This is a genomic window from Campylobacter sp. JMF_08 NE1, from assembly GCF_027737875.1.
Lineage (GTDB): Bacteria > Campylobacterota > Campylobacteria > Campylobacterales > Campylobacteraceae > Campylobacter_B.
Genome location: NZ_JAOVUC010000007.1, coordinates 1 through 57,671 on the forward strand (window position 1 = coordinate 1; position 57,671 = coordinate 57,671).

The window sequence follows — 57,671 nt, forward strand, 5'->3', positions numbered from 1 at the left end:
AGTTTTTGACAATAATAAATAAAATAACACGCATTGGAAAATAACAGAAGTTAGATTTCAAAAACGGAAAGTGGATTATATTCAAGGGTTGCTTAAAAATAGATTAAAACTAGAAAAAATTTTTGAAATTTTAAAATTTAATCTTTAATCAAAATTTTATTTTCTGCCCGTTTTACGACGCGACCCACGATAGTGGCACTTTCGTATCCTGCATTTTTTAAATTTCGCACCGCCCTAGTGACATCTTTTTCACTTATAGCAAGCAAAAGCCCGCCACTAGTTTGTGCATCGGCTAAAATCACTTGCGCTTCTTTATCGCAAAACGGAGCGATAAATTTCAAATTTCTATAACTTCCGCCAGGGATCAGCCCCTCATCTAGGCACTTTTGCACGCTTGCAAAAAGTGGAATTTCGCACACGGAAATTTCAAAGCTAATATTTTCATTTATCATTTCTAGCGCGTGTCCTAAAAGCCCAAAGCCCGTGATATCGGTCGCAGCGTGTATTTCTAGCCCACTAAGCGCACCCAGAGCGTATGAATTTAGCCTAATCATACTCTCGATTGCATCGCGAAATTCAGCGAATTTTAAAAATTTCGCCTTTATCGCCGTCGAAATTACACCAGTGCCAATAGATTTTGTCAGCACGAGCAAATCCCCTTCACGCGCAGTGTTATTCGACCAAAATTTCCCCGGCTCAACCACGCCAGTAGCGCTTAATCCATAATAAATTTCTTTCGTTTTTATCGTGTGCCCGCCCACTAGCACGCCACCGCACTCGCTGATTTTGCTCTTGCCCCCAGCTAAAATTTCTTGCAAAATTTCATCACCAAAATGGCAATCATCAAATCCAACGATATTTAGAGCGTTTATCGCTTTTGCGCCCATTGCGAAGATGTCGCTAAGCGAATTTGCCGCGGCGATTTGGCCGAAAATGTATGGATCATCGACAATCGGCGTGATGAAATCGAGCGTCTGCACGAGCGCCAAGCTCTCGCTTATGCGAAATACACTCGCGTCCTCGTTGCTATCGATCGACGATAATAAATTTGCATCGGGCGTGATTAAGCTTCCAAGATTTTTCGTTAGACCCGCCGGGTCCAGCTTGGCTGCTCAACCCGCTGCGCTGATAAATTTCGTAAGGTTAAAATCACGATAAATCATAGTTTTATAGCTTCGTATTTTGATAAAATTTCCATAATCTCATAAGCGTTTGAAATTTCGCCAATAGCTAACTTATCGACTAATTTATAGCTTTCCAAACAGCTTCCGCAGCTTAGTATTTCCACGCCCGCCTCGCTTAAATTTTTTAACGCTTCAAAGCTTGGGTGAGCGCGATTCGTGGTGATAAATACGGCGTTATTTACGCAAATGATTTTGGCTGGTTTTTGCTCTAAATTTAATAACGCACCCAAAAATTTAGCCAAAAGCGCCTTGCCGACTGCGCCAGAACCGCAACTTTCTTCGTTTAAAAACACCACCTTTGGCTTAGCGAAATTTGGCGTATCGCAAAAAATATCGTCCAAACTCTCATCTTTTAGCTCATCGGTTTTGGTAAGCGAAATCGTGGCTTCACCGCCATTTTCGCTGATTTGCGCGTCAAATCCGTTTTTTTGCAAAAATCGTTTTATGTTTTCTTTGGGCGCGATATCATTAACCAAAATTTCCAAATTTTCGCCGATTTTTAGCGAATTTATGGCTTTTTTGGTAAGCAAAAGTGGCTCGGGGCACGATAAATTTCGACAATCTAGTTGCAAATTAAATCCTTAAAAAAATATCTTTGACACGCAAAGCTAGCGAGGAAAAATCCTCGCTTAAATTTTATAAACGAGGATATTTTTCCTCAAACTGCGATTTCGCCACGCTTCCTTTATCCAAAAGCTCGCGATACCAGTAGTGATGAAGCACATAAACTTCCTCTTCTGGTTTGTGTCCATCTATCATAGAGTGAATCGCTCCGCTGATCGCAAACACAGCCATATAAATATGCACGCACAAAAACACAGCACAAACTGCACCAAGCACATTATGCACGATTACACTCGCACGCAAAACTTCGATTTGGCTCACGCCACCCATTGCGCCATTTATAACAGGGGCATTAAAATCCAGAAAATACATAGCTGCGCCAGTAGCTATCATAACCATACCACCAAGTGTAGCGACCCAAAACCACGATTTTTGTCCAGCGTTAAATTTGCCAGCAGGGATTGTGCGTTTGTTTTTGCTCAAATATCCACCTACAATAAGCATCCATTTGATATCATAAAATCTAGGAAGCATACGCCAAAACCATGATAAAAACATCGGAATTACAGCAATTGCAAAAGCTATGGTAGCAATACCATGAGCGTTTTTACATAGCCTCACAAAAGTTCCACCACCAAAACTCTCACCAAACATCATAATCAGTCCAGTTGGAACCAAAATCACCCACGAACTAGCCGCGACGAAGTGAAAACATCGCTCAAAAAGGGTAAATGCAAGCACAGGCTTGCCAGCGTGGTGGTCGAAGTGTTTCGCCCCCACAATCAAATAATGTCCCAAAAACGAGAGTATCACCGCAAGGCTAGCCCCCAAGGCCAACCACGCAAAAAATCCTGAACTTTGAAGTTGCACAAAAAGTGGCGCTAGTCCGTCTTCGTATAAATTTATGTTTTCTAGTCGGGCTTTCCCCCACACATTATTCCCACTAGTTTGCACAACCTGTGCATATGGTCGGTCCTCGGCATACGCGCCCAAACAGGCGCAAAGCACACAAAAGAACTTCTTCATATATTTCCTTGACACAAAAATTTATGGATTATAGCGTTTTAAGCCAAATTATGGCTTAGAAAATTTTATTAGTTTCTTCGCCTAAATTCCTCATAACCAAACTCTATCATATCCTCGACATTTCCGCTCTCATCTACCATTACCAAATTTGGCAATTTTATGCCATTAAAGGTCGTGTTTTTGACTATCGTGTAGTGGATTTGATCTTCGAAAATCACCCTATCGCCGATTTTAAGCGGGGTGTCAAATTTATACTCTGGCTCACCTGCTTCCAAGCCTACAATATCGCCAGCTAGGCAGGTATTTCCACCGAAACGATAGACAAATTTACCCTCTTTGCTCTCGCCACGCACCGTAGGGCGATATGGCATAAGCACGGTATCTGGCATGTGTGCCTCAGCCGAAGTGTCTAAAATCGCGATGTTTGCGTCGTTTTCGACGATATCAAGCACACTAGCGACTAGATATCCGCACTCCCAACCCACAGCCTCGCCCGGCTCTAAAAACACCTCCACGCCGTATTTTTCGCGGAATTTTTTGATTAAGCTAATTAGCAATTCGACATTATATCCCTCGCGCGTGATATGGTGTCCGCCACCGAAATTTAGCCATTTAATCACACCAAAATATTTGCTAAATTTCGCCTCAAACGCCTCTAAAACACGCTCTAAATTCTCCGCACCCTCCTCGCAAAGTGCATGAAAATGAAACCCACTAATGCCCTCTAAAAACCCGCTCTCCTCGCTAATAGCGCGCTCTAACGCCCCTAGCGTCATACCAAGGCGGCTAAATTTACCGCACGGATTGTAAGCATCTTTGGGCGCAAAAGAAGTTTGCGGATTTAGGCGAAGTCCGCATTGCACGCCAGCGCTCATCGCCTGCGCGCGGTATTTTCGCCACTGGGAGGCGCTATTGAAAACCACATGATCGCTAAGGGATAAAATTTCAGCCATATCGCACTCTTTAAAAGCTGGCGAGTATGTATGCACCTGCGCGCCCGCTCCAAGCATTTGCCTAGCGAATTTCGCCTCGTGCAGGCCACTACAAGTCGCCCCAGATAGATATTTTTTCACTAGTGGCATACCAAGAGAAAATGCAAAGCCTTTTAATGCACACAAAACCACCGCCCCGCTTCGCTCGCCCACGCTTTGCAAAAGGGCTAAATTTGCCCGCAATTTCGATTTTTCGCACACATACGCTGGGGTTTGAATTTCATCAATTTTCATAAAAATCCTTTTGTAAAATTTTTTAATTATATAAAATTTTATAAAATTTTGGCTAAAATCGCCGAATTTTAAATCAAAGGAAAGATATGGTAGAAGTGGAATTTTTAGGTCCAATCGGCAAAGAGCCGATGAAATTTGACGCCAAAACACTAAGCGAAGTAAAAGAGATTTTAAGCAAAGATAGCTCGCTAAAAGAGTGGCTATCTAGCTGCGCTGTGGCGGTAAATGACAAAATGGTCTATGAGCTAAATACCGCGCTTAAAGACGGCGATAAAATCAGCCTTTTGCCACCGGTTTGTGGGGGTTGAGATGAAATTTGCTGGCAATTTTTCTTTGCACGATGGTGCGCTTGATATCCCTGCGATTTCAAATTCATGGTATGAGCGTTACAAAGGCGCAAACTGCGGTGCGCTGATTACTTTCGTAGGAATTGTGCGCGATGAAGACGGTATTAGCGGACTTAGTTTTGATATATACGAGCCGATTTTGCGCTCGTGGTTTCAATCGTGGCAAACAAAGGCGCAACAATCTGGCGCGCAGGTCTTTTTCGCGCACTCAAAAGGCGATGTGAGAGTGCATGAAAGCTCATATATCGCGGGCGTGCTAAGCCCACAACGCAAGCTAGCTCTTGCTTTAATAAACGATTTTGTCGAGGATTTTAAGGCAAATGCGCCGATTTGGAAATACGATTTGATAAAAGGTGAGCGAATTTACGCTGCTTCTCGCTCGCAAAAACTACGCGGCGCAGGTATTTTGGGGTGAAATTTGCAAATTTCACTCTTTGACATAACGCAAATTTACCTACTATTGACTACACTCCAATACGCAAGCAACAAAAACAACACAAATAAAACATAAGCGAAATAATTCACACCACCTTTTTTTATCAGAATTTCATCATCTTGCATTTGCAAAAATTTCAAAAATCTATTACAAACTAAATATCTACCAAACATACCACACACCACTGATATAGCCAAGCCAATCGCTCTATCTATACTTGGATTTAAATTTGGAAAAATAATACTGCTTAAAGTTGTAAAAGCAAAAATCAATCCAGCTAACCAATAAATTTTTCTATAAAACAAAAAGAAAATCGTTCCAAAAAATCCCCACCAGCTAAAAACATTAGCAAATTCCAATTTTTCGCCCTTCCCTGCTACGAAAAAATTTTCACAATCTTTTGCATAAAGTTCTACTTTTTTTGGTGTTTGTATATACAATGCTAATTTTTCTCTGAGTAATTTTGGGTCGTTAAATACTTCTTTTGCATAATCCGTCATAAATTTCCTTTTAAAAATTTGATAAAATTTTCGCCGAATTTATAATAAATTCGGCGAGAGTGTAAGTTAAAATTTAAACACATCTTTTGCAGATGAAATTTGTTTTGCCATACCAATATCGATTTTTTGATAACCGCATTTAAAAATCGGCTCCAAAACCTCGGTAAAAAAGGCGTTTAAGCCCTCTTGGGTGATTTGCTCGTTGCTAGCATACCTTGCTAGCCCCATGAAAATACCATGTCCGATTTCGTTGCCAAAACGCGCTTCCTTGCCCATGAAATCGTTTAGCGCGTGGCACACAGCCACTGTGGCTTTGGCGTTAGCGACATGGTTGTCGTTTAAAAAGTCTTCGAGCACACCATAATCGCACTCGCATTTGATCCAGCGAAATGCTTTCGCGCTGGACGGGGAAATTTGAGTGTCATTGACATTTGCTGCGCAGATGATAAAGAGGTTTTTTGGCACGGCGAAATAGGATTTATTTTCTCTCACGATTACGCTGAATTTTTCCATTTCCGCCTCATCGAGGGTGTCGATAAAGTGCGAGTTTTTGGTGCGGATGATAGAGAGCGGGTCGTTTTCGTCGTATCTGCGCTCCAAAAGCGCAATGCTCTCGCCAAAAATTTCATCGAAATTTCCACTATCAATGGAATCAATTATCAAATAATACTCGCCTTTTGGATCTTTTAGCGCCTTTTTGCAAAGTGCCTTAAATTCGCCATTTACTAGCCTATCACCCACAAAACCATCGATAAAATCGCTATATGAGAAGCTCTCGTGGAAGCTAAGGTAGCAAAAATGGCTTGGGGTAAGCTTTTTATCCTTGATTAATGCGCGAATTCTTCTAGTTTTTCCTGAGCCAATTGCACCGAAAAATATCGTATTTTTGGCGACTTCTTCGCTTTTGTAATTTTGCAAATACTCGAAAAATAGCGAAGCATAGACCGGTTTGGCGTTATATGGAGCTTGGGCAGGGTATGGTTCGAACTCGCTCATAAATTTCGCGCTAGCCTCGTAAAAATCGGAGAAATTCTCGATTTGCATGGTGTAGAGCGAATTTAGCAAATTCACGCTTTCATTTGTGTATAAAAATGTCGGAAGCTCATCATTAGCCTGCGTGAAAATACTAGCTAGCAAGTAGAGTTTTTCCGAGCTAGCCTGCTCCAAGTCCGCGCCCACGCCCACGCCTAAATTCAGCGAACCCTCGTCGCCTAAATAATGCTCTAATAAGAAAAAATTATCCGCCTTCATCGTGGCTTTTAAAAACTCAATTACGACAAAAGGCTGATTATGCAAGCAAATATCAAAAAATTCGCTGGCTAAATTCGCGTCAATGCTGATAAATAGCCTATACATAGTGTCGTAAAAATTTATGATTTTTTGCTTAAATTCGTTTCGTTGAAGGCGTTCTTGCGTCGCCATATTGAAATTTTTGATTATATTTTCTATAAAAATGTAGAGTGAGACGACATCTTTATCCTCGCCGCTAAGCACGCTCTCGACGCTAGTGGCGGCTGTTTTTGGGAAAAGATCTTTTTTGGCTGCGATACGGTCTTTGAAAACAAAATCGTAATAAAACGCACCGATATTCGCGTCAAAAAACTGCTCCATAAAAAAATACTCAGCATGCGGAAATTTCTCGCCGAAGCTTAAAATTTTGTCGCTTCTTAAATTTCCGTCGCTGAAATTTATGTATAAATTCGACAAAAAATCGCTCTCAAAATCATCGAAACTATTTAAATTGTGCTTTAAAGTTTGCAAATGTTTTGAAATGGCTAGGTGTTTTTTGACCCAATACTGGTTTTTGCTGTGATTTTTCCAATCGCTAGCAAGCGCGGTAATTTGCTCTTTTGTAAAATCTTGCATGGACTTTTCCTTTTAAGATAAATAAAATCTCGCAAGATACCTAAATTTAAATAAATAATAAATAAAACTTATTGTATGCCCGAGATTAACGGAACAAATTCGCACGCACCCAAATTTTCTTGGCTTATCTCGCTAGGCGAAATTTTATGAAATTTAATGATATATTGCGCTCCGCCCTCACTCATGGGAGCCACCAAAATACCGCCGATTTTAAGCTGAGCGAAGAGCCTGTCGCTAATTTTGGACGCGCAGGCTGAGAGCAATATCCTATCATAAGGCGCAAACTCGCGCCAGCCCACATTGCCGTCATCATGGCGGAGATTTATGTTGCGAATACCCAAATTTGCGAAGTGTTTTTTCGCCTCGCCCACTAGCCTCTCCACGCGCTCCACGGCAAAAACCCTACGCACCATATATGCCAAAATCGCAGACTGATACCCGCTCCCGCAGCCGATTTCTAGGACATTTTCTACGCTCTCATCAATGTCAAGCGCCATACTCATTCTAGCCACAGTTAGCGGAGAGCTAATCCACTGAGACGCCAAAATCGGTTGCGCATTTAAGCTAAACGCATGCGCGCTAAATGGGGCAAACTCGCTACGAGATACGCTTTTTAATGCGTCATAAAGCGCTGGTGAAATCGCGATTTTATCAGCGATTTCCTCTGCCATTTTTTCGCAACGAAGTTTTTCTAAACTATCCAAAATTTTCTCCATTATTTTAAAATGAACTACGAATGCCGACGATTTTTTGCGGGGCGGACGAAGGGCTAGACTAAGTCGTCTGCCCGAGTTCGCAACGCAAAAAAGCTAGGCTGGGTTCAACCGCCAAACTCACTAGAAATCGTCGAAACTCAAACTTCCTTTTGAGTAATTCGTAACCTTACTTTCGAAGAAATTTGACTTTTGATCGTTAAATTTAGAGAAATCATCGACCCATTTTATCGGGTGAGAGGCGCCGTATTTTTTATCCAGCCCAATCGCCATTAGGCGTTGATCGACCAGGTAGTGTATGTATTCTTCGATGATATCGTCTGTAAAGCCCATGATTTGGTTATCTGTGATATATTTGCCCCATTTGATTTCCAAATTTCCAGCCGTTTCGAACATCTCGTAAATTTTACTGATATTTTTCTCGTGGAAAAGGTCAGGGCGCTCTTTGCGCACGGAGTTTATCATGTTTTGGAAAAGCAATAGGTGCGTGATTTCATCGCGTTGGATAAATCTAATCATCTGCGCAGATCCAAGCATCTTGCCAGCGCGTGCCAAGGCATAAATCGAAGTAAATCCGCTGTAAAAATAAATGCCCTCTAAAATTTGATTTGCAACCATGGCTAAAAGCAGTTTATCGTCCGTAACCTCGCCTGCTAATTCCTCATACACGCTCGAAATATAGGCGTTTTTCTCGCGCAAAACATCATCGTGTTTTTCCATTTCATAAATCAAATCAGTATTTTCGCAAATCGCCTCGACCATTACCGCGTAACTTTTGCTGTGATTTGCCTCTTCGTAAGCTTGGCGAGCTAGCACAGCGTTGATTTCAGGGGCTGTTATATAAGGATTTATGTTATCAGCTAGATTGTTTGTCTGGAAGCTATCCATGGAGATTAGCTGGCTCCATACCAAATCATACATGCGTTTTTCGGCGGTTGTGAGATTGAAGTTATAGTCCCTCACATCATCAGTCGTATCGACCTCTTTGGGAAACCAGGTGTTTGCCTCCATAATGTCCCAGAGTTTGAGCGCCCATTGGTATTTTGCCTTGGTGAAATTTAGTATTCCGTGCGGATTGCCGTTAAAGACCTTGCGATTAGTGAGAGTTTCGTCTGAAAAGGGGTTGTAGATTTTTTTTCTATCCATAATTTTGCCTTTTTTTGAAATTTAACTCGCAATTCTAGCAAAATACAAATTAGAAATTTCTAAGAGAGATTTTTAGAGGCGAGATTATCTTAGAGGGGTCGAAATTTTGCTTTGGCGCGCCAAGATCGCCCAAATTTTCGCCAGTATCAAGGAAATTTTGCAAAAAATACTCGCCCGTGTATCCTTGCTCGCACAAAATTTGCGCCATTTGCGAAATGTCGCTTTCGCTTAAAAGATCGCTATGCACGGTCGTGCGCACCTCAAAGGCGAAATTTATGGATAATAAAAATTTCAAAGTTTGAAGGAAATTTTCGTAGAAATTTGATTTTGTGATAAAGCTAAATTTAGCCTCATGCGCCTTAAAATCGAGCGAAATGAAATCGACTAAGCCCAAATTTACGGCGTTTTGTATGATTTGTGGATTTGAGCCGTTTGTGTCGATTTTGACCTCAAAACCCAAATTTTTCGTTTTTTGCAAAATTTGCATAAATCCCCTAGCGCAGGTGCATTCGCCCCCACTAAACACCACGGCTTCTAGCTTACCCACGCGCGAGCGCAAAAACGCAAATAGCTCATCTTCGCTAATTTTGCCCTCGCCACGCACGACGCTAGGGTTGTAGCAATACCGGCATCGCATATTACACCCCGCAAACCACACAATAGCCGAGAGCCGCTCAGGGAAATCTGTCATCGTAAATGGCGTGATATGGTAAATTTCAAAATTTTGCATAATTGTGAATTTTAAAATTTCGCCAAATTTAAACACGCTAAATTTGGCGAAATTTGACTATTTTTCTTCGAATTTTACCTTATTTTCGTCGAAAAACACTCTCTCTTTGTGTTCGCCCTTTTTGCCTACATTGAAGCTCTCCACAGGGCGCAAATACCCCATTACGCGGGTATAAACTACACATTTTGTGCGTTTTTTTTCTAACTCTTTTGGGAATTCCATTTTCTCTCCTTATTTAAATTTCAAAATTTCAAATTTCAAGCACCCTTGCTCTCATACTCCGCCATTAACTCAGCGTCGCATTTCGGGCAGTATTCGTGCTCGCCTGCGATATATCCATGTTTCGTGCAGACGCTAAATACAGGCGAAATCGTAATGTATGGGAGTTTGTAATTGCTAATGACATTTTTGATAAATTTCTTGCACGCTGTTCCTGAACTAATGCGCTCCTTCATATACAAATGAAGCACCGTGCCCCCTGTGTAGCTACTTTGTAGCTCGTCTTGCATATCCAGTGCCGCGAACGGATCGTCGCTAAAACTTGCTGGGACTTGGGTAGAGTTTGTGTAGTAGATATTTTCACCAAAGCCCGCTTGTATGATATCTGGGTAGCGTTTTTTATCCTCTTTGGCGAAGCGATATGTGGTTCCTTCCGCTGGCGTTGCTTCGAGGTTGTATAGATTTCCTGTGTTTTCTTGGAAAAGGCGAATTTTATGGCGCAAATACTCGATCAATTCTAGCGCAAATTCACGGCCAAATTTGGTCGTAATGTCCTCTTTATCATCTGTGAAATTTCTAATCATTTCGTTTGCGCCGTTAATGCCAATGGTGCTAAAATGGTTGTTAAAGCCCGGCAAATAGCGCTTGGTGTATGGATACAACCCGCGTTCGAACATCTCTTTTACAAACACACGCTTTTTCTCCAAAGTGCTTTTTGCTAACTGCAAAAGCGTTTCAAGCCTAGCGTAAAGCGCCTCTTTATCGCCTTTGTAAAGGTATCCAAGGCGGGCTAAATTTATCGTTACCACGCCGATACTTCCAGTCATCTCAGCACTGCCAAAAAGCCCGCCACCGCGCTTTAAAAGCTCTCTAAGATCTAGTTGCAGTCTGCAACACATCGAGCGAACTGCGCCTGGTTTGTAGGCTTTGGGGTTTTCGACTTTGTTGCCGTTTTCGTCCGTGATATACTGGCTTCCGACGAAATTTTGAAAATAGCTTGATCCGATTTTGGCCGTGTTTTCAAACACTGCATTTGCCGCGTCGCTGTCCCAGTCGAAATCCTGAGTGATATTTACGGTAGGAATCGGGAAGGTAAATGGCTGACCGCATTTATCGCCTGCTGTCAAAACCTCGTAAAATGCGATAACAATGCGCCTCATCTCAGGCTCAAAATCGCCATAAGTAAGCTCTATTAGGGAGTTTTTGCCACGCTCTTTTGCCCTTTGCAACAGTTCCTCATCATCGATTCCCTCAAAAAGGTGGTGTTGGTTTGAGGTAGGGATTTGCGCCTTTAAATCCTCTGGGCAGGTCATATCAATCGTAACATTTGTAAATGGGCTCTGACCCCAGCGCGCTGGGACATTTAGGTTATAAACGAAGCTTGTGATTGCCTTTTTAATCTCTTTGTCGCTTAATTTATCCTTAAAAACATAAGGGGCAAGATAGGTATCAAAGCTAGAAAACGCCTGCGCTCCCGCCCACTCGCTTTGCAAAATTCCTAAGAAATTCGCCATTTGATGAAGCGCCTCTCTAAAATGCTTCGGAGCCTTGCTCTCTACGCGACCACGCACACCGTTAAATCCCTCGTCCAAAAGCACTCTTAGGCTCCAACCAGCGCAGTATGCGGTTAGGCAGTCTAAATCATGGATATGATAATCGCCGTTTCTGTGCGCAGCGCCTTCTTCGCGCGAATACACCTTGTCTAGCCAGTAGTTTGCAATGACCTTACCGGCGGTGTTGTTGATAAGTCCTGCATTTGAATAGCTTGTGTTTGAGTTGGCTAAAATTCGCCAATCTGATTTGCCGATATATTCATTGACGGTTTGGGTACAGTTTATGTAGGTGGTATCTTCTTCTAGCCCATAGACATGCTCTCTTTGCATTTTGTGCGTGTGGCGATAGATCATAAAGCTTTTTAAAACATCGAAATTTCCGCTTTCAAACAGCTTTTTTTCTATTATGTCTTGGACATCTTCGACGCTTAGGCTATCTTTGAAAACAATCGTTTTTAGGACATTTTCGAAGACTTTTTCATCAAAATTTGCGCCCACACTCTCATAGGCTTTTTTAATAGCGTCTTTTATTTTATAATCTTTGAATTCTTGAAAACTACCATCTCTTTTAATAATTTTTATCATTAATTCCCCCTAAAAAAGAAACGCGAAAGTATAGCAAGATATAGTTAAAAATAGTTAAAAATAGTTAAAATTTATTGAATTTTGTAGTTTGAAAAACAAAGTTAAATTTAACCAAGGCTTAGTATAATTTCGGATAAAATTTATTTTTTAGGACGAATTTATGAAGGGTTTGAAATTTGCGATTTTAGCTGTTTTTATAGCTATGTTTTTGGGTGGCTGTATCGCCAAAAAGTCCCCAACTAGCGAGCAAAGTAGCAGTAGCGAGCAAAATTTAAAAAGTGCTAAAATTTCAGAAGCTACGCTTAAAAAGCTAGCGAGCGATAGCACAAAAAAACTCCTTGCTTCCAAAAAAATTTCAAAGCAAAAAAACCGCTTCGCAATCGTGGGAATTAGCGAAATTTCATGCGAAAAAAAATGCGATTTCAACACCGATTTTTTGAGAAAAAAACTCAAAGTTGGCCTGATACACTCGGGTAAAGTCGTAGTCATCGACGCGCCTAGCTCTGATGAGCTAGTTTTTAGCAACGACGGACTTAAAAAATCCAACGCCTCGCACGCAAATTCGATTTATTCGCCAGATTTCATTCTGCTTCCTAGCGTCAAATTTAGTGGCGATAAAAATGGTATTTTCGAGGTTTCACTAAAAGACGCGGAGAAAAAAAGCGAAATTTGGAGTTATAAAAACAAATTTTAATGCCAAATTTAAGCTTATTTTGGCTAAAATCACGGCTTAATTTTTTTCGAAAGGTGGTGAGGAGCGTGCCAGGAGTTAAGGTACATCCGAACGAATCATTTGATGAAGCTTACAGACGCTTCAAAAAACAGACAGATCGTAACCTTATCGTTACCGAAGTCCGTGCTAGAAAGTATTTCGAGCCTATGACCGAGATCCGCAAAAAACAAAAAATTGCGGCTCGCAAAAAAATGCTTAAAAGACTTTACACACTTCGCAGATACGAATCTCGTTTGTAATTCTCGGGCGAATTTCGCCCGAATTTCTCTCTTAAATTTTCGCTTAACCGAATTTTAAATCTTAATCAAAATTTAAATTAATTAAATTTTAAATTTGCTATAATCCCTGAATTTTTTCGCAAAAAGGAAACCATAATGAGCAAAAATAAAATTTTTTCATCTCGTTGGGCTTTTATTTTAGCCTGTGTCGGCTCGGCTGTGGGCATGGCCAATGTCTGGGGCTTCCCATATAAACTCGGCGCCAACGGCGGTGGCGCGTTTTTACTCATTTACATTTTTTTCATCGCACTTTTTGCCTATGTCGCACTCTCAGCCGAATACGCTATCGGCAGACGGGCTAAAACCGGCACTCTTGGCTCTTATGAGCTTGCGTGGAAATCACGAAATTTAGGCTTCATTGGCAAAATTTTAGGCTGGCTTCCACTAGCGGGGTCGATGTGTATCGCTATCGGATACGCCGTCATCATTGCTTATGTGCTAAAAGCCCTATTTCAGGCACTTAATGGCTCGCTAATGAGCGTGGATACATCGACTTGGTTCGGCTCGTTTGCCTTCACGCCATATTCTGTGGTGCCATTTCACTTCATCATCGTTGCTGGCACGCTTTTTAGCATATTTTTGGGCGCGAAAAGTATCGAGCGCACAAATAAAATCATGATGCCACTATTTTTCGTGCTTTTTGCCATTTTAGCGGTGCGCGTGGCACTTTTAGACGGAGCTGGGGCTGGGTATAAATTTATGTTTAGCGCGGATTGGAGCAAGCTGGGCGATGCCAATGTCTGGATCACAGCCATGGGACAAGCGCTCTTTTCGCTCTCTATCACAGGCTCAGGAATGCTCGTATATGGCGCGTATTTGCACAAAGACGAGGATATCGTCGATGCGGCGAAAAAAACCGCATTTTTCGACACAATCGCCGCTTTTGTGGCGGCCTTGGTGATGATACCTGCGCTTTTTGCGTATGGCGAGGACCAAACAGCGGGCCCTGGACTGCTTTTCGTAACACTGCCAAAAATTTTGCAAGACATGCCAGGTGGCGGAATTTTTGCGATTATTTTATTTACGGCGGTGATTTTTGGCGGAATTTCATCTTTGCAAAATATGTTCGAGGCCGTAACTGAGTCGCTTTTGCATAAATTTCCAAGCTTAAATAGGGCTTTGGTTTTGGTGATTTTGTGCGTGGTCTGCTTCGGAATCGGCGTAAATATGGAGACAATCGCACCAAGCGACACAAACCCAGCGACCACATTTTACGAAGTTCATCTACACAACTGGGGTCCATGGATGGATCTAGTATCTATCTATATAATCCCGATCGGCGCGGTTTTGGGCGCGATTTCGTGGTTTTGGATTTTGCGCAAGGACGAGCTTTTGGACGAAATCAACACAGGCTCGGCTAAAACATACTCAAACGCCTGGTATTATATCGGCAAATTTATCTATGTGCCGATCGTGCTTGTTTTGTGCGGTATCGCATTGATAAATAAAGTCGCGTTTTAGGGGCTAAATTTTACAAATTCACTACGCTCTCGCAATGAAAAATTTTGCATATTTTATCATTGCGAGAAATGCGAAGCATTTCCTTAAAAATAAAATCAGCTAAATTTAGAGCGAAGCTCTAAATTTAGCCACTTCTAAGGTTTTACAGGGGTGGGGTTGGTAAGGGGGAGGGTAGCGTCTCCTAAAAAGCGCGCCCTCCCCCTTACGGAGAATTTCAAAATTTTGCCTAAAATTTAAAAAATCGTTCAATGCTAAATTTTAGGTTGAATTTTAAATTTAAATTTTTCTGGATTGCTTCGCTCGTTACACTCGCTCGCAATGACAGATTAAGCAAAATTTACGCAAAATCAAAAAGCGAAATTTGAAAAAATTTCGGCGCAGTATTTTGGAGCTTGCGGCAGCAAAATTTTAAAATTTCAAACCATTAGCAAAATTTCGCCAAATTTTAAAATTCCTAAATTTTACAAAATCCCAAAATCAATTCCTAGCGTCTTTTTAAGGGCTAACAAAAACATCACCACATACATCACCAATAGGCATTTTTTCTGCGTGCTTTTAGCGACTTTGTGCGAAATCTTCGTGCCAAAATACACGCCCACAAGGCCGCCAAGCCCCATTAATACGCCCTCTAAATACTGCACATTGCCATTATACGCCATGCTTAAAAATCCGCTAAACGAGCTAAAAATCACGAAAAATAGCCCCATAGAAACGGCTTTTTTGATATCCACGCCCAGAAATCCCACTAAAATCGGCGTCAAAAAAATCGCCCCGCCAACGCCCATGCTAATGGCGATTGCGCCGATTGCAAAGCCCACAGCAAAAAGCAAAATTTTGGCTGGTTCTTTGGGCGTAGTGTTTTCGACATTTGTCATCAAAACCCTGCAAAACGCGATTGTCAAAGTCAGCAAAAGTCCGATTTCTAGGACGATTGAAGCCACATTTGCGACGATGAAGCCAGAAAGCGACGCGCCACAAAGTCCGCCAAGCCCCACAATCACGCCACTATCGAGGCGGAGTTTTCCTGCTTTGTAGTTTAGATACGACCCAAAAATCGCGCTAAAAAGCATTTGCAAAATCGAAATCCCCACGGCCTCTTTGATATCGTATCCTAGCGCCATCATTATCGGCACGACGATTGTGCCGCCGCCAATGCCGAAAAACCCAGAAATACAACCTACCAAAATCCCTAAAAATGGTATTATGAAAAGCATTTTCTCCCCTTAGTTTTCGCAAATTTCCAAAACTATCTCTTTTTTGAGCGAAATTTCTCTGATTTCGGCTAATTTTACACCACTAAAATTTAAATTTAAAATTTCGCGTTCGGTTTTGGCTAAATTTCGTGCGATTTCGCGCAACACTTTCCCGCGATACGCCTTAGCATAGTGGCTGAGCACCTTGCCATTTTTGATAAATTTAAAGCTTAGATGCGGGACTTTTAACTCGTAAAATTTCTCATAAAACCCAGCGCGCAGATCCACCACGCACTCGCCGTTCCCCACTTCGCACTCTAAAATTTCATCGATTTTCGCACTAAAATTTTCTCTGTAAATTTTTGGCAAATCAAGCCCAGAAAATTTCTCGCCTTGTTTAAGCTTATATTCAGGGAGCTGGTCGCGCCCCAAAATCGGCCCAAAAAGATTTGAAAAAATTATCACATTAACGCCCAAAAATTCGCGCGCAGTATTTTCAAGCTTAGCGTAAGCTAACGCCTCATACGCCACGCCAGTGTAACGCTCCAATGCGCTCACACAGCCTTTTTTAAAGATACTCTCCCGCAAACTCTCATCAATTTGTTTTAGCCCAAAAAGCTTAGCCAACTCCGCTTCACTAGCATTTGCGACAAATTTTGCATACTCTTTGACAGCGTTTTCTCGCACCCCACTCTCATCGCAAAATTCGAAATTTGACAAATCCAAAATTTTATCCGAACCGATTTTCGACTTCATCTCGCTTGGCGAAAACAAAACTTTCATCATAATCCTTATACAAAATTTAAGCCCATTTTACTATAATTTAAGTTACAAAAAAATACAAAGAGGTTTTATGTTTTTAAAAGATCCGATTTTTTATTTCAAAAATATTTTATCTAGGTTTCCAAACTCCTATCTCGCCGAAGACGGAGGGCAGATCATCATCGGCATTGACTGCGAATATTTACAAGGTGATGACCTTGATAAGCTCAAATTTGCTTTGCAAAACACCACGCAAATTTGCGAATTTGCAGGGCTTTTTGGAGTGCTAAGCTACGAAGCAGTTTATAAATTTGAACGCTTGGGCGATATTAAACCCCGCCTTTACGATTTTCCGACATATTTTTACGCAAACGCAAGGGCGTATTTGCACTACGACAAGCAAAGCAAAATTTACAGCTTTTATGGCGAGGGAAAATATTTTGAAAATTTGGAAAATTCCAGCGATACTGCGTCAAATTCGCAAAAATTCTATAAAATCAAAACCGATTTAAACGCCGAAAAAAGCGACGCCGAGCGTATTTTCGATAAGGCAAAAGAGTATATTAAAAGCGGCGATATTTTTCAGGTCGTGCCGTCTCAAACACTGCAAATTTACTCAAATTTAGACCCTTTGGAGTTTTATGAAATTTTAAAACGCCAAAATCCAAGCCACTATATGTATTTTTTCCCGACACCTTACGGCGTGGTGGCTGGAAGCTCCCCTGAACTCGTGCTTCAAATCAGAAATAACGAAATTTTTGTCGCTCCCATAGCTGGAACTAGACCACGCGGCAAGGACGCAAACGAAGATGAAGCCCTAAAAAACGACCTTTTAAGCGATGAAAAAGAGATGAGCGAACACAAAATGCTAGTTGATTTGGCGCGAAACGACATTGGCAAATTTGCCAAAAAAGGAAGCGTGAAAGTGCGAAATTTAGCCCATGTGCAGTTTTTTGAAAGCGTTATGCACATTGTCAGCGATGTGCGTGGCATAAAAGACGAAAGCAAAGATAATTTTGATGTTTTGGGTGTGGTTTTTCCTGCTGGCACACTTAGCGGAAGCCCAAAAATTCGCGCTATGCAAATCATAAATGAGCTTGAAAGCCACGCGCGTGGTATTTACGGCGGCGGGATTGGCTTTTGGCATTTTAACGGCGATTTGCAAATGGCGATTTTAATTCGTTCGGCGATTTTCGTGCGTGATAAAGAAAATCCCGAATTTAGCGATGTTTTCGTGGGCGCGGGATACGGGCAGGTGTTTGATAGTGTGTTTGAAAACGAATACGCCGAAATCTGCAACAAACGCAAATCTTGCCTAAAAATTTTTGAAAAAACCTGCAAGGAAATGCAATGATTTTAATGATTGATAACTACGATAGTTTCGTATTTAACATATATCAATATGTGTTAGAGACTACCGATGAAGAGATAGTTTGCAAACGAAATGACGAAATCACGCTTGAAGCGATTAAATTTTTATCGCCAAGCAAGATTATTTTAAGCCCGGGTCCAAAGCACCCAAAAGACAGCGGAATTTGCCTAGAAATTTTAAAGGCAAATTTAGGCATTCCGATTCTTGGCGTGTGTTTGGGGCACCAAGCCATAGGATTAAGCTTTGGCGCGAAAATCAAAACGCTAGAAGTGCCAAAACACGGCAAAACTAGCGAAATTAGCGTAGTGGGCGAAAACGCCGTTTTGGCAGGCTTGCCTAGCAAATTTGAAGTTATGCGTTATCACTCGCTTTATGTAGATGAGTTGCCCCCGTGTTTGGAGATTTCAGCCGTGAGCGAAGATGGCGTCATAATGGCGATGAAGCACAAAGAGCGCGAAATTTACGGCATTCAGTTTCACCCTGAGAGCTATTTCACGCAGTATGGCAAAAAAATCATTGAAAATTTTGTAAATTTAAACAAACCCCAAATCAAGGAGAAAAAAGTGAGCAATTTCGCCCCGTTTATGATAAAGCTACAAAAGGGCTATCCGCTTGAAAGTGGCGATTATGAAGAGATTTTTAGTGCCGTTATGGCAAAAGACTATGACATTGTCCAACTAGCTGGTTTGCTCGTGCTAATTAGCGAAAAATCGCTCTACCCAGATAGCCTAAGTGCGCTCGTGCGAAGCGTTTTGAAATACTCCAAAACTTACAGCGACGATAAGCCAATGCTAGACATCGTAGGCACCGGCGGAGACGCACTAAAAACGATAAATATCTCCACAACCTGCGCGTTTATACTCGCTTCTCTTGGCGTCAGGGTCGGCAAACACGGCAACAGCGCAGTATCAAGCAAGAGTGGATCTAGCAATATCTTTGAAGCTTTGGGAGTGCCGTTAAATAGCGATTTGGGCGAACTTATAGCGCTTATGGATAAGACAAATTTGGCGTTTTTCCATGCGCCGTTTTTTCACAAGGTTACAGCCGAAGTCAAAGAAGCGCGAACTCGCCTTAAAATCGGCACTTTCTTTAATATTTTAGGACCTTTGCTAAATCCAAATTTGACCCTTTCGAACCAAGTCGTAGGCAACTACCACGAAGAAGTAAATGAGCTAATAGCACAAACTCTGCAAAAACTAGGTCGAAAGCACGCCCTAGTCGTGCATGGCATGGACGGCATGGACGAGATCACGCTGTGCGACGAGACGCTCGTGCATGAAGTGCGGGGCGAGAAAATCATCGAGTATAAAATCACGCCTGAGCAATTTGGCTTTAATCGCGCCTTTCACACCGATATCGAGGGCGGAGATAGCAAATTTAATGCTGAAATTTTTAAAAGCACGATTAAAGGCGAGTTAAAAGGACCTAAACGCGATATAGTCGTGCTAAATGCGATGTTTGCTTTGTATGCGGCTGACTTTGCCAAAAGCCCAACCGAGGCCAAAGAAATAATCGAAAACGCCATTGATAGTGGCAAGGTGTGGGGATTTTATCAAAATTATATTAAGAATTTTGGGTAAATTTCCAAAAAATAAATTTAAATTCTCGGATTAAATTTATAAAATCCGAGAATTTTATACACTATTTTAAACTTCCAGTAATCAGTGAACAAGTTCTTTCTAAGAAATTTTCGTAATCATTTAAAATTATACCATTATCAAAATTATCTGATATTTTATTGCTATATTGCATTAAATTTTTATCATTAATTATACTTTTGTAAAATTCGATATACTCATTTTTATCTTTGAATTTATAATTTTCTTCTTTTTCTTTTAATTTTACGACAACAAAAAGCATTTTATTTGGCGTATGAAAATAAATATCGGCATTATCTTGCGATAGTTTTATATATTTGTCTAAATTATGTTGTGAAATAATATCATAGTTTTTAAAGGCTTTCTTATCATCATAATGCGGAACTTTCTCAAAAATAATAAAAATTTGAAAATATGGAATTTTATTTGTCCTTATGTTTGCTGTTTCACCAAGCATATTTTCAAAGTAATTATTGCTATTTTGAGAATAATTTTGCATTACAAATTTTATACCATAACTTGCCACATCTTTTTTATTTTTTGTTATTGAAATATCAACGGTTTTTTCATAATATCTACCAAATATTTTACTCTCTTTTCCATTGCCATATCCGAGAGATTTTATTTTGAAAGTTTTGCCCAAATATTCTTGCAAATCTTTTGCTATTTGCCCATGTAATGGTTTTAATTTTTCATTACTCCTAGAACCTTTCCCAAACTTTTCACTTTCTAAATTTAAAAAAATTTTAAAAGAATTTTTTATAATTTCCAAAAATTCCACATTATTCACCTAAAACTCCTAATTTGCAAATTTGTAATCCAAATAAACTTTTACATCTTTTGATGAAAAAGTATAATAACCGCCACTTTTATATTTCCCAAGCAATTCCACAAAATTTATAAAATCATTACTTGATAGCGTGTTTTGAATATCATCAAAATTTATTTTTTCGCTGGTTATATAAAGTCCGCCATATACACCATATCCGCTAGGTGCAAAAGTAAATTTTATATCGTTTTTATTTCGTATCAACGAATTTATGGTTAATTTATCTTTGTAAGTATCATTTATCGCTTGGCTACGCCCAAAAGCAAACCAAAAATTTTCACTCTTTTTTTCGTTTGCTCTTTTTAACAATCTCTCTTTTTGTTCGGATAAATATCGATATATCTTATTATCTGATGAAAGTTCTTGTTCTGATATAAGTTTTCCTTTTTTATTATACGGATAAAAAATATACTGCATAATGCCTTTTGAAGCCTTGATAACTGGTATTATAAATTTATCAAATTTAGGACTATCGAAAATAAATACGCTATCGCATAGCGTTGCATAGCCATTTTTTATACTAATATCACTCTGTTTTTTATTTGATAAAATTTGTTTGAAATTTTTCAATTTTTCTTTTTTTGAAAAATAAAAATTTTCAGATAAATAGCAGTCTTGCAATGTGATATTATCTACAAATTTTGGTTGCAATTTTTTTTCATCATATTCATAATATTCTATTTTTTCGTTTTGATTTTTTTTATCCAAAATCATTATGGCTGTATAAGTCGTAGCATTAAAAGCCTGAAAATGCTTTAAATCAACTACTTTTGATATTAGTTTGTTTGAAGCTAAAAAACTGCGAATTTCCACACCAGCTGAGCTATTAAAAATAGAGCTTGGGGTAATATAGCCCAATATCCCGTTATTATTTAGCATTTTAATACCAATTTCGTAAAATACGATAAATAAATCCGTCATACCTTTTTTTGCAAATTTAAATTCTTTGATTTCATTTGAGTTATTTAAATTATGTATTCTGACATAAGGCGGGTTGCCGACAACAAAATCCATTTTATTATCAAATTTTTCTATTTGCAAGGTATCGGCACAGACTATGTCCCATTTGACATTTGATATACCGAATTTTTCCACTATATTATCAAGGTTACAGATACAAAATTTATAGTTATTGTTGTCTATTTCGATACCGTGAATATATTGTTCCAAGTCATCTTTTATTTTTTTTGTATTTGTTTGATTTTTTATCGCTTCGTTGCAATATCTAAGAACTATTTCACATAAAAAAGCACCTTGTCCGCAACTATTATCTATAATATGCTTTTTTAAAATATCTTTGCCGTAATAATTACACAAATCTAATATATTTCTTACTATAAATTCTGGCGTGTATATTTGTCCGGTAGATTTTTCAATTTGTTTCATAAAGGCTCACTTTAATTACTTTGCAACTATAAAATAGACTTTAATTATACCTTAAATAGTCTGTAAAAATCTTTATATTTAAGCGATTTGCGTGTATAATACGATTTTAATATAGAAATGAGTTTATTAAATGCAAAAAGAAAACGAAAGCTATCTAGGCGAACAACTTATTAGCTATTTAGGAAACAAACGCTCACTTTTGGGGGCGATAAATGGCGTTATAACGGACATTAAGGCAAATTTGGGTGCTGAAAAAATCGCTTTTGCCGATGTTTTCAGCGGCAGTGGCGTGGTGGCGAGATTTGCCAAAGCTCACTCAAATTTGGTTTTGGCAAATGATTTGGAAAAGTATTCTTTCATCATAAATTCGTGTTATTTGGAGAATTTAACACCCCAGTTAAGAGCAAATTTAGCTAAATTTCATGCCGAAATTTTAGCGAATTTTAAGCCTTGCGAGAGCTTTATCAGCGAACTTTACGCCCCAAAAGATGATGAAAAAATCAAAAAAGGCGAAAGGGTTTTTTACTCACGCCAAAACGCCCTTATTTTGGGTGGTTTGCGCACTGCAATCAGCCAAATTCCAAGTGAGTTTCAAAAATACTTCATCGCTCCGCTGTTAAGCGAAGCCAGTATTCACTCAAACACGGGCGGCGTTTTTAAGGGCTTTTACAAGGACAAAAACGGCGTTGGGAAATTCGGCGGTAGTGGCGAAAACGCGCTATCTCGCATTTTGGGCGAGATAAGTTTGCCGTTTCCGGTTTTTTCAAATTTCACAAGCGATTTTCAGGTTTTCCAAAGCGATGCTTACGAGTTTAGCAAACTCGCTCCAAGTGTCGATATAGCGTATTTTGACCCGCCTTACAACCAGCACCCTTACGGCTCGAATTATTTTATGCTAAATTTAATCGCTGATTTTAAAGCACCAAATTTAGGGGATTTAAGCGAAGTTAGCGGTATCCCAAACGGCTGGAACCGCTCAAACTACAACAAAAAATCTCGTGCCGCAGATGAATTTTTCACGCTTTTGGCTGAATTTAGGGCAAAATATTTGATAATCTCGTTCAATTCAGAAGGCTTCATCAGCGAAGATGAGTTTTTAAAAAATCTTGCTCTCATCGGCGAAGTAGAAAAAATCGAGATAAAATACCCTGCGTATCGTGCTTCTAGGAACTTGCGAAACCGAAATTTGCATGTAACAGAGTATCTTTATATCGTCAAAAAGGCGTGAAAATGGGCGCCATAAAACCAAAAATCAAAATTTGCGGGATTAAAAATTTAGCCGAAGCAAAAAGCGTTTTAGAGTGCGATTTTAACGGCGTTAGAGTGGATTTTTTGGGTTTAATTTTTGCCAAAAGTCCGCGAAAAGTAACGCCCGAATTAGCAAAAGAAATTTCAAATTTGGTGCGTGAATTTGGTCGCAAAAGCGTCGGCGTTTTTACCGATACGGGCGATGATGAAATTTTAGAAATTTGCAAATTTGCAAATTTAAGCGTGGCGCAAATTTATAAAGAAATTTCGCTAAATTTAAAGCAAAATCTTGCAAATTTGGGCGTAGAAGCGTGGCAGGTAGTGCGCGTAAAAAATGAAATTCCAAGCCTAAAAAATCTAAATTATGATAAAATTTTGTTTGATTACAAGGGCGAAAAAATGGGTGGAAACGGCGAGAGTTTTGAGTGGGAAATGCTAAAAAATCTGCGAATTTCATTTATCCTAGCAGGCGGTATCGGCGTGCAAAACCTCGCAAACGCCCTAAAAATAAAGCCATTTTGCCTCGATATCAATAGCAAAGTAGAAAACGAAAATGGCATAAAAAACCCAGCAAAAATAATGGAAATTTTAAAGTTTTGCGCGCAGTAAATCCACGCGCAAAATAAGAAGCGAAATCAAAATCAGTCGTTGCCGTGAAGCTCATCTATGTAGAATTTCACCGAGCCCATACCCTCTTTCAGAGCCCACTCGTAGGCACTTGATACAAACTCCCAGTTGATTCCAGCATAAAATTTCTCCAAATACGCTGGGCGCGCGTTGCAAACATCGATATAGTATGCGTGCTCCCACACATCGACTACTAGAAGCGGCACAAGCCCGTCGCGCGCAGGTGTGTCGGCGTTTTTCGTAGCGACAATCGAAAGCTTTTTAGTAGATGGATCGCACACTAGCCACACCCAGCCAGAGCCAAAGTGAGCCGTCGCTGCCGCGATAAACTCAGCTTTAAAATCAGCGAAATTTTCAGCCAAAGCGGTTTTAAGCGCCTCGCTTGGCTCGCTAACTTTTGCGATACAATCCCAATAAAAGTCGTGGTTATACACCTGCGCCGCGTTGTTAAAAACCCCGCCAGTAGCGTTCATTACGATATCATAAAGCCCCTTGCCCGCAAACTCGCCACTTTCGGTCATTTTATTCAAATTTGCCACATAAGTTGCGTGGTGTTTGCCGTGGTGATACTCACAGGTTTTTGCGCTTACTACGGCGTTTTTTTCTGCCTCGAAAGGTAAATTTCTAAGTTTAAACATATTCTCTCCTTTAAAAAAATTATCCCCTATGATACAAAAACTCTCTTAAACAAAAGATAAATTTTATCCTTTAATTGAAATTTATAAATTTATTAAAAATTTTGCCTAATTTGGCTAAACTTAGCGAATTTTGAAATTTAAAGGATATAAAATGAACATTATCGAAGGAAATTTGACCCTAAACGGCGATGAAAAAATCCTAATCATCAACGCCAGATTTAACCACATCATCACAGATCGCCTAGTCGAAGGCGCTCACGACGCATTTTTGCGACATGGCGGCAAAGAGGAAAATTTAAGCCTAATGCTAGTCCCTGGCGCATTTGAAATCCCGCTCGCCCTAGAAAAGGCACTTTTATCGAAAAAATACGACGCCGTCGTCTGCGTGGGCGCAGTCATCAGAGGTAGCACACCGCATTTTGACTATGTCAGCGCAGAGGTCAGCAAGGGTATCGCAAACACCATGCTTCGCCACGGCGCGCCAGTTACCTTTGGCGTGCTCACCACAGATACTATCGAGCAAGCGATCGAGCGCGCAGGCTCAAAAGCCGGCAATAAGGGCTTCGAAGCGATGACAGGCGTAATCGAAATGCTAAGCTTATTTCGCGAAATAAAGGCGTAATCATGGCGACAAGACACCAAGCGCGATTAGCGGTGATTTCGCTACTTTACGCAAAAGATATGAACGAAGAAAAGCCTGAGTTTGAAAACGAGTATTTAGAAGAAAAAAAGATTAGAAACGAGCAGAGAAACTGGACGCTAGGCCTGCTTCACAGCGTGCGCGATAATACAGAGACGATTGACGCGCTTTTAAACGAGTATTTGAAGGAATTTAAACTGCATGAAATTTCAGCGGTTGAGCGCGCTATTTTGCGACTTGGCGCGTATGAGTTGCGTTTCAGTGATACAGACGCTGGTATCATCATAAACGAAGCCGTAACCGCAGCCAAGGAGCTTGGCGCGTCCTCGAAGCTAATAAATGGCGTTTTAGACGCTATTAAGGTCGTAAAATGAAGCTTTGCGTAGCCTTAGACATGGCTAGCAAAGAGCAAAATTTAGCTTTGAGTGCGAATTTAGCGCAATTTGGGGATCAAATTTGGCTCAAAGTCGGCCTGCGCTCGTATCTGCGAGACGGGGCAAAATTTATCGAAGAACTCAAAAAAATCGCAAATTTTAAAATTTTCTTAGATCTTAAATTTTACGATATTCCAAACACCATGGCTGACGCCGCGCAGGTCGTCGCAGGTCTTGGCGTAGATATGATAAACCTGCACGCAAGTGCTGGAAAGCGGGCTATGAGCGAGGTTATGAACCGCTTAGGCGCACTAAATTCCCGCCCGCTCGTGCTTGGCGTATCGGCATTGACAAGCTTTAACGAGAGCGAATTTAGCGAAATTTACAACGATGAAATTGCGCCAAGCGTGGTGAAATTTTCGCGTTTTGCGCATGAGTGCGGGCTAGATGGCATGGTCTGCTCGGTTTTTGAATCAAGCGCGATTAAAAATGCCACAAGCGATAAATTTATCACACTTTGCCCCGGCGTGCGACCTTTTGGCGAGAGTGCAAACGATCAAGCGCGCGTGGCAAATTTAAACGACGCTAAAAGCGCAAACGCCGATTTTATCGTGGTTGGTCGCCCGATTTATCAAGCGCAAAATCCAGAACAAATCGTAAATCAAATTTTGGCTAGCTTATGAGAGTTTTAGCATTTCTTTTTTTCTTTTTCGGCGCAGTATTTGGCGAGACTATCGAGGCGCACTACGATATTTCTTACGGCGTTTTTGGCGTCGTAGGGCATGCTGATGCTAAATTAGTCAAAACCGCCAAAACCTACGAAATCACGCTAAATGCGAGGGCTTATGGGATTGCTGGCTCGCTAAGCGGGGATAGAAGGGAGAAATTTTACTCCAAAGGAAGCGTTGTGGGCGAGATTTTAAAACCCAAATTTTACCGCCACGAAGTCGAGCGCAAAAAAGGCAAAAAAACCATAAACACGCGCCAAATTTTCACATTTGATTACAACAACAAACGCATTAGAGAGCAGAAATTTAAGGGCGAAAACGGCGATTTGCGTCCTAGTAGCGACAAAATTTTGCCGTATTTTGCGACAAATGACCTGCTAAGCGTGTTTTTTAATTTCGGCAAAATTCCGCACAAAGGCGATATGTTTTTCCTAACCGCAGCCGGAGCCAAAAACGAAACCGGGCGCATAGATGTGCAAATCCCGCGTGGCAAACACGCCAAAGCTATCCAAAACGCCTTGCAGACGAGCTCGAACCCATTTATCGTTTTTATAAATCAAAAGATTTTTTCTAGCAAAAAGGGCGAACTCTACCTCTCGCTAAATCGCCAAGAAATCGCAGAAAAAGTGATTTTAAAAGATGTTTTGTTTTTCGGCGATATCCATGCTAAGCTAACTGAGGCCAAATTTTAGCCTAAAATTCATATCCGAAAATTTTAATGCCCTCTTCTAGCTTTTCGTAGCGAATTTGCGGAAATTTTGCTAGCAAATCTAGCACCATTTCTAAATCATTTTTTTTCGTTTTATCATACCTTTGCGGTATGAAAATCCACGCTATCTCATCGTATGCAAAAACCCCGATTTTAAAAGCAATTTGTGCGTTTTGTATTTGCCATTTGGAGCTATTTTTGATAGCGTAAAAATTCGGAAAAAGGATTTTTTTTATGATAAAACATTTACAAAAGCTAAATTCGCCAAAAAAGCCCGCCCAAAGCTCATCTGGCACGAAATAGCCCTTGGCTTTGAGCCGTTTTTTCTCCCTGCTTAGGCGAATCGGAGTGATAAATCGCTCGAATTTAGCGTAAATTTTGCGCTTAAAGCTCGTATAATACGAAAAATATAGCTTAAACAGCGCCTCGTAAGCCTGCAACGCTCGCCCTTATTTCTCTTCGATTTGCGATTTTAGCGAGCTTGCGATAGAAATATCGCTTGGATTGATATCGATTGTCTCTAATGCCTTATCTTGGAAGACAAAGCCGATTTCTTTGGCGCCAAAACTTTTCGCTATGGTTTCGAGTGTGTCGGTTGCGGATTTGTGGATTTTGCCCCCTAAATCGTTTATGATTTTAAGCGAGAGTGCCTTAACCTCGTTTTTCGCGTCGTCGATTAGGCGGTTTTTATCGCTCTCATCAAAGCTTGACCCAAAAATACCATTTAGCGAATCAGGCAGCAAAAACGGTAAAAGTTTGGAATTTTGCTCGTCGTAAATTTTCATATCTTTAATCGAATATTTGTATTTGCAAGGTGGCATTTTGATCTCGTATTTGTCCTCGCCACGCGGAATTATGCTAAATTCAGGGCTTAGCAGGTCATAGACGAAATCTATCTCAAACTCGAAAATAATCGCAATCTGTTTTTTCGTCATCAGTGGCGAAACTAGCGAGCCAAGGAAGCCGTCAGCGACATTTTCTTTGCGCGTAACAATCTCTTTGGAATAAATTTTAAACACGCTTAACTCGCCTATGCTTTTAAGCCGCGTAATATCCGTGCTAATCTCCGTTTTAGGGGCATTTGCGCCAGATTTTTTCATACGCAAAAACATATAAACCAAAATCACAAAAATTAAAAAATTTAAGATAAAAGCCAAATTTTCCAAATTTTATCCTTTCAAATTTCGCCTAAAACAGCTCTTTGAAATCATATCCTGCGCTTTTTAACGCCCACGCAATCTCCTCTTGGTGCGCCTTGCCCTTGGTTTCTAGCGTGATTGTAATTTGCGCATCGCCGTATTCGATCTCGGTCGAGAAGCGATCGTAGTCGATTTTGACGATGTTTGCGTTGGCATCACGCAAAACATTTGTAAGCTTGGTTAGCGAGCCTGGTTTATCCACGAGCGTAACATTTATCGTCATTTTGCGGTGAGATTTGATAAGACCTTTTTCGATGATGATGTTTAGCATCTGCACATCGATATTTCCGCCACTTAAAATAATGCCGATTTTAGCGCCCTCTTCAAAGCTAAATTTATGATTGATGAGAGCTGCCACGCCCACAGCTCCTGCGCCCTCGACGATGATTTTTTGATTTTCTAGCAGATACAAAATCGCGCTTGCGACCTCCTCATCATCGACTTGGACGAACTCATCGACGCTTTCTAAAATATGTTTTAGCGTGATTTCGCTAGTATCACGCACCGCGATACCATCGGCGATAGTGCGCACGCTTTTGGAATTTATCGCCTTTTTGGCTACGAAGCTATCGTGCATAGCAGGCGCGCCCTTTGCGCCAACAGCGATGATTTTTATATCAGGGTTAATCTGTTTAGCGCAGCTTGCCACGCCACTGATTAGTCCGCCACCGCCCACAGGCGCTATGATATAGTCGAGATCTGCGACATCTTCTAGCATTTCAAGCGCGATTGTGCCCTGTCCTGCTTGGACTAGCTCATCATCGAAAGGATGGACAAAAGTAAGGTTGTTTTCCTTGGCGTATTCGAGCGCGTAAGCATAAGCCTCGTCGAAATTATCGCCTTTTAGGATAATCTCAGCCCCCAAAGCCTTGGTGCCACTGACCTTTAAAAGCGGTGTCGCCTCTGGCATGACGATTATGGCGCGCACGCCAAATTTTTGCGCACTCATCGCCACGCCTTGCGCGTGGTTGCCCGCACTCGCTGCGATTACGCCACGGCTCTTTTCATCTTCGCTAAGATGAGCGATTTTGTTGTATGCGCCACGAATTTTATACGCGCCCGTGCGTTGTAAATTCTCGTTTTTTAGATAAATTTGCGCCCCGTAAATTTCGCTTAACTTTGGCGCGAAAGCGAAGGGTGTCTTATGCACAAAAGCCGCTATTGTGCGCTTTGCTTGAACTATTTTATTTAAATCTACCATTTTTAGCCTTTCAAATTTTTATGCTCTATCATTATGCACTTATTTTGGATAAAATTTACTCCATTTTTTTGCGCGAGAAAAGCCACGCTGTCGTTAAAAATGCCAAGTTGCAACCAAAGCGTTTTGGCTTTACACGCCAAAACATCGCTAAAAAGCGCATTTGCGAACTCGCCTTTTCGAAACATAACGACAATGTCGATTTTATCATTTATTTCTTTTAAATTTCTATAAACCTTCCTGCCTAAAATTTCATCAAATTTAGGATAAATCGGAAAAATTTTAAAATTTTGCGCGGCTAAATACTGCCCCACGCGGTTGCTTGGCTTGCTCTCATCTGGGCTAAGCCCCACGATAGCGATGTTTTTGGCATTTCTTAAAATTTCACTTATCACGCTAACGCCTTTAAAATCACGCCGCACTCGACATGATTAGTGTGTGCGAACTGATCGAAAATCGCAAATTTCTCCACCTTGTGCGTTTTGCAAAGATAGCTTAAATTTTGCTTTAAACTTTGCGGATTGCACGAAATATAGATTATGTTTTTGTAATCTTTGATGAAATTTAGCACGCTTGCTTCAAGCCCTGCGCGTGGCGGATCTACCAAAATATGCGAAATTTCATAGCCTTGCAAATCTACCCCCTCTAAACGGGTAAATTCGCGCTCTCCCCCAAATGCGCTCATTAGCTCGTCTGCGCTTAGGCGCACGAATTTTATATTTTTGGCGCCGTTTTTTTGCGCGTTTAAAAGTGCGTTTTTTATGCTGTTTTTGCTAATCTCGTTTGCCAAAATTTGGCGAAATTTAGCACTTAGCGGGATTGTGAAATTCCCATGTCCGCAATACATTTCAAGCAGATCTTTTTTAGGCGTTTTCTCATCGCCCACTGCGCCTAGCACCCACGAAATCATCTTTTCATTAACGCCTCTGTTTGGCTGCGAAAACGCCGTAGCTTCGAAAGTGTAGCGATAAACTTGCCCCTTTATTTCAAACTCGTCTTCTAAATTTTCCCTGCCAAAAACGAGCTTTTTCCCGCGCGATCTAGCGATTAAATTTAGCCCTAAATTTCTGGCTAAATTTGCCAAATTCGGCTCTATTTCTACGACATTTCGGTGATATAAAAGCACGCATAAAAAATCATTTTTCGTAGCGATAAACTCGCACCCAAAAAGCCTAAATTTCAAAACCTCATCGCCCTGCAAAATCGGCAAAACTCTATCCATAAAGCTTTGGATTTTTTCATCTACGATAGGGCAGTTTTGCACGAAAACACGCTCTTTATCTCTGCCTCGCATGCTAAAATGAAGCTTCTCGCCCTCGTGAAAAATCCCAAATTCAGCCCGCGAGCGAAATGCGCTTTCTTTGGAGGCAAAAACCTCGATTTCGCCAGTATAAAACGGCGCAAACTCCGCGCTTATGCGCTCTTTTTTTAAATTTAACTGCTCTTTGTAAGGCAAATCATAAACGCAACTTCCACAAATGCCAAATTTATCGCACTTCACCGCTTACCTTTTTGCCTAAAATTCGTATCGCAAGCACGGTTACGCCAAGCCCAAAGACTAGGCAGACCCAGACATTTACCCCAAAGCTAGCTGGCAAAAACCCGCAAAGTGCGCTGATGATACCCACAACGATAGCGTAAGGTAGCTGAGTGCTGACATGCTCGATATGATCGCAACCTGCGCCCATTGAGGAGAGGATTGTGGTATCTGAAATCGGCGAGCAGTGATCGCCAAAAATCGCCCCTGTAAAAACCGAGCTGATGTTTAAACACATAAAAGCATGAAATTCATCGCCGCTAAGGCCATATTTCGCCCCCACAGAGGCAGCTAGTGGCACAGCGAGCGGGGTTACGATACCCATAGTGCCAAAGCTAGTGCCGGTTGAAAAGGAAATTATCGAGCTTAACACAAAAATCACGAGCGCAAGTAGCGCCATAGGGGTGCTCTCGCCTAGCAAATCCACAAGGTATTTTGAGGTGCCAAGCTCTTTTATCGTAGAGCTTAGCGACCACGCAAAAAGCAGGATTAAAACGGTTGTGAGCATGGTTTTCCAGCCCCCAATCCAAATTTCAATTCCCTCTTTGATACCATAAATTTTTTGCCACAGCCCCAAAACTATGCCTATTATTGACGAAAACATAGCCGCTTGAAACAGCACCACAGAAGCGTCAGCCCCGCTAAATGCCGTTCTGATAGAAACGAAGGAAAATGGATCTGCTTGCACAGCCTTTAATTCCTCTTCGCCAAGCGCGCCAAGTCCGTTTGCATAAAACCCAATCACGCTTAGCACAATCATCGCTCCAAGCGGAATTAAAGCATTAATCTTGCGTGGTTCGATACCCTCTTTTGGGCTAAATGCTTGATCTTCTAAATTTGCGATTTTAAAGTCCCGTCCGCCGTTTTTGCCAGCGCGAGACGCCATTTCGGCGCGATACATAGGACCAAATTCCCTCATCATCACAGCACCTGCCACGACAAAGAAAAGCATGTAAATATTATAAAATCTATACGGGATTGTCTCCACAAAAATCGTAAATGCGTTGATATCCTCGACACCGATTTGCGCATACGCTTCCTTAATCGCCGAAATCTCAACCCCGACCCAAGTCGAAATCAGCGCAATTCCAGTTATCGGCGCAGCTGTCGCGTCGATGATAAAGGCAAATTTCGCACGCGAAATTTTAAATCTATCCATCAAAGGACGCATGATAGGCCCCAAAATAAGGGCGTTTGCGTAATCGTCAAAGAAAATGATAATTCCCATAAACCAAGTGTAAATTTGCGCCCTAACCCCAGTATGCGCCCTAGCCCCAAGCCACATAGCAAGGGCTTTGGTGCCGCCACTTTTGGTAACTAGCGCGATAAGGCCTCCGATACACATAACTTGAAGCAAAATTCCCGCATTCCACGCATCAGCCATAGAAGCTACCACGCGCGAGCACAAATCCGTAAAAGCTACGACAAAGGCTGAAAGCACGCCATTATCGTTCATACCGATGAGAAATGTCCCGCTTAACACGCCCAAAAATAGCGACAAAATGACATCTTTGGTGATAAATGCAAGAGCGATCGCCACAAGTGGCGGAATCAGCGTCAGTGCGCCGTAAATGCTTGCATTTTTTTCAGCTGGGCTAAGCTCCGCGCCAAAGACAAAAAACGGAAGCAAAAAAATAAATAAAATCCTAAACATAAATTTCCCTTTTGTATTAGATTAGTTCGCTATATCTTCGAAATTTTCCTCTGCCATGCTTCCCATGAAATCCCCATTATTCGCGCTTACACTAGGTTTAAGTCCGATAGATTTAAGGTATTCTTGGATCTTTTCATCGCCACCAAAAATAGCGTAATCAAGCGCGTTTAGCCCAGATTCATCTACTCTTTTTTCATCTGCGCCTGATTTGACCAAAAGCTCGGTGATTTCTTTGTTTCCATGTAGCGCCGAATACATTAGCAAACTAGCACCCAAATCATTAAACGCACACGCGTCTGAATACCCGCCAAGCGAAGCTAGCGCGCCCTTTTCGGTAGAGCCGATTTGGCGGACATTTACGCTAGCGTGGTTATAGACCATGAAATTTACCATTTCGTAGTTTTTGCTAGCCACAGCGTAGAAAATCGGGGTTTGGCCAAGTTGATTTTTGTGCGATACTTGCGCACCTTTGGAGATTAGAAATTTAGCATTTTGTAAATTTGACATAGCGTAAAATAGCGCGCTATCGTCCCCGTCGTTAATCTTTGCCCCACGCGTAATAAGTGCGTCGATAAATTTCGTATCATATCCTAGCAAAAGTGCCAAATTTAGCGCACCGCTAAGGTCGTTTGTGCTGTAAGTGTCGCTGCTTAAAAGCACATTAAACTCATCTATATTTACCCTGTTTTTAAGGGCCAATTCGAGCTTATTATACGCGTCGATACTGCGATTTTTAGCCGCATATAGGGCAAATTCGCTCAGCACCAAATCCGCAATCTCACTAGCCTCGTTTGGGGATAAATTTGCGTTAAAATGACTTTGTAATGCTGTTTTTGCCAAATTTATCTCAGAGATAAAATTTTTGAAATTTATGAAATTTATAAATTTTTGCTCCGAGTAAAATTCTAAAATTTCTAGCGCATTTGCATACGCCGCGCCTAAATTTTTCTGCTTAGCCTCGCGCAAAAATCCCTCGCTATCCATGCCAGCCTGCGCTAAGATGCGTTCGAATTTTTTCTCATTTATGCTAGCTTCGTTTCCCACGCACTCGATACTCTCGCTTCTAATTGTCCTAGCTAAATTTTGCAAATTTCGCAAAAATGAAGCCTCCACAAGCGAGCCCTTGCAATCATAATCGCTCAGCAAAAGTTCGCTAGGGCTTGGCGTAGTGGCAAAATAGGCTTTCGGATCTGCCTCGATATCGGCGCAGGTCGCGCCAAAAGCACAGATTGCGCCAAATATCCATAAAATCAAAATTCTTTGCATAACCAACCTTGTCAAATTTAACCCGCCATTTTAGCGAAATTTTGCTTATTTAAACTTATTAGCGCAAAACGCGCTAATTCGTGGCTTAGAGCGCGAAATTTTCTTCCTCGTTAAAATTTAAATAACGATAAATTTCGCTATTTTTGCCACTTAATTTCTCGCGCACTATCTCTTTGTATTCTCTCGCGCTAGGAATTCTGCCTAGCATCGCGCAAACAGCGGCTAGTTCGGCACTGGCTAAATACACCTTAGCACCCATACCCATGCGATTATCGAAATTTCTAGTCGAAGTTGAGACCACGACCGCATTATCTTTTACGCGCGCTTGATTTCCCATACACAGCGAGCACCCAGGCACCTCTGTGCGCGCTCCTACCGCGCCAAATACACTATACACGCCCTCTTCTTTGAGTTTTGCCTCGTCCATTTTCGTAGGCGGTGCTATCCAAAGGCGGGCTGGTGTTTGCGCGCTACCCTTTAAAATCTGCGCTGCGGCGCGATAATGCCCGATATTTGTCATACAGCTTCCAATGAAAACCTCATCGATATTTTTCGCCCTTGTCTCATCGGCTAAAATTTCACTTAGCGTTGCGACATCGTCAGGGTCATTAGGGCAGGCTAAAATCGGCTCTGTAATCTCACCCAAATCTATTTCAATCACTTCTGCGTATTTTGCGTTTTCATCGGCTTTTAGAAGTGTCGGATTTTCTAGCCATTTTTTCATTTTTTTGCCCCTTCTAGCTAGCGCGTCGCTGTTTTGATAACCAGCTTTTATCATAGCGTCGATTAAAGCGATATTTGAGCGTATGTATTCGCACACGCTCTCGGTATTTAGCGCGATTGCGCACGCTGCTGCACTTCTCTCAGCGCTAGCGTCGCTTAGCTCGAAAGCCTGCTCGGCCTTTAAATTTTCAAGCCCTTCAATCTCTAAAATTTTGCCTGCAAATATATTTTTCTTGCCCTTTTTCTCGACGCTCAATAAGCCCTTTTTAATCGCATAGTAAGGAATTGCATTTACCAAATCGCGCAAAGTAATGCCCTCTTGTAACTCGCCTTTAAATTTCACAAGCACGGATTCTGGCATATTTAGTGGCATACTTCCAGTAACTGCCGCAAACGCCACTAGCCCGCTACCTGCTGGAAAGCTAATGCCGATTGGAAATCTCGTGTGGCTATCTCCGCCCGTACCTACGCTATCAGGGAGCACCATACGATTTAGCCATGAGTGGATTACTCCGTCCCCTGGGCGCAGTGCCACGCCACCGCGACTACTCATAAAAGACGGAAGTGTTCGGTGCGTGATAGTATCGCTTGGCTTAGGATAGGCTGCTGTGTGGCAAAAGCTCTGCAACACGAAATCTGCGCCAAATCCAAGGCTAGCAAGCTCTTTAATCTCATCGCGCGTCATAGGACCTGTGGTGTCTTGCGAACCCACAGTTAGCGTGAGTGGCTCGACATACATACCAGCTCTCACGCCCGCCATGCCACAGGCTTTGCCGACGATTTTTTGCGCGAGAGTATAACCTGCGCTCTCGTCAAATTTAGGTTGCTCTGGTCTAGTAAAAATCTCATCATCGCCTAAGCCTAGCTCTTTTCTAGCCTTAGCGCAAAGCCCTCTTGCGATGATTAGCGGGATTCGCCCGCCGGCTTTGTATTCATCGAAAATCGTATTTGGGCTCAGGCTAAATTTGCAAACGACCTCGCCATTTTTGACAATCTCGCCCTTGTATGGATAGATCTCGATTTCATCGCCCATTTCGAGGTTTTCCACACTCGCTTCGATTGGCAGGGCACCGCTATCTTGGGCTGTGTTGAAAAAAATCGGCGCGATGACCGAGCCTATGATTACACCGCCTGTTTTTTTGTTTGGGATACCATAAATTTCCTCGCCGATATGCCACTGCACGGAATTCACGCCACTTTTGCGACTACTTCCAGTGCCCACGACATCGCCCACATACACGACCTGCTTACCGCTTTTTTTAAGCTGGGCGATTGTTTCTAGGCTACCGGCTTGGCGTTTGCTAAGCATGCTTAGGGCGTGAAGCGGGATATCCGAACGCGTGAAAGCCTCGCTAGCAGGGCTTAAATCATCTGTGTTTGTCTCGCCAGCGACCTTGAAAACCACGCCTTTAATACACTCGCTCAGAGGTTTTTTCGCCCTAAACCACTCCATATTCGCCCACGCTTGAAGCACGGCTTTTGCGTGAGAGTTGCCCTCTTTTGCCAGTCTTGCAACCTCTGCGAAGTAATCATGCACGAAAATCGTCCTGCCAAGAGCCGCTGCTGCGCCCTTTGCGGTGGCTTCATCTGCGCTTTGTAAGGCGCGAATTAGCTCGATCACGCTGTATCCGCCAAGCATGCGCTCTAACATCGCAAAAGCCTCATTTTTGCTAATGCCAGCCACACTACAATCGCCGTTTATGATTTCGCCCAAAAACTCCGCCTTGATTTTAGCGGCATCATCGACGCCCGGGTTAATGCGTGTTTTTAAAATTTCGATTAATTTTTCGCTTGGATTGGTTTTTAGGATTTCGCATAGCTGCTTGGTTTGCTCGGCGCTAAGTGCTAGTGGCGGAATACCTAGCTTCGCGCGCTCATTTACGCTAGTTTCGTAGTTTTGTAAAAAGTCCATATTTTGCCCCTTTTTGGTAAAATTTCGGACAATTTTACAATAAATTTGATTAAATAGTTAAATTCGCAGGAATTTTAAATTTGCGTTAGAAAAATTCAAAGCAATTTCTGCGTAAATAGCCAGTTTGTCACACTTTGGCACGACATAGTGGAGCTGAAATTTGAGGGTGAGAAAATCAAGCATTTGTGCGTGATTTAATCTCGCTTCGCAAAATCTAAACACTGCGCCGAAATTTTAAAATTTCCAAGGGGCAAAACCATTTAAAATTTTGTCATTTTGGGTTTATTTATGCTTTTTTCTTTTATTCTTGCGCGGTTTTGGCTTGCCAACTTTATCACCAGTAAAAATTTCATTTTTATTTGCATATTTTTGTTTCAAATAGTGCTCATAATCCACCAAATCCCCAAAACATTGTTTGCACCTTAAATTTTTTACCTCATAAAAATAAAAAGTCTTTTGGCAATTTTTGCAGAAAAATAGTTTATTTTGATTGCTTTTTTTACCAAATAAAAAAGCAAAAAGCGAGGCAAAAGCCACAATAAAAGCAAAAATTTTGCCCCTTGTGCCAAGTCTTACCCAGCCTTGGTATTTGCTCCACACTTTATATCCGTTTAGCGAAGCAAACCCATCAAAAAAAGAGATTGCAGACAACACAAAAGTGCCAGGCTTATCAGAGCGAAAAGCATAGATAAAAAAGAGCATGACACAAATAAAAATAATGTCGAAATAATCCATGCCAACACTAGATAAAAGCCCATTTATAAGGCTGTTTTGCCTAAGCATTTCTATGCCAATACAGACAAAAGACAAAAAAAGAAAAATTTGAAAATAGTTTTTATTTTTTATCTGGCTAGGTAGCGACAAAAGGGCGTAAATCACGAGAAAGATTGTTAGAAAAATTTGGATTTTTAACTGCATTTTAACTCATCAAATAAATTTATCGCAAATTCGTCGAATTTTTTGCCTTTTAAGTGTGCTTTACAAAACTCAACTATCAGTCCGTGAAATAGCGCAAATGCGCCGTTTTCGTCGTTTGAAAAATTATCATAGCGAGAATTTGCTAGTTCAAAAATTTCACCAAATTCTAGCGCGCCAAGCCACTCGCTAATCTCGTCATAGCTCTCAAACTCATATCCAAGCGCGCCTAGCAAACGCGCAGAGTAGCTATCTGCGACCATTACGGCTCTTCCGCACGCATAGCACAAAATCGCGTCGCAGGTTTCCGCGCCTATGCCTTTTTGGCCGATAAGCCACTCACGGCTTACGGCGTGCGCAAAATTTTCAAAATCGCCAAATTCTGCCTCAATTGCCTTGCAAAGCGAGTTTAGCCGTTTTGCTTTTTGGTTATAAAATCCGCTTGGTTTGATGATTTCTGCCAAATTTTCCACGCTTAAATTCGCTAAATTTCGCAAATCCAAAAGCCCACAAATTCGCAAATTTTCAAGTGCAAGTTCAGCGTTTTTCCAGTTTGTGTTTTGTATTAAAATCGCTCCGACGATGACTTCAAATTCGCCAAAATTCGGCCACCAGCGAAAATCGTCAAATTTAGTCGCGCCAAAAAGTGCGCGAAATAGCTCAGTCGCGCTCATTTTCAGGGCTAAATTTCGCAAAAAACTCACTTGCATAGCTTAGCGCAAACTGCTTTGCGATCCGCCCGCTTCGGCTCGCCCTCAGCCTCGCAAACTCGCTAGCTTTGGCGCGTAAATCATCAAGTGCGTGCGCGAAACGCTGCCTAAACTCATCAACGCTCATAAATCTAAATGCCGCGAAATAGCTCTCCACCACGCCCAAATACTCGCTCATATTTCCACTATAAAAGCTAAGTTGCAAGCCAAATCGCTCGCTAAGGCTAATGCGCTCGTTTTTGGCGTCGCTTAAATGAAGCTCGTCGGTGCCCACCTGCGCGCCCATGTTGTCGCTGGCTAGCTCGCTCAAAATGTGTCTGCGATTTGAGGTCGCATACATTAGCACATTTTTTGGCGCGCGCTCCATAGAGCCGTCAAGTAGCGGTTTTAGGTGCTTGTAGGCGTTTTCGCCAAGCTCGAAGCTTAAATCATCGCAAAAAATGATGAAATAATAATCCTGAGCGCGAATTTCATCGATTATATCGATGAGATACTCCAAATCATCTTTGCCGATTTCGACGATTTTAAGGCCGTCTTGCAAAAATTTCGTAAAAACTGCCTTTGCTAGGCTTGATTTGCCACAGCCCGGCTCGCCCCAAAGCAAGGCGTGATTTGCCCCGCGCCCGTGGATAAAATTTCGCGTATTTTCTACAAGCGCAGTTTTTTGCGCCTCTAAGCCACAAAGCGCGTTGATATCAACAAAATCGATATCCTCTATCGCCCGCAGTTTCAATCCGTGTCTGCGAAACTGCGCTACTTGCACGCTTTGCCAATCGATTTTCAAATTTAACTCAGACATTTTTGTTTTCCTTTCGCAAATACACTAAAATTTCTGCTAGCACATCATCATCGTCTTTCGAAGGCGATTTTAGGCGGATTTTCTCGCCATTTTTATCTGTGATTACGATATTTACATCTGCACTCGAAATCGCGCGCACACCGATATTTTGGGCCAGCACCTTTATCATCATCATATCAATGAATTGTTTGGTATAAACATCGGCCTTGCCGAATCTATCCTCGATTTCAGCGTAAATTTCATTTATTTGCATAGCGTTTTCACATTTGCTAAGCCTGCGGTAAATATCAAGTCGCAACCTATCTTCCGCGATATATTCGCTGTTTAAAAAGGCATTGACTGAAATTTTAAGCTCAACGCTTGAAATGATTGTTTTTTGGTTTAAAAGCTTGTTTATCTCATCTTCTAGCATACGCAAATACAGGCTGTATCCGATAGCCTCGATATGCCCGCTTTGCGCTTCGCCGACGAGATTTCCACCACCTCTGATTTCTAGATCATGATACGCTAGCACTGAGCCAGAGCCTAGAAATGAGTTGCTCTCCAATGCCACGAGCCGTTTTAGCGCGTCGCTAGTAAGGGCGGTTTTATCGCCAATCAAATAGTAGCAAAATGCCTGTTTGTTGCTTCGCCCTACCCTGCCTCGAAGCTGGTGCAGGTCTGCTATGCCGAATTTATCGGCATTGTCGATTAAAATCGTATTGACGCGCGGCATGTGGATTCCACTCTCGACTATGCTCGTGCATAGCATCAAATCATACTCCCCAGCGATAAATTTAGCTATCTCGTCCTCGGTGGTTTGCGCATCGATTTTAGAGTGTAAGATTACGATTTTTAAATTTGGCAAAATTTCAAGCAGCCGTTTTTTCACGCTAGGCATGCTTGCGATATGATTATGCACATAAAAAATCTGCCCGCCACGGCGAAGCTCCCTAGTAATCGCCTCTTTTACGATTTTTTCGTCCCACTCTTTGACCATTGTGCGCACATCGAGGCGATCTAGTGGCGGAGTTAGAAGCGTGCTGTAACTCTTAATCTGGCTTAGCGCCATATTTAGCGAGCGTGGAATCGGCGTAGCAGACATGCTTAAAAGGTGCGAATTTTGCGATTTTTCCTTTAATTTCTCTTTTTGTTTCACGCCGAATTTATGCTCTTCATCGACGATTACAAGCCCTAAATTTGGCGCTTCGACATTTAGCAGGCTATGCGTGCCTACGCACACAATCGCTTCGTTATTTTTAAGTCGTTTTAAAATTTCGCTTTTTTCCTTTGCTTTGCTAAATCTATCTAGCCTAAAAACAGGGATTTCAAACTCTTCAAATCTCGCTTTTAGCGTAGCGTAGTGCTGAGCGCACAGCAAAGTCGTCGGCACGAAAAACAGTGCTGAAAAGCCACTTTTTATCGTCGCAAATATCGCGTTCATCGCCACTTCTGTCTTGCCAAAGCCCACATCGCCGCTTAATAGCCTATCCATGACCTTGCCACTGCGCAAATCCTGCAAAATCGCGCTAATCGCACTTTCTTGATCTGGCGTGTATGAAAACCCGCTAGAAGCGATAAATTTGGCGTAATTTGGGCCAGTATTTTCTATCATCACGCCACGAATTAGCTCGCGTTTAGCGGCGGTTTGGATTATTTTGCTAGCGATGACAAAGAGCTTTTCGCGCACCTTTTCTTTGATTTTCGCAAAGCTTGCCTTGCCTAGGCGATCAGGGCTTACTACGCCCCCACCAGCGATATATTTGTCGATTTTGTTTAGGTATTCCACAGGCAAAAGTAGCTTGTCGCCGCCTTCGTATATCAGGGCGACAAACTCACGCGAATGCCCTAAAACGGTGGCTAGTTCAAGGCCAGCGAATTTGGCGATTCCGTAGTCTTCATGCACGACAAAATCGCCAGGATTTAGCTCATCGAGCGCAAGGCTAGATTTGCGAACGCGCTTTTTAGGGATTAGCTTGTTTAATGAAACGATAATCTCATCAGAGCTGATTAAATTTAGGATAAAATCCTCTTTTAAAATTTTCGCATTGCTTAAATTTGAGAGATCCAAATGCGCCAAAAGTGCGTCATTTCGCGCGATAATGGTAATTTTGTCATTTTTGTGAAATTCGAAAAATTCGCTATTTGGCGTGATTTGCAAATCCTTAAATTTACGCGCGGCAGGTATTAGCGGCAGTGTATCAAGGACGCTTAGATCCCTTTCGGCAAAAATTTCATCTTTTTTGATAGGAGACGCTAAAACTGCGCTAAATTCTTGCAAATAATCCGCAAACCCATCAATAAACCAAAACCCAAGCGAAGTTAGATCGTTAATCAAAGCGTCGCTATCAAAGGCGTTAATTTTTTCGTTTGCGCTCTCAAACTCGCCCTTGTTTAAATTAGCCAAAAACGGCTCAATTTCGACGCTTTCTAGCTCGATTTTTTCGGATTTTTGCGTATCAATGTCAAAATGCCTAATGCTCTCGATTTCATCATCATCGAGCAAAACCCTCACCCCGCACTCGCCTCCAAGCGGAAAAATATCAATAATCTCGCCACGAAAGCTAATCTCGCCTGCGCTTTCGACGACCTGCGTCACGCTGTATCCAAGGCGCAAAATTTCATCTTTAAATTCAGCCAAATTTAGCTTTTGGGCAAATTCGATTTTTATCCCTTTTAGTTGCGATTTTGTGGGGAGTTTGTTTAAAATCGTGCGAACTGGCGAGATTAAAATTTTGCGCCCCTCGCATTTGTAATACGCGCCAAGCGAGCGTGAAATGCCGATTAGCTCGTCATAATAGCTTCGCAAATCCTCGCCAAAATGCGCCCTGAAATCAGGCAAAACAAAGGTTTTAAAACCCAAAAATTTCAACACCTCAGCGCAAAGTGCGCTATCTTTTTCATCATCTGTGATTAAAATTTGAGGACAAATTTGCGCAGAATTTTGCGCTAAAATTTGCGAAAAATACTCATAAATTCTAGCTTGCATTATTTTTGCGCCCCACTTTGCAAGACACGATTTATCTCATACCACGATACATTTGGCTCGACCGACCAAATATTTAGATTCGAGCTGTCCCACAGCATGAAATTTAGTGGATCTAGCGTCATACCCAAAAACCGCACCTCATAGTGCAAATGCGGCCCCGTGCTATACCCTGTATTGCCCGTATATCCAATAACCGTGCCTTTGCTAACCCACATGCCAGGAGCCACGCTAACCGAGCTTAAATGGCCATACCTTGTCGAAAATCCGTAATTGTGCGTGATTCGCACGAGTATGCCATATCCGTTTCCGCTCTCGCCGGCAAAATCGACAAATCCATCTGCTGTGGCGATTACCGGTGTGCCGACACTGGCGCGCAAATCTATGCCGTGGTGCATGCGTTTGACACCGGCTATCGGGTGCGTGCGCATGCCGTAATTATCGGTAATTCCGCGGTTTTTTATCGGGTAGCGGTTTGGTATGTATTGAAACATCAATTTATAAGTGTTATCGTTTGCGCTGATTGTTTTAGAGTTTGATTTGTTGCGCTTGGCTAGTCTTTCGCTGAAATACTGCGCGATTTGCGCGTCGCTCTCATCGCCGTCAGGGCCTTCGTTTGCGATATCGAGGCTGGTTTGTTCGCGCATTTGATTTGCCTGAATTATCAAATTTTGATTTTGTTTTTCTAGCTTTTCGATTTGCGCCATTAGCGTAGCATTGGTGGTTTTTAGGTTTTTTTTGTCGTTATTTAGGCGAAAAAGCGCGAAAAACAAAACGAGCAAAAACACAATGATAAATGCGACTAAAATTTTAAGTTGAAAGCGAAAATTCTCGCCAAATTGCATAGTTTTCGAGCCGAAATTATCACTAATGGTGATTTTAGTTTTTGCCAAATTTCGCCCCGTTATTATAAAATTTCAAAAATTCCTCGACTAAATGAAACGAACCAAACACCAAATAAAGCTCATTTTCATAGGTTTCACCCATAAATTCAGAGTGCGCGATACCAAGCTCGTCCAAAGCCTGCGTAATCATATCCCCGCCAAGCTCGCGACCTGGGGCATCGTAAGGCAAAATTTGGACATTTTTGATAATCGGCGCAAGTGTAGCAAGAACCTTTTTGATATCCTTATCGGCAAAGGCGTTGTAAATTAGCGTAAATTTTTTGCCCGCAAATTCCTTGGCAAGTGCTGCGGCGGCTAGTTCATTATGCCCCACATCGATAATGATATTTGGAGCGATTGCTTCGGCGCGCCCAGGCAAATCAAGGGGCAAAATTTCAGCAATTTTAAAATTTAAGCCCCAAAATTTCGCCCCAGCCACGGCTAGTTTTAAATTTGAATATTGAAAATTTGCTAGGTTGTGAGTTTTGATATATTCAGCAATTTCGCGCTTTTCATCTGCGTTTAAAAAATCGCTTGCAAACGCCAAATTTGCCCCCTTTTGCGCTGCGATTTCACGCGCGATTTTTACGCTAATCTCGTTCATCTCATCGCTTAAAATCGCATTTTTCGCCATTGCATTGAGCTTCGTGCGCGAAATTTGCTCCAAATTAACGCCAAGCATGCCGATATGATCGGTGCCAATAGGGGTAAAAAGCGAAAGCTTGGTATCAAAACTGCTCGTAGCGTCAAACTCGCCACCCATACCAGCCTCGAATACGCAGTAATCGCACTCCCTAAAATGCACCGCAGCCGCCAAAGTCAGGTATTCAAAATACGAAAGATTATTTCTAAATTTTGCCGGCAAATTTGCTTGCAAAAACTCGTGCGCACCTTGCAACTCATCGTCGCTAATCTCGCGCCCGTCGCGGTAAATGCGCTCGTTTAATCTCATAATATGCGGGCTAGTGTAGTGGCCGACGCTAAATTTAGGGCCCGAATTTCGCCCATTTGCGCCCTTTGCACTCATAATAATCCTAGATAAAAATCTGCCAGTGCTTCCCTTGCCATTGGTGCCGATGATTTGGGTGATATTTTTTAGCGGGAGTGCGCTACGCACGGCCTCAAAGGCGGCTGGAAAACGCTCGTAATCGATCTTTTTATAATAAATCGGACGAGCGTTTAAGAAGTCAAAAACCAAGCTAGTTTTTAGCGCGTTCAAGCTGTATGCCTTTGATCGCAAGCGCAGAAATAAACTCATCAAACGCCTGAGTAGAGGCATTTTCGATAGCGTCATAGCGCTCTTTGTCGCTGATGACTGAGATTGTGTCGTGTTTGTTTTTAACTAAGCGAGAGACCGAAAAATCATGGTCTCCTACGCAGTCTTTGCTAAAAATTTCGCCATTTTTAAGCTTTGTTTTGAAATTTAGCGTCAAATTTGCGCGATAACTCGTGATATAGCCGTATCTATCGTAGGTAAGGGCTGTGAAAGTTAGCCTTTTTATGCTGGCTACGATGTAGGTTTGCGCGCTAGATTTGTCGGCTAAATTTGAGCCTAGGCGCGCTACGATACCGCTTTTGACAGCGTCTTTGATAGCCACTGTGTTTTGAGGATCTGTTTTGCTCATCAGCACATCGACATACACGCTTTTTGACATAATCTGTGAAGTGATTTTTGATACTGGCTGATATCCGCAACCAACAACCAAAACCACAAACGCAAAAACGGCTAAATTTTTAATCAAATTTCTCATTTTTTCCTACTTTACGACCAAATTTACAAGTTTGTTTTTGACATAAATTTCTTTTATTAGCGTTTTATCCTCTAACCATTTTGCGACATTTTCTTTGGCAAGTGCTAAAATTTCCGCCTCGCTCGCGTCCGCATTGGCGTCGATTTCGGCGCGTTTTTTGCCATTTACGGTAACTGCAAGCGTGATAGTATCGCTCACAAAAACCTCAGGCAAAAGCTCAATTTTTGTGAAATTTTTGCGCTCAAAAAGTGTCTGGCTTAGCTCGCTTGCGATATGAGGGACGATTGGTTGAAGTAAATTTAGGATAATAAAATATCCCTCAGTGTAAATATCGGCGTTATCCTGCGCATTTAGGGCATTTAGAGCCTCCATACACGCCGCGATTAGGGTGTTAAAGGCGAAATTTTCCGTATAGACATCGTGTGATTTTTTTAGCGCTTCATAGACTTTTAATCTCGCGTATTTTTCATCTTTGCTTAAATTTGCGTGGTTAATGCTAGGAATTTTATCTGTTTTATACGCATTGCTTGAACGCTCGTAAAGGCGGTTTAAAAACTTATAAGCGCCCTCTACTGCGCTATCGTTCCACTCTAACTCTTTTGCAGGAGGTGCTGCAAAAAGTATGAAAAGTCGCGCAGTATCAGCCCCATAAGTAGCGATGATATCATCAGGATCGACGGTGTTGCCCTTAGATTTGCTCATTTTTGCGCCGTCTTTTAGCACCATGCCTTGTGTCAAAAGTCTAGCAAACGGCTCACTATCGCGCAAATAACCCAAATCGCGCAATGCTTTTTGGAAAAATCTAGCGTAAAGCAGGTGCAAAATCGCATGCTCGATACCGCCGATGTATTGATCCACGCTCATCCAGTAATTCACGCTCTGCTCGTCAAATGCCTTGCTTGTCCAAGTTTTCTCATCGCTTGCATAGCGCGCGAAATACCAGCTACTCTCGAAAAATGTATCAAGCGTATCAGTCTCGCGAACGGCCTTTCCGCCACATTTCGGGCAGGTGCAGTGCTTCCAAGTAGGGTGTTTATCAAGCGGATTGCCAAGTCCTGTGATTTGCACATCATCAGGCAACGCAACTGGCAAATTTTCGATTTTTTCGCCAACTAAACCGCATTTTTCGCAGTGAATCATAGGAATCGGCGCGCCCCAGTAGCGCTGGCGTGAAACGCCCCAGTCGCGGAGTTTGAAATTTACCACACGAGAGCCTAAATTTCGCTCTTCAAAAATTTGCAAAATTTTCTCATTTGCCTCTTTGTATTTTAGGCCATTTAAAATTTCAGAATTTGCGTAAATTCCTGTTTTTTCGACATGCGGTAGGGTTTCGTTTTCGAAAATATTTATAATTTCAAGTCCAAATTTACTCGCAAACTCAAAGTCCCTCTCATCGCCTGCTGGCACAGCCATAACCGCGCCATCGCCATAATCTGCCAAAACAAAATTTGCTATCCACACTGGGATTTTTTTGCCAGTTAGGGGGTGTAGGACATTTACGCCTAGATACGCTCCGTCTTTATCGGCGATTTGTCGCTCTCTTGGGCTTTGGTTTAGGATCGTGCGGACCTTTTGCTCTACATCTTTTGGAAGTAAATTTTTCTCCAAAAGCTTCGCAATAACCGCGTGTTCAGGCGCAAGAGCTGAGTAGCTCATACCATAAATCGTATCAGGGCGAGTCGTAAATACATCAAATCCGTCGATTCCGTCTAGCCTCTCACGGCTTTCATCGTCAAATTTAAAGCGGAATTTCAAACCCTCACTTCGCCCAATCCAGTTTTCTTGCATAGTTAGGACTTGATTTGGCCATTTTCCCTCCAAATCCTTCAAACAATCAAGCAGTTCCTGCGCATAATCAGTGATTTTTAGGTAGTAGCCTTGCATTTGTTTTTGCACTACTTCATTGCCACAGCGCCAGCATTTGCCATCTTCGACCTGCTCGTTTGCAAGCACGGTGCCGTCGTGTTCGCACCAGTTTAGCAGTGAGCTTTTGCGATAAATCAGCCCCTTTTCATACATTTTGATGAAAAATTCCTGCTCCCATTTTGTATAAAGTGGATCAGAAGTAGCTAGCAATCTACGCTTTGAAAAGCTAAATCCAAGCCTGTCTAGCTCATTTTTCATATAATCAATATTTTCGTAAGTCCATTTTTTGGGGTGAATTTTGTGTTTAATCGCTGCATTTTCTGCTGGCATACCAAAGCTATCAAAGCCGATTGGTTGGAGCACATTATATCCTTGCAAGCGGTAGTAGCGTGAAAGCGCGTCGCCGATAGCGTAGTTTCGCACATGCCCCATGTGGATACGGCCACTTGGGTATGGAAACATCGAAAGAATATATTTTTTAGGTAAGCTATAATCGTCCTTTGGCTCTGCTTCACCCTCATCGTTCCAAATTTTTTGCCATTTTAACTCTATCTCTTTGCTATTATAAGCCATTATTACTCCTAAAATTCATCTTTTGATTTGGCTGATTCTACGGTGATTAGCACTAATGAGAAAATCACAGCAATCAGCGCGCCGATACAAAGCGCGGTTATGACAGAGAGATCGCCTGGATGAACTATCATAAGCACAAACGCTGGAATTAGGTGCAAATCAGCCACAAGCGAGCTTGCGAAAAGCTCGGCTGAGAGCATGTTGCGCACACCGACTTTAAGTAGCGTTGAGACTGCATTAATACTAGCAGCGATAAAGAGCAAAAGCTCGTGTCTTTCATAGATAAATCCAGCGATTGTAGTCGCACTCATCAAAGCAAAAAATATGTATGTTACTCTTCCCCAGTTCATTTTCTATCCTTATACAGTGCCTTTTTCATACATTGCGCGCATTTTTTCTTTTTCTTTGGCGCGTCGTTGTTTATCAGCCAAAAACGCGCGGTATTTTTCCACATCGAAACCAAATAAAATCAAAAGCGGTGCAGCGATGAAAACCGAGCTAAATGTTCCAGCGATAACGCCAACAAGCATAACAAGGCTAAATCCATGTATCATAGCCCCACCCCAAACGAACAAAATCACAATTACAAGCAAGGTCGTAAATGAAGTCAAAAATGTCCTTGAAAGCGTAGCTGAGATTGATTCGTTTATAACCTCAGTTAGCTTAATGGATTTGCTAGTGCGCACACCCTCTCTAATCCTATCGAAAACGACGATAGTATCGTTTAGCGAATAACCCATAATCGTAAGAAGTGCGGCTAAAATTTCAAGGTTAAAATCGATTTTAAATAGTATCAGTGCGCCACATGCGATGATGACATCGTGCAAATCCGAAATCACCGCCGCAATCGCAAATCTCCACTCAAAGCGAATTGTGATATAAACCAAAATCAGCGCAAACGAAACGCAAAGCGCCATAATTCCCTTTGTGCGTAGTTCGCTACCGACCTTTGGACCTACGACATCGACCTTGCGAACCTCGAAATTTCCACTTCCTTTTAAAATTTCCTTTGTCGCCAAAGCTGGATTATCGCCCAAAGAATCGCTACTGCCAGAGTATCTAATGGTAACTTCTTCATCGCTTCCAAACTCAGTTACATTTATATTTCCTAAATTTGCTGCTTCAAAACGAGTGCGAATTTCATCAAGCGGGGCTTTTTGGTCGTATTTGACCTGGATTAGCGTTCCACCGCTAAAATCGATACCATAAGTAAAGCCCTTAATCAAAAATAGCCCAATCGAGCCAATTATCAAAATCGCAGATATCACAAATGCGATATGTCTAAATTTCATAAAATCATAAATTTTATCACTATCAAATACCTGCATTTTGCGCCTTTCTGACTTTATAACCTAGCCAAAATTTCGTATTTTTGCTCTTTTCCATTTTGCCCATTACCACCTCAAACATACCATGAGTGCCCAAAATCGCAGTAATCATCGACGCGATGATGCCTATACTCATAGTTACCGCAAAGCCCTTAACAGGGCCTGTACCATACGCATACAAGGCAGCCGAAGTTATCAGCGTAGTGATATTTGCATCTACAATCGCACTCATAGCGTTTTCGTAGCCTTTGGTGATACTTTGGCTAATAGAGCCACCAGCTTTTAGCACCTCCCTTATGCGCTCATTTATGATGACATTAGCATCGACCGCCATACCCACGGTTAGCACGATACCAGCCATACCAGGCAGGGTCAGTGTCGCCCCAAACAGCGCCATAAATGCTATCAAAAATAAAATATTTACAACTAGCGCGATATCTGCAAACACGCCAGCCATGCCATAGTATAAAACCATAAAAATCAAAATTACAATCGCCGCGAAAGTTAGGGCTTTCACGCTTTGATCTATGCTATCTTGACCTAGGCTTGGTCCGATACTGCGCGATTCGCTCACGCTAACAGGAGCCAAAAGCGCACCAGAGCGCAGCGCAATCGCCACATCGTGGGCTTCTTGCACGCTAAATCCGCCACTGATTTGTCCGCTTCCGCCACCAATTCGCTCGTTAATGCGCGGAGCTGAATAAACCTTGCCATCAAGCACGATTGCAAGGCGTCTGCCGACATTTTCGCCTGTAAAATCGCCAAAAATTTGCGCGCCTTGTGAATTAAGCGTGAAATTTATGATTGGCTGATTTGTGTTTTGATCGAAAGCCACCCTAGCATCGACTAGCATAGCGCCGTCTAAAACCGGAATTTCGTTGATTAGGTATTTATACTCTGGATTTTTCGCGTCAGGATATATTACATCGCCGTAGCTTTTGGCCTCTTCTTCGCTCATCGTTAAGGCTCTGTCTTGGCGAATCTCATCAAGTGCCATGAGCTGTAAATGCGCTGCTTTGGCGATTAAATCTTTGGCTCGTTGCTCTTCTTCTGAGCTCTTAATTCCAGGAAGCTCAACTAGGATATAGCTCTCGCCCTGTTTGGCGACCGTTGGCTCAGCAAGGCCGAATTGATCCAAGCGGTTGCGTATGGTATCCACAGCCTGAGCGATCGCGTATTCTTTGGTGCTAGCGATCTCTTCTGGCGTTAGGCTTACGCGGTATTTCTCGCCAGTTTTGGCGATTTCAAGCCCACTAGCAGCAGAGTGAAGCAAAGCGTCAAATTTAGGCGCTTCATCGGGGTCTAAAATTTCAAATTCGAAAAAATCGCTATCAAGCTTCAAACCGTCCATTAGCAAATCATCGCGCTTGGCAGCGTAATTTACGCTAGCTGCGATTGATTTGATTTTCGAAGTTATCGCCTCGTCGCTTTGGACTTCGAGCAGCATGTGAAGACCGCCTTGCAAATCAAGTCCGAGGTTGATTTTATCGCCCTTTTCGCTCTGCAAAATCGAAGGCATAGCAAAAATCAAACTAAAAATTGCCGCTACTAAAAAGGCAATCAAACGATATGTAATCTTACTACGCATCTAACCTTCTTGCGATATAAAGTTTGTCTAGTTCGACGATAACATCATCATTAAGCTTAACTGTGATAAAATCCTCACTTGTTTTTACGACTGTGCATTTTAGTCCGCCACTTGTGACGATTTTATCGCCCTTAGCGAGCGCATCAACCATAGCTTTATGCTCTTTTGCTTGTTTTTGTTGCGGTCTGATTAGCAAAAAGTAAAAAATCCCAACAAAGACAATTAGAGGTAATAATGTTCCAAAAAGACTTCCTTGTTCCATCGTTTTCCTTTGTAAAAAATTTAAAAAGAGAGTATTTTACATTAAATAAAATAAATAACGGCTTTTTTCTTGCGCTTGGAGTTTCAAATTTTATATTTATCGAAATTTTAAGCCAAAATTTAGGTGGAATTTTACCACTTTTGGCTGAATTTTTCTCGCCACTAATCGCGATTTTTGCGCTATTTGTCCTTTTAAAAAGCAAAAAGCAAATTTGGTTTTGGTTTGGGTTTTTTATCGGCGCGATTTGGTTTTATTGGATTAGTTTTAGCCTGATTTATTTTGGACTTTCGTTTTTAATCCCAGTTGAAATTTTAGGAATTTGTCTGATTGCGGGGGCGATTTTTCGTATTTTTGCCATTTTTGATGAGCCGATAGCGCGCGCGCTTTGTTTGGTGGGGCTGAAATTTATCCACCCATTTGGCTTTGATTGGCTAAATTTCGAGCTTTTGTTTTCACACGGTATTTTTAGAGCCGAAATTTTCGCATTTTGCGCGATTTTGGCTGGAATTTGCATTTTGATAAAACTTAGGCACAAAGCCAAAATTTTGCTTTTTTGCGCTTGCTTGATTTGCGCGCTAGAATTTAAAGAAAAAGAAGCTGAATTTTTGCCATTTAAAATAAAACTTGAAAATTCACAAATTTCACAATTTGACATCTGGGGCGAGGATAAAATTTTAGACGCAATTAGAGAAAATTTAGCCAAAATCGACGAGGCGATAGAAAGTGGCTACGAGGCGATAGTATTGCCAGAGAGCGCATTTGCTCTGTATCTAAACCGCGAGGAAGCCTTAAAGGAAATTTTGCTAGAAAAATCGCATAAAATTTCGATTGTAGCCGGTGCCGAGGCGTATGAAGAGTCTAAATTTTACAACAGCGCGTATGTTTTTGAAAACGGAAATTTGCGCAGATTTGACAAGCACATTTTGGTGCCTTTTGGCGAGCAAGTGCCACTGCCCGCGCCGATTAGAGATTTTATAAATAACACATTTTTAGGCGGGGCTAGCGATTTTTCGATTGCGCCAAATTTTAGTTTTTATACAATCAAAGAAATCCCCGTAAAAAGCGCGATTTGCTACGAGGCGACAAGGGGCGAGTTTTACAGTGATGACCCAAAATTTGTCGTGGCGATTTCAAACAACGGCTGGTTTATCCCTAGCTACGAACCGCACCTGCAACGCCTGATAATCCGCTATTACGCCACGCTAAGCGGAGCCAGTGTGTATCACGCCATAAACGCAAGCCCTAGCGAGATAATCACACCCAAAAAACTATGGGTGAATAAATTTTTGGCATTATTTAAAACGGCGTAAAAAGCTATTTTTAAACGAGTTTTAGATAACATAATCAAATTTTTTCAAGGAGCATTAAAATGGCAAAATTTAATCGTGTGCTCGTTAAATTTTCAGGCGAGGCACTGGCTGGAAAAGATGGTTTTGGAATAGATAGTGAAATTTTAAAATTTATAGCCAGAGAGATTAAACAGCTCGTCGATAACGGTATCGAGGTAGGTATCGTAATCGGTGGCGGAAACATTATCCGAGGCGTAAGCGCGGCAGCTGGCGGTATCATCAAACGCACAAGTGGCGATCACATGGGCATGCTAGCAACCGTAATCAACGCAATCGCTATGCGCGAGGCGCTCGAATACAACGGTATAGATGTGCGCGTGCAAAGTGCGATAAAAATGGAAGCAATCTGCGAAACCTTCATCATCGGCAGAGCCAAAAGACATTTGGAGAAAAAACGGGTCGTAATCTTTGCAGCAGGCACTGGAAATCCATTTTTTACCACTGATACAGCTGGCACTTTAAGAGCGGTCGAAATCAGCGCAGACGCGATTATCAAAGCTACAAAGGTAAATGGAATTTATGACAAAGATCCGCATAAATTCGATGACGCAGTGCTTTTAAATACCATTACCTACGATCAAGCCTTGCACGATAATATCAAGGTCATGGACGATACTGCAATCGCCCTAGCCAAGGACAACAAGCTTCCAATCATCGTGTGCAATATGTTTGAGAGCGGAAATTTACACAAAATCATCAATAACGGCGATTTAAGCCAATGTTCAATCGTAAAAAACTAAAAAAGGAGAATTAATGAGAACAGAACAAATCATAGCAAAAGCGTTGAAAGTCACAGGAGGCGATCGCTACAAGCTATCACTAATGACTACTAAACGCACAGAAGAGCTTGCCGCTGGTGCAACTCCACTTGTCGAAAACATCGACACACGCAATATGAAATTTGCAGATATTGCGATTTTAGAATTAGCAGAAGGTAAGATTACCCTAGATGGAATCATTGACAAGGATTAGTGACGGCTATTTAGAAAGCCTTATCGAAGATATTGTCGAAACAAAGGAGATCGAGGACGCCAAACGGCTACTTTATAGCCTAAAAGAGCCTACCCCAGTGCTTGTAGATGCGATAAATTTATGCGTTACGCAGCATGAAGGGCAGTTTCGCAAAAGTGGCGAGCCATACGCAATCCACCCGATTTTGGTAGCGTGTTTCGTCGCATTTATGGGCGGTGATGACGCTATGGTCATTTCTGCACTTTTGCACGATGTGGTCGAGGATACGGATTTTAGCACCGAGCAAGTCGGGGATAGATTTGGCGAAGATGTCGCAAAAATCGTAGAGGGTATGACAAAAATCGTAAATATCCGCGAGGATAAACTAGCCCCTTCTGGCGATAAAAACGCCAAGCTTCGCACCACAGCTCTGACATTTCGCAAAATGCTGATGATCTCTATCGAAGATCAGCGCGTTTTGGTCGTCAAACTCTGCGATAGGCTCCATAACATGCTAACCCTAGAAGCATTGCGCCCAGATAAGCAAAAACGCATAGGCGAAGAGACGCTTCTAGTTTATGCACCGATCGCGCACAGGCTTGGAATTTCATCTATCAAAAATATCTTAGAAGATTTGAGCTTTAAATATGTAATGCCAAAAGAATACGCCACAATCGCAAACTATGTCGAAGAGCATAAACAACAACTCCAAATAAATTTAAGCAAATTTAGCGAAACGATTAGCGAGTATCTGCTTACAAACGGATTTAGCGAAAACAGCTTTGAAATTCAAAAGCGTATGAAGCATTACTATTCAATCTACCTAAAAATGCAAAGAAAGGGCATTTCGATTGAAGAGGTTTTGGATTTGCTAGCTATCCGCATAATCGTGCAAAAGCCGATGGATTGCTACCTAGCACTTGGCGTAATCCATACCAAATTTAACCCTTTGATTTCGCGATTTAAAGACTATATCGCCCTACCTAAACAAAACGGCTACCAGACGATTCACACTACCGTTTTTAACGACAGCATGATAGTCGAGGTCCAAATCCGCACCACAGAGATGCACAACACAGCCGAGCTTGGCGTGGCTGCGCACTGGAAATACAAATACTCTGGCTCGCTAAATCCTAAGCTTGATTGGATTAGCGATATTGGCTTGCAAGAAGCTGACGATTCAAACGCCGATGATTTATATGAATATGCCAAAGATAGCCTTTATATCGAGGATATCGCAGTTTATTCGCCAAAGGGCGGAATTTTCACGCTCCCACGAGGTGCGACTGCGCTTGATTACGCTTATGAAATACACTCACAAGTCGGTCTCAAAGCCGTCGAAGCCTTTGTCAATCGCATAAAAGTCCCGCTTCTAACCGAGCTTCAAAACGGCGATATCGTCCATATCATCACAGGAAACAACCCGCACTATCGTTGTAGCTGGCTAAATTCGGTAAAAACAGGAAAAGCAAGAGCTACAATTAAGGCGTTTTGTAAGCAAAAAATTCGCGATGTAAATCAAGAAGTAGCGATTAAAATTTTAAGTGCGATTTTCGCCACAACCGAAGAGAGCGTGATAAACTGGGTAGAAAAAGAAAATTTAATCAAAAAAGTCGGCAAAGCAAGCTATGATTCGGTATTTTTGAAAGATGTCGTAAATGCGCTGAAAAAATACCCACTCAAAGAGAAGCTTTTTAATATGAAATTCCGCGATAAATACAGCATCGAAAAGCAAAAATTCGACAATATCGTAGTGTATTCAAACTACAAAATCAACGAAGTAGAGTTTGATTACTGCTGTAATCCTAAGCGCGGGGACGATATCATCGGATTTCGCAACGGACACAATGTCACGGTTCATCATAAGCTTTGCGAAAGAGCGGCAAATTTGATGAAAAGCGATGAGATGATTTTCGTCAAATGGACGCGAAACGCGCCACACAGGTATAAAATCATACTAAATATCGAAAACAAACGGGGCTCACTGGCTGAGTTTTTAACATATTTGGCTAAACTAAGCGTCGATTTAGTTTCGATAAATTTAAACGAAAACAACGAAGCTGTGTCTGATTTTTTCGAAATCATTATAGAATTAAACGAAAATTTAGACCACACTTATATCAAAGACAGATTAAAAAATAGATATAAAATCGCTGATTTTATATCATTAGATGATGTGTATAAAAACTAATAAAAGGGAGAATAAATGGCTGACATTAAAGATATAATGGCAAATTTCAAACGCGGAGTAAGCGAGATAATAGGCGAAGAGCAAATCGAGGCTTTGATTACTAAATTTTACGAGAGTGGCGAAACATTTTTGGTAAAAATCGGCATGGATCCAACAGCACCTGATTTGCACCTAGGACACACTGTCGTGCTAAACAAACTCGCATTTTTGCAACAACACGGCGCAATCGTGCAGTTTTTGATCGGCGATTTCACAGCTCAAATCGGCGATCCAACAGGCAAAAGCGAAACTAGAAAAAAGCTTCCTCACCATGTCGTAATGCAAAATGCCAAAACCTACGAAGAGCAAGTTTTTAAAATTTTAGACCCAGAAAAAACAAAGGTAATGTTCAACTCTGAATGGACAAATCGCTTAGGCGCTAGCGGTGTAATCGAGCTATCAAGCACATTTAATGTAGCCAGAATGCTAGAAAGAGATGATTTCGAGAAACGCTACAAGGCCGAAATGCCAATTAGCATTAGCGAATTTTTATACCCGCTTTTGCAGGGCTATGATAGCGTATGTATGAAATGCGATATCGAATTTGGCGGCACTGATCAAAAATTTAACCTTCTTATGGGACGCCAACTCCAAAGAGTTTATAATGTAGGCAAAGAACAAGCCGTCGTTATGATGCCACTTCTTGTAGGCACTGACGGGGTAAATAAAATGAGCAAGAGCCTAGGAAACTATATCGGCGTAACAGACGCTCCAAACGATATGTATGGCAAGGTAATGAGTATCAGCGATGATTTGATGTGGGATTGGTATAATCTACTATCACAAAAAAGCAACGAAGATATCGCACTAATCAAACAATTCGTAGCAGACGAAGCTGTGCATCCAAAAGCCGTAAAAGAGGAGCTTGCCACAGAAATCGTTACGAGATTTTATGATGAAGATGTCGCATTAGAGGCAAAAGAAGAATTCGATAGAGTTCATGGCGGAAACGAGCTTCCAGCAGAAATCCCTGAATTTAGCGTTTCAGCCCCAGCGTGGATTGTCAAAGCTCTGCTTATTTGCAAGCTAGCCACTTCTAGCTCGGATGCAAGACGCCTAATCAAATCAAACGCCGTCAGCGTCGATCAGACCAAAATTTCAGACGAGCAACTCCAACTAAGTGCTGGCGAATACACCTTACAAGTAGGAAAGAAAAAATTTGCTAAATTAAAGGTAAGATAATGAGCGTTAAAATCGGCAAATACGAGATAAAACACCCTATTATCCAAGGCGGAATGGGGCTAGGGATTAGCTGGGATAAGCTAGCTGGAAATGTCAGCTTAAATGGCGGTTTGGGCGTGATTAGCTCGGTAGGGACTGGATATTATGACGACCTTAAATTTTCGGAAAAGTGTATCCACGATAGACCATTTTCTTCGCTAAATTTTTATAACAAAAAAGCCCTTACTCAAATCGTAAAAAACGCTCGCGAAATCTGTGGCGACGCACCACTAGCGATGAATATCATGTGCGCGGCTAATGATTATGAGCGCATTGTAAAGGATTCTTGCGAAGCTGGGATAAATATCATCATTAGCGGTGCTGGACTTCCTACGAATTTGCCTGAATTTACCGCTGATTTCCCAGATGTCGCGCTTATGCCTATCGTTTCATCTGCCAAGGCTCTAAAAATCATAGCCAAGCGTTGGAGTGGCAGATACAACCGCCTGCCTGATGGCGTCGTGCTAGAAGGCCCACTAAGTGGCGGTCATCAGGGCTTTACCTACGAGCAATGCACCGACCCAGAGTATCAGCTAGAAAAATTAATCCCGCAAGTAAGAGCCGAAATCGATAGCTGGGGCGAATTCCCACTATTTGCAGCAGGTGGAATTTGGGACAAAAACGATATAGATAAAGCCAAAAGCCTAGGCGCAAACGGCGTTCAAATGGGCACTAGATTTATCGGCACATTTGAGTGCGACGCCCACGAGAAATTTAAAGAGGTCTTACTAAAAGCCACAAAAGAAGATATCAAACTTCTAAAATCCCCAGTAGGCTACCCTGCACGCGGAATTCATACGAATTTGCAAGATATGATTGCCGCTGGAAGCGCACCGAAAATTTCATGCGTTAGCAACTGCGTGGCACCTTGTGAGCGTGGCAAAGGCGCCAAACTCGTCGGATACTGCATAGCAGATCGCCTAAGCGATGCTTATCTTGGCAGACAAGAGAGCGGGCTGTTTTTCACAGGCGCGAACGGTTGGAAGCTAAATGAAATCATTTCTGTAAAAGAATTAATGGAAAAACTCGTAAATGGCGAAGATAGTTAAAATTTTATGCGCTATTGTTTTTAGCGTAAGTTTCGCATTTGGCGCGAACGCTAGTAGCGTTTTTGCGAATTTTGACAAAAACTATGTCAGTGCTAGCAAAACCGCGAAAAAAGAGCTTCACAGCGAGCTTAAAAAAATTTATTCCGCCACTTCAAATAAAGATAAAAAAACCAAAATTAGCGTCCTAAAACGGCTAACTTATAGTAGCGAGGTGCTTGGGTATTCAAACTACTCTGTGTATAAATCCGAGCTAGAAAAACTAGGTGCCAAGGCCGATTACAAGCCATCTATCACGGACGCTAAAAAAACTTTAAGCAAGGCTGATTTGGAGTTTTTAAACTCAGGCAAAATCACGCCAAATAGCACGAAAATCGATAAATCAAAGCCTTTGATTTTGCAATCAATCAGTAACGATGAAAATAGCGTCAGGGTAAAATTTAATAGAGATTTAGACCACAGCGAGTATAAAAATTTCATCATCACGCAGGGTAAAATTTATCGCTATGTCCTAGATTTTAACGCCAAAAACAGCTCGCACACCACGAGATTAACGGGTAGTTTCGTAGATGAAGTTCGCACTTCGCAGTATAACGACAAAATCGCCCGTGTCGTGCTAAATCACAACCAAAAATTTAACCCAAAGATTGAAATTTTTGGCGATGAGTTAATCATCGCCAAAGCAGGGACTAAAATCGCTATGCCAGCGCAAACTAGCGCAAAAGCCACTCAGGTAAATTCAGCCAAAAGCGAGGCAAGCGGGACGAATAAAATTTACAAATCTACAAAAGGCAAACTAATCGTCATAGACCCAGGCCATGGCGGCAAAGATAGTGGCGCTATCGGAAATGGTTTAAAGGAAAAAACTATCGTTCTTGCAACCTCCAAAAAGCTTGGCGCACTGCTTCAAAAACGCGGTTACAAGGTGCTTTATACCAGAAGCAACGATGTATTTATCAACCTCAAATCCCGCACAGCTTTCGCCAACAAAAAAAATGCCGATATGTTTATTTCGGTGCATGCAAACGCCGCGCCAAACGCCAAACAAGCGCCAAATTTCAGTGGCGTGGAGA

The 57,671-nt window shown here is 41.8% G+C and carries 56 protein-coding genes (1 of these 56 running past the window's edge); 20 read left to right on the forward strand and 36 right to left on the reverse strand.

Going from position 1 to position 57,671, the window contains the following annotated elements:
- Positions 1–137: 137 nt before the first annotated feature.
- The 4 genes from selD to nspC all read right to left on the reverse strand — a co-directional run bounded on the left by selD (position 138) and on the right by nspC (position 4,000).
- The gene (selD, locus tag OFN91_RS06335) at positions 138–1,163 is read right to left on the reverse strand and encodes a selenide, water dikinase SelD (RefSeq protein WP_270873651.1); all 1,026 of its coding nucleotides are present in this window, start codon (positions 1,161–1,163) and stop codon (positions 138–140) included.
- Positions 1,160–1,756: a sulfurtransferase-like selenium metabolism protein YedF gene (yedF, locus tag OFN91_RS06340; protein WP_270873652.1), complete on the reverse strand. Its 597-nt coding sequence runs from the start codon at positions 1,754–1,756 to the stop codon at positions 1,160–1,162. The genes selD and yedF overlap by 4 nt, the downstream gene beginning before the upstream one ends.
- A gap of 64 nt (positions 1,757–1,820) precedes the next feature.
- Entirely contained in the window at positions 1,821–2,774 is a 954-nt protein-coding gene (locus tag OFN91_RS06345; protein ID WP_270873653.1) for a formate dehydrogenase subunit gamma, read from the reverse strand.
- Between the two features lie 68 nt (positions 2,775–2,842).
- A complete protein-coding gene (gene nspC, locus OFN91_RS06350) occupies positions 2,843–4,000 on the reverse strand; it encodes a carboxynorspermidine decarboxylase (RefSeq protein WP_270873654.1) in 1,158 nt (385 codons plus the stop codon).
- An 86-nt stretch (positions 4,001–4,086) separates the two neighbouring features.
- On the opposite strand from nspC, the gene OFN91_RS06355 reads away from it, so the two are divergent.
- Together OFN91_RS06355 and OFN91_RS06360 are read left to right on the forward strand one after the other, a co-directional pair.
- Positions 4,087–4,308, forward strand: a complete 222-nt coding sequence (locus tag OFN91_RS06355) for a MoaD/ThiS family protein (RefSeq protein WP_270858133.1) — start codon at positions 4,087–4,089, stop codon at positions 4,306–4,308.
- Position 4,309: 1 nt separating this feature from the next.
- Positions 4,310–4,762, forward strand: coding sequence for a molybdopterin synthase catalytic subunit (locus tag OFN91_RS06360; protein ID WP_270873655.1), 453 nt, complete (start codon positions 4,310–4,312; stop codon positions 4,760–4,762).
- A 35-nt stretch (positions 4,763–4,797) separates the two neighbouring features.
- On the opposite strand, the gene OFN91_RS06365 is transcribed toward OFN91_RS06360, so the two are convergent.
- From OFN91_RS06365 to OFN91_RS06395, 7 genes are all read right to left on the reverse strand, one after another.
- Positions 4,798–5,283, reverse strand: coding sequence for a DUF2628 domain-containing protein (locus OFN91_RS06365; protein ID WP_270873656.1), 486 nt, complete (start codon positions 5,281–5,283; stop codon positions 4,798–4,800).
- A gap of 66 nt (positions 5,284–5,349) precedes the next feature.
- Positions 5,350–7,149 (reverse strand): hypothetical protein, encoded by a 1,800-nt coding sequence (locus tag OFN91_RS06370; RefSeq protein WP_270873657.1) that lies wholly within the window; start codon positions 7,147–7,149, stop codon positions 5,350–5,352.
- A gap of 68 nt (positions 7,150–7,217) precedes the next feature.
- The gene (locus tag OFN91_RS06375; RefSeq protein ID WP_270858136.1) at positions 7,218–7,853 is read right to left on the reverse strand and encodes a protein-L-isoaspartate(D-aspartate) O-methyltransferase; all 636 of its coding nucleotides are present in this window, start codon (positions 7,851–7,853) and stop codon (positions 7,218–7,220) included.
- Between the two features lie 132 nt (positions 7,854–7,985).
- Positions 7,986–9,008, reverse strand: a complete 1,023-nt coding sequence (locus tag OFN91_RS06380) for a ribonucleotide-diphosphate reductase subunit beta (RefSeq protein WP_270873658.1) — start codon at positions 9,006–9,008, stop codon at positions 7,986–7,988.
- 49 nt (positions 9,009–9,057) lie between these two features.
- Positions 9,058–9,738, reverse strand: a complete 681-nt coding sequence (locus OFN91_RS06385) for an anaerobic ribonucleoside-triphosphate reductase activating protein (protein WP_270873659.1) — start codon at positions 9,736–9,738, stop codon at positions 9,058–9,060.
- A gap of 57 nt (positions 9,739–9,795) precedes the next feature.
- Entirely contained in the window at positions 9,796–9,960 is a 165-nt protein-coding gene (gene nrdD / locus OFN91_RS06390) for an anaerobic ribonucleoside-triphosphate reductase (protein WP_270858139.1), read from the reverse strand.
- A gap of 35 nt (positions 9,961–9,995) precedes the next feature.
- On the reverse strand, positions 9,996–12,095 hold the full coding sequence (locus OFN91_RS06395) for a ribonucleoside triphosphate reductase (RefSeq protein ID WP_270862615.1): 2,100 nt from the start codon (positions 12,093–12,095) through the stop codon (positions 9,996–9,998).
- A 160-nt stretch (positions 12,096–12,255) separates the two neighbouring features.
- Between OFN91_RS06395 and OFN91_RS06400 the strand changes: the two genes are divergently transcribed.
- The 3 genes from OFN91_RS06400 to OFN91_RS06410 all read left to right on the forward strand — a co-directional run bounded on the left by OFN91_RS06400 (position 12,256) and on the right by OFN91_RS06410 (position 14,567).
- Positions 12,256–12,789: a hypothetical protein gene (locus OFN91_RS06400; protein ID WP_270873660.1), complete on the forward strand. Its 534-nt coding sequence runs from the start codon at positions 12,256–12,258 to the stop codon at positions 12,787–12,789.
- A 65-nt stretch (positions 12,790–12,854) separates the two neighbouring features.
- Positions 12,855–13,067: a 30S ribosomal protein S21 gene (gene rpsU / locus OFN91_RS06405; protein ID WP_270858142.1), complete on the forward strand. Its 213-nt coding sequence runs from the start codon at positions 12,855–12,857 to the stop codon at positions 13,065–13,067.
- Positions 13,068–13,202: 135 nt separating this feature from the next.
- Positions 13,203–14,567 carry a sodium-dependent transporter gene (locus tag OFN91_RS06410; RefSeq protein ID WP_270873661.1) on the forward strand — a complete coding sequence of 455 codons (1,365 nt, stop codon included), beginning with the start codon at positions 13,203–13,205 and terminating at the stop codon, positions 14,565–14,567.
- A gap of 461 nt (positions 14,568–15,028) precedes the next feature.
- On the opposite strand, the gene OFN91_RS06415 is transcribed toward OFN91_RS06410, so the two are convergent.
- A complete protein-coding gene (locus OFN91_RS06415; RefSeq protein WP_270873662.1) occupies positions 15,029–15,781 on the reverse strand; it encodes a sulfite exporter TauE/SafE family protein in 753 nt (250 codons plus the stop codon).
- Positions 15,782–15,790: 9 nt separating this feature from the next.
- On the reverse strand, positions 15,791–16,543 hold the full coding sequence (locus OFN91_RS06420) for a YaaA family protein (protein ID WP_270873663.1): 753 nt from the start codon (positions 16,541–16,543) through the stop codon (positions 15,791–15,793).
- Positions 16,544–16,613: 70 nt separating this feature from the next.
- Here OFN91_RS06420 and OFN91_RS06425 point away from each other — a divergent pair, with 70 nt between their 5' ends.
- The gene (locus OFN91_RS06425) at positions 16,614–17,876 is read left to right on the forward strand and encodes an anthranilate synthase component I family protein (RefSeq protein ID WP_270873664.1); all 1,263 of its coding nucleotides are present in this window, start codon (positions 16,614–16,616) and stop codon (positions 17,874–17,876) included.
- Positions 17,873–19,474, forward strand: a complete 1,602-nt coding sequence (gene trpD, locus OFN91_RS06430) for an anthranilate phosphoribosyltransferase (protein WP_270873665.1) — start codon at positions 17,873–17,875, stop codon at positions 19,472–19,474. The genes OFN91_RS06425 and trpD overlap by 4 nt, the downstream gene beginning before the upstream one ends.
- A 61-nt stretch (positions 19,475–19,535) precedes the next feature.
- Here the strand turns inward: trpD and OFN91_RS06435 are convergent, their stop codons facing one another.
- Positions 19,536–20,282, reverse strand: a complete 747-nt coding sequence (locus OFN91_RS06435) for a hypothetical protein (RefSeq protein WP_270873666.1) — start codon at positions 20,280–20,282, stop codon at positions 19,536–19,538.
- Positions 20,283–20,291: 9 nt separating this feature from the next.
- Positions 20,292–21,707: an HsdM family class I SAM-dependent methyltransferase gene (locus OFN91_RS06440; RefSeq protein ID WP_270873667.1), complete on the reverse strand. Its 1,416-nt coding sequence runs from the start codon at positions 21,705–21,707 to the stop codon at positions 20,292–20,294.
- 130 nt (positions 21,708–21,837) lie between these two features.
- Between OFN91_RS06440 and OFN91_RS06445 the strand changes: the two genes are divergently transcribed.
- Positions 21,838–22,935 (forward strand): DNA adenine methylase, encoded by a 1,098-nt coding sequence (locus OFN91_RS06445; protein ID WP_270873668.1) that lies wholly within the window; start codon positions 21,838–21,840, stop codon positions 22,933–22,935.
- Positions 22,936–22,937: 2 nt separating this feature from the next.
- Positions 22,938–23,564 carry a phosphoribosylanthranilate isomerase gene (locus OFN91_RS06450; RefSeq protein ID WP_270873669.1) on the forward strand — a complete coding sequence of 209 codons (627 nt, stop codon included), beginning with the start codon at positions 22,938–22,940 and terminating at the stop codon, positions 23,562–23,564.
- 32 nt (positions 23,565–23,596) lie between these two features.
- Here OFN91_RS06450 and sodB read toward each other — a convergent pair whose 3' ends face one another.
- Positions 23,597–24,220, reverse strand: coding sequence for a superoxide dismutase [Fe] (gene sodB, locus OFN91_RS06455; protein ID WP_270873670.1), 624 nt, complete (start codon positions 24,218–24,220; stop codon positions 23,597–23,599).
- Positions 24,221–24,371: 151 nt separating this feature from the next.
- Here sodB and ribH point away from each other — a divergent pair, with 151 nt between their 5' ends.
- From ribH to OFN91_RS06475, 4 genes are read left to right on the forward strand one after another with little or no spacing between them, the layout of a single operon-like run.
- Positions 24,372–24,842, forward strand: coding sequence for a 6,7-dimethyl-8-ribityllumazine synthase (gene ribH / locus OFN91_RS06460; protein WP_270865282.1), 471 nt, complete (start codon positions 24,372–24,374; stop codon positions 24,840–24,842).
- Between the two features lie 2 nt (positions 24,843–24,844).
- The gene (gene nusB / locus OFN91_RS06465) at positions 24,845–25,234 is read left to right on the forward strand and encodes a transcription antitermination factor NusB (RefSeq protein ID WP_270866664.1); all 390 of its coding nucleotides are present in this window, start codon (positions 24,845–24,847) and stop codon (positions 25,232–25,234) included.
- Positions 25,231–25,917 (forward strand): orotidine-5'-phosphate decarboxylase, encoded by a 687-nt coding sequence (gene pyrF / locus OFN91_RS06470; protein WP_270873671.1) that lies wholly within the window; start codon positions 25,231–25,233, stop codon positions 25,915–25,917. The genes nusB and pyrF overlap by 4 nt, the downstream gene beginning before the upstream one ends.
- Entirely contained in the window at positions 25,914–26,654 is a 741-nt protein-coding gene (locus OFN91_RS06475) for a DUF3108 domain-containing protein (protein ID WP_270873672.1), read from the forward strand. The genes pyrF and OFN91_RS06475 overlap by 4 nt, the downstream gene beginning before the upstream one ends.
- 1 nt (position 26,655) lies before the next feature.
- On the opposite strand, the gene OFN91_RS06480 is transcribed toward OFN91_RS06475, so the two are convergent.
- The 20 genes from OFN91_RS06480 to yajC all read right to left on the reverse strand — a co-directional run bounded on the left by OFN91_RS06480 (position 26,656) and on the right by yajC (position 49,801).
- Positions 26,656–27,111, reverse strand: a complete 456-nt coding sequence (locus tag OFN91_RS06480) for a hypothetical protein (protein WP_270873673.1) — start codon at positions 27,109–27,111, stop codon at positions 26,656–26,658.
- 9 nt (positions 27,112–27,120) lie between these two features.
- The gene (locus OFN91_RS06485; RefSeq protein ID WP_270858159.1) at positions 27,121–27,837 is read right to left on the reverse strand and encodes a DUF4230 domain-containing protein; all 717 of its coding nucleotides are present in this window, start codon (positions 27,835–27,837) and stop codon (positions 27,121–27,123) included.
- 22 nt (positions 27,838–27,859) lie between these two features.
- On the reverse strand, positions 27,860–29,071 hold the full coding sequence (ilvA, locus tag OFN91_RS06490; RefSeq protein WP_270873674.1) for a threonine ammonia-lyase: 1,212 nt from the start codon (positions 29,069–29,071) through the stop codon (positions 27,860–27,862).
- A 2-nt stretch (positions 29,072–29,073) separates the two neighbouring features.
- A complete protein-coding gene (locus OFN91_RS06495; RefSeq protein ID WP_270873675.1) occupies positions 29,074–29,463 on the reverse strand; it encodes a CoA-binding protein in 390 nt (129 codons plus the stop codon).
- Positions 29,460–30,569 carry a tRNA (uridine(54)-C5)-methyltransferase TrmA gene (trmA, locus tag OFN91_RS06500; RefSeq protein WP_270873676.1) on the reverse strand — a complete coding sequence of 370 codons (1,110 nt, stop codon included), beginning with the start codon at positions 30,567–30,569 and terminating at the stop codon, positions 29,460–29,462. The genes OFN91_RS06495 and trmA overlap by 4 nt, the downstream gene beginning before the upstream one ends.
- Positions 30,556–32,259, reverse strand: a complete 1,704-nt coding sequence (locus tag OFN91_RS06505) for a Na+/H+ antiporter NhaC family protein (protein ID WP_270873677.1) — start codon at positions 32,257–32,259, stop codon at positions 30,556–30,558. The genes trmA and OFN91_RS06505 overlap by 14 nt, the downstream gene beginning before the upstream one ends.
- A 21-nt stretch (positions 32,260–32,280) precedes the next feature.
- Positions 32,281–33,525, reverse strand: coding sequence for an ankyrin repeat domain-containing protein (locus tag OFN91_RS06510; protein WP_270873678.1), 1,245 nt, complete (start codon positions 33,523–33,525; stop codon positions 32,281–32,283).
- Positions 33,526–33,610: 85 nt separating this feature from the next.
- Positions 33,611–36,160 carry a bifunctional aconitate hydratase 2/2-methylisocitrate dehydratase gene (locus tag OFN91_RS06515; RefSeq protein WP_270873679.1) on the reverse strand — a complete coding sequence of 850 codons (2,550 nt, stop codon included), beginning with the start codon at positions 36,158–36,160 and terminating at the stop codon, positions 33,611–33,613.
- Between the two features lie 282 nt (positions 36,161–36,442).
- The gene (locus OFN91_RS06520) at positions 36,443–36,943 is read right to left on the reverse strand and encodes a hypothetical protein (protein ID WP_270873680.1); all 501 of its coding nucleotides are present in this window, start codon (positions 36,941–36,943) and stop codon (positions 36,443–36,445) included.
- A 125-nt stretch (positions 36,944–37,068) separates the two neighbouring features.
- Complete coding sequence (locus OFN91_RS06525) at positions 37,069–37,749, reverse strand: 3-methyladenine DNA glycosylase (protein WP_270873717.1); 681 nt, start codon at positions 37,747–37,749, stop codon at positions 37,069–37,071.
- A complete protein-coding gene (locus tag OFN91_RS06530) occupies positions 37,736–38,584 on the reverse strand; it encodes an ATP-binding protein (protein WP_270873681.1) in 849 nt (282 codons plus the stop codon). Before OFN91_RS06530 ends, OFN91_RS06525 begins: the two co-directional genes overlap by 14 nt.
- Positions 38,577–41,552 carry a DEAD/DEAH box helicase gene (locus OFN91_RS06535; protein ID WP_270873682.1) on the reverse strand — a complete coding sequence of 992 codons (2,976 nt, stop codon included), beginning with the start codon at positions 41,550–41,552 and terminating at the stop codon, positions 38,577–38,579. The genes OFN91_RS06530 and OFN91_RS06535 overlap by 8 nt, the downstream gene beginning before the upstream one ends.
- Positions 41,552–42,442, reverse strand: a complete 891-nt coding sequence (locus OFN91_RS06540; RefSeq protein WP_270873683.1) for a M23 family metallopeptidase — start codon at positions 42,440–42,442, stop codon at positions 41,552–41,554. The genes OFN91_RS06535 and OFN91_RS06540 overlap by 1 nt, the downstream gene beginning before the upstream one ends.
- On the reverse strand, positions 42,429–43,652 hold the full coding sequence (locus OFN91_RS06545) for a Mur ligase family protein (RefSeq protein WP_270873684.1): 1,224 nt from the start codon (positions 43,650–43,652) through the stop codon (positions 42,429–42,431). Before OFN91_RS06545 ends, OFN91_RS06540 begins: the two co-directional genes overlap by 14 nt.
- On the reverse strand, positions 43,633–44,184 hold the full coding sequence (gene lptE / locus OFN91_RS06550; protein ID WP_270859283.1) for an LPS assembly lipoprotein LptE: 552 nt from the start codon (positions 44,182–44,184) through the stop codon (positions 43,633–43,635). Before lptE ends, OFN91_RS06545 begins: the two co-directional genes overlap by 20 nt.
- Positions 44,185–44,190: 6 nt before the next feature.
- Entirely contained in the window at positions 44,191–46,623 is a 2,433-nt protein-coding gene (leuS, locus tag OFN91_RS06555) for a leucine--tRNA ligase (protein ID WP_270873685.1), read from the reverse strand.
- Positions 46,624–46,631: 8 nt separating this feature from the next.
- Positions 46,632–46,973: a DUF6394 family protein gene (locus tag OFN91_RS06560; protein ID WP_270859281.1), complete on the reverse strand. Its 342-nt coding sequence runs from the start codon at positions 46,971–46,973 to the stop codon at positions 46,632–46,634.
- A gap of 9 nt (positions 46,974–46,982) precedes the next feature.
- A complete protein-coding gene (gene secF, locus OFN91_RS06565; RefSeq protein WP_270873686.1) occupies positions 46,983–47,951 on the reverse strand; it encodes a protein translocase subunit SecF in 969 nt (322 codons plus the stop codon).
- Positions 47,938–49,539 carry a protein translocase subunit SecD gene (secD, locus tag OFN91_RS06570; protein WP_270870527.1) on the reverse strand — a complete coding sequence of 534 codons (1,602 nt, stop codon included), beginning with the start codon at positions 49,537–49,539 and terminating at the stop codon, positions 47,938–47,940. The genes secF and secD overlap by 14 nt, the downstream gene beginning before the upstream one ends.
- Positions 49,532–49,801, reverse strand: a complete 270-nt coding sequence (yajC, locus tag OFN91_RS06575) for a preprotein translocase subunit YajC (protein WP_270862572.1) — start codon at positions 49,799–49,801, stop codon at positions 49,532–49,534. Before yajC ends, secD begins: the two co-directional genes overlap by 8 nt.
- Between yajC and OFN91_RS06580 the strand changes: the two genes are divergently transcribed.
- The 7 genes in view from OFN91_RS06580 to OFN91_RS06610 are tightly spaced (at most 59 nt apart) and all read left to right on the forward strand, a layout consistent with a single transcriptional unit that may run on beyond the window.
- Complete coding sequence (locus OFN91_RS06580) at positions 49,774–51,111, forward strand: apolipoprotein N-acyltransferase (RefSeq protein ID WP_270873687.1); 1,338 nt, start codon at positions 49,774–49,776, stop codon at positions 51,109–51,111. The two genes, yajC and OFN91_RS06580, sit on opposite strands and share 28 nt — an antisense overlap.
- Positions 51,112–51,170: 59 nt before the next feature.
- Positions 51,171–51,890 (forward strand): UMP kinase, encoded by a 720-nt coding sequence (gene pyrH / locus OFN91_RS06585; RefSeq protein WP_270859276.1) that lies wholly within the window; start codon positions 51,171–51,173, stop codon positions 51,888–51,890.
- A gap of 13 nt (positions 51,891–51,903) precedes the next feature.
- A complete protein-coding gene (locus OFN91_RS06590) occupies positions 51,904–52,122 on the forward strand; it encodes a DNA-directed RNA polymerase subunit omega (RefSeq protein ID WP_270859275.1) in 219 nt (72 codons plus the stop codon).
- Positions 52,100–54,292 carry a RelA/SpoT family protein gene (locus OFN91_RS06595; RefSeq protein WP_270873688.1) on the forward strand — a complete coding sequence of 731 codons (2,193 nt, stop codon included), beginning with the start codon at positions 52,100–52,102 and terminating at the stop codon, positions 54,290–54,292. The genes OFN91_RS06590 and OFN91_RS06595 overlap by 23 nt, the downstream gene beginning before the upstream one ends.
- Before the next feature lie 15 nt (positions 54,293–54,307).
- On the forward strand, positions 54,308–55,513 hold the full coding sequence (gene tyrS, locus OFN91_RS06600) for a tyrosine--tRNA ligase (protein WP_270859273.1): 1,206 nt from the start codon (positions 54,308–54,310) through the stop codon (positions 55,511–55,513).
- A complete protein-coding gene (locus OFN91_RS06605; protein WP_270859272.1) occupies positions 55,513–56,601 on the forward strand; it encodes a nitronate monooxygenase in 1,089 nt (362 codons plus the stop codon). The genes tyrS and OFN91_RS06605 overlap by 1 nt, the downstream gene beginning before the upstream one ends.
- A protein-coding gene (locus OFN91_RS06610; RefSeq protein ID WP_270873689.1) for an N-acetylmuramoyl-L-alanine amidase crosses the window boundary here: on the forward strand, positions 56,585–57,671 show its 5' portion. Its footprint extends 392 nt past the window's final position; the window shows 1,087 of its 1,479 coding nt (coding positions 1–1,087); it begins with the start codon at positions 56,585–56,587; its stop codon lies off the right edge, out of view. Before OFN91_RS06605 ends, OFN91_RS06610 begins: the two co-directional genes overlap by 17 nt.

Coding starts and splice junctions, on each gene's coding strand:
- OFN91_RS06345 (WP_270873653.1), bottom strand. CDS start 2,774: ATGAAGAAGTTCTTTTGTGTGCTTTGCGCCTGTTTGGGCGCGTATGCC.
- nspC (WP_270873654.1), bottom strand. CDS start 4,000: ATGAAAATTGATGAAATTCAAACCCCAGCGTATGTGTGCGAAAAATCG.
- OFN91_RS06355 (WP_270858133.1), top strand. CDS start 4,087: ATGGTAGAAGTGGAATTTTTAGGTCCAATCGGCAAAGAGCCGATGAAA.
- OFN91_RS06360 (WP_270873655.1), top strand. CDS start 4,310: ATGAAATTTGCTGGCAATTTTTCTTTGCACGATGGTGCGCTTGATATC.
- OFN91_RS06365 (WP_270873656.1), bottom strand. CDS start 5,283: ATGACGGATTATGCAAAAGAAGTATTTAACGACCCAAAATTACTCAGA.
- OFN91_RS06370 (WP_270873657.1), bottom strand. CDS start 7,149: ATGCAAGATTTTACAAAAGAGCAAATTACCGCGCTTGCTAGCGATTGG.
- OFN91_RS06380 (WP_270873658.1), bottom strand. CDS start 9,008: ATGGATAGAAAAAAAATCTACAACCCCTTTTCAGACGAAACTCTCACT.
- OFN91_RS06385 (WP_270873659.1), bottom strand. CDS start 9,738: ATGCAAAATTTTGAAATTTACCATATCACGCCATTTACGATGACAGAT.
- nrdD (WP_270858139.1), bottom strand. CDS start 9,960: ATGGAATTCCCAAAAGAGTTAGAAAAAAAACGCACAAAATGTGTAGTT.
- OFN91_RS06395 (WP_270862615.1), bottom strand. CDS start 12,095: ATGATAAAAATTATTAAAAGAGATGGTAGTTTTCAAGAATTCAAAGAT.
- OFN91_RS06400 (WP_270873660.1), top strand. CDS start 12,256: ATGAAGGGTTTGAAATTTGCGATTTTAGCTGTTTTTATAGCTATGTTT.
- OFN91_RS06410 (WP_270873661.1), top strand. CDS start 13,203: ATGAGCAAAAATAAAATTTTTTCATCTCGTTGGGCTTTTATTTTAGCC.
- OFN91_RS06415 (WP_270873662.1), bottom strand. CDS start 15,781: ATGCTTTTCATAATACCATTTTTAGGGATTTTGGTAGGTTGTATTTCT.
- OFN91_RS06420 (WP_270873663.1), bottom strand. CDS start 16,543: ATGAAAGTTTTGTTTTCGCCAAGCGAGATGAAGTCGAAAATCGGTTCG.
- OFN91_RS06425 (WP_270873664.1), top strand. CDS start 16,614: ATGTTTTTAAAAGATCCGATTTTTTATTTCAAAAATATTTTATCTAGG.
- trpD (WP_270873665.1), top strand. CDS start 17,873: ATGATTTTAATGATTGATAACTACGATAGTTTCGTATTTAACATATAT.
- OFN91_RS06440 (WP_270873667.1), bottom strand. CDS start 21,707: ATGAAACAAATTGAAAAATCTACCGGACAAATATACACGCCAGAATTT.
- OFN91_RS06445 (WP_270873668.1), top strand. CDS start 21,838: ATGCAAAAAGAAAACGAAAGCTATCTAGGCGAACAACTTATTAGCTAT.
- OFN91_RS06450 (WP_270873669.1), top strand. CDS start 22,938: ATGGGCGCCATAAAACCAAAAATCAAAATTTGCGGGATTAAAAATTTA.
- sodB (WP_270873670.1), bottom strand. CDS start 24,220: ATGTTTAAACTTAGAAATTTACCTTTCGAGGCAGAAAAAAACGCCGTA.
- ribH (WP_270865282.1), top strand. CDS start 24,372: ATGAACATTATCGAAGGAAATTTGACCCTAAACGGCGATGAAAAAATC.
- nusB (WP_270866664.1), top strand. CDS start 24,845: ATGGCGACAAGACACCAAGCGCGATTAGCGGTGATTTCGCTACTTTAC.
- pyrF (WP_270873671.1), top strand. CDS start 25,231: ATGAAGCTTTGCGTAGCCTTAGACATGGCTAGCAAAGAGCAAAATTTA.
- OFN91_RS06475 (WP_270873672.1), top strand. CDS start 25,914: ATGAGAGTTTTAGCATTTCTTTTTTTCTTTTTCGGCGCAGTATTTGGC.
- ilvA (WP_270873674.1), bottom strand. CDS start 29,071: ATGGTAGATTTAAATAAAATAGTTCAAGCAAAGCGCACAATAGCGGCT.
- OFN91_RS06505 (WP_270873677.1), bottom strand. CDS start 32,259: ATGTTTAGGATTTTATTTATTTTTTTGCTTCCGTTTTTTGTCTTTGGC.
- OFN91_RS06510 (WP_270873678.1), bottom strand. CDS start 33,525: ATGCAAAGAATTTTGATTTTATGGATATTTGGCGCAATCTGTGCTTTT.
- OFN91_RS06515 (WP_270873679.1), bottom strand. CDS start 36,160: ATGGACTTTTTACAAAACTACGAAACTAGCGTAAATGAGCGCGCGAAG.
- OFN91_RS06520 (WP_270873680.1), bottom strand. CDS start 36,943: ATGCTTAGGCAAAACAGCCTTATAAATGGGCTTTTATCTAGTGTTGGC.
- OFN91_RS06525 (WP_270873717.1), bottom strand. CDS start 37,749: ATGAGCGCGACTGAGCTATTTCGCGCACTTTTTGGCGCGACTAAATTT.
- OFN91_RS06530 (WP_270873681.1), bottom strand. CDS start 38,584: ATGTCTGAGTTAAATTTGAAAATCGATTGGCAAAGCGTGCAAGTAGCG.
- OFN91_RS06535 (WP_270873682.1), bottom strand. CDS start 41,552: ATGCAAGCTAGAATTTATGAGTATTTTTCGCAAATTTTAGCGCAAAAT.
- lptE (WP_270859283.1), bottom strand. CDS start 44,184: ATGAGAAATTTGATTAAAAATTTAGCCGTTTTTGCGTTTGTGGTTTTG.
- leuS (WP_270873685.1), bottom strand. CDS start 46,623: ATGGCTTATAATAGCAAAGAGATAGAGTTAAAATGGCAAAAAATTTGG.
- OFN91_RS06560 (WP_270859281.1), bottom strand. CDS start 46,973: ATGAACTGGGGAAGAGTAACATACATATTTTTTGCTTTGATGAGTGCG.
- secF (WP_270873686.1), bottom strand. CDS start 47,951: ATGCAGGTATTTGATAGTGATAAAATTTATGATTTTATGAAATTTAGA.
- secD (WP_270870527.1), bottom strand. CDS start 49,539: ATGCGTAGTAAGATTACATATCGTTTGATTGCCTTTTTAGTAGCGGCA.
- OFN91_RS06580 (WP_270873687.1), top strand. CDS start 49,774: ATGTTCCAAAAAGACTTCCTTGTTCCATCGTTTTCCTTTGTAAAAAAT.
- yajC (WP_270862572.1), bottom strand. CDS start 49,801: ATGGAACAAGGAAGTCTTTTTGGAACATTATTACCTCTAATTGTCTTT.
- pyrH (WP_270859276.1), top strand. CDS start 51,171: ATGGCAAAATTTAATCGTGTGCTCGTTAAATTTTCAGGCGAGGCACTG.
- OFN91_RS06590 (WP_270859275.1), top strand. CDS start 51,904: ATGAGAACAGAACAAATCATAGCAAAAGCGTTGAAAGTCACAGGAGGC.
- OFN91_RS06595 (WP_270873688.1), top strand. CDS start 52,100: ATGGAATCATTGACAAGGATTAGTGACGGCTATTTAGAAAGCCTTATC.
- tyrS (WP_270859273.1), top strand. CDS start 54,308: ATGGCTGACATTAAAGATATAATGGCAAATTTCAAACGCGGAGTAAGC.
- OFN91_RS06605 (WP_270859272.1), top strand. CDS start 55,513: ATGAGCGTTAAAATCGGCAAATACGAGATAAAACACCCTATTATCCAA.